A 57,079-nucleotide genomic window follows, 5' to 3' on the forward strand; every position below is an offset into this window, starting at 1 on the left:
TGCGGGTCGAGCCTACCGGGAACAGGCGCGTATAGAATTTGGCCGTGTTGCTCGTATCTCTTTCCAGGGAGGTCAGCCCCTTGCCATAGCCAAGTGTGATTTCTTCCCCGTGTTCGCAGCGGCACACGTTCACAGTCTGCCCCTCAACCCACCATTCCACCTTGCCGCCTGCCTTTTCCGCGATGGCTTTCAGCGCTTCGTCGCAGTACATCCCCTCGTAGTCTATCGTGATCAGCTCCGTACCTTCCACCGTACCCGTCTTCCAGTCAGTAATGTGGCCCATGCCGTTATTGATAGCCTTCACCACCATCGCCACATGCTCGCGGGGCGTGGCCGTCAGGGTAAACAGGGGGTTGGTGTCCCCGTCCGTCGTCTCCAGCACCAGGAACCGCTTGATCAGGCTCTCGATACCGTACAGCTTCAGGTTATACTCCCATTCACCATCGCTCACCTGCTTCGGCGTGTAGCGTTCTGTCAGCCAGTACCGTTCGCCCAGATAGTCCGTGTAGTCGTTCACGTCCAGGGGCAGGAAGGCATAATAGCTGAACGACAGGGAAAGCACATTGTCTCCCTGCACTTCCTTGCTTTGCGTCGAGCTGTCGTTCACGGCCACATCCGCACGCTTGGTTCCGGCTTTATCATATATCGTTAGAAGCATATTCTAATAGCGTTTGAATGGTTATATAATCGGTTTCGGTTCCCGGAACTTTACCCGGAACTTTCCGGCATGCACACCTTCCGTCCACAGATAGGTCAGCGGGGTGAACTTCGTACAGTCGGCATACTTCACCCGCAGCTGCAGATCCAGCTGGGGGAAACGGATCTCCAGCCAGCCGTCCTTCCCTTGCTTCAGGAAATTCACAAAGGCAAAGTACTGCTTCATCCAGCCTGCCTGGGTCTTGTTGTAAAGCGCAAAATGCAGCGTCACGTCACGCGCTTCATTCCGTGGGGTCAGCACGGGGCTGTATTTTTCCCCGTGCTCTTCCCGTATGTCCACAGCCGTATCCTTCTTGGCCTTGCTCGGGGTCAGGATGGCCGTCAGGTTCTCCATGCCCCCGCGCCGGTCTTCCACCAGGAACACGCCGTATTCCGTCCAGATGTCCGTGCCGTTCACCAGCACCAGTCCGCTCAGTATATTGCCCATATCACTTCACTTTTAGTCCGTCACGTATCATTTTCTTTATCACTTCCTTCAGTTCGCCCAGGTGTCCGGCGCTCACACCGGTGTTCTCGGCTATCCGGGCCAGATGCCCTTCAGCCGTGTCCATCTTCTCCACCACGCTTTCCAGCCGGTCGTCCATGCTGCTCCAGTGCTGCAGCCCGCCGGTGAACATGCCCTCCAGCTTCGTGCCCTGGTCCTGCGTCATGGCCGTAAAGCCGCCCGCTTTCGCACTTTGGCTCGTACCGCCCTGCTGCGTCTTGTCATAACCGGTGGCTGCCGCCAGGTTGTCACGCAGGGCAAGGGCTTCATCCATATACTGCATGTACTCTTCCATCAGCGCGTTCCGTTCCGCCTCGGTCAGTTCGTTGTCCTCCATGGCCTTGCCGAACTTCTCCCACCAGCCTTTCAGTTTGTCGCTGTACATCTCACCGATCTTGTTGCTCAGCATCGCCCGCATGAAGTACTCGGATATATCCTCCGCCGCATCCTTGGCACCGTACTTCATGTTCATCAGGTTGTCGATGAAGCTGCTGTACATACCGTCGAACGAAATGCCCGTCAGCCCTTCATACAGCTGGTCGGTCAGTTCCTCCAGCTTGCCGGCCTGGTCTATGTAGTCATCCAGTTTCTCGGTCAGTCGCCCGCCATAGCCTCCCTTACCGGTATTCTGGATTTGCGTCCACATATCCACGTTGCTGCGCAGTGCCTTCATTTCCTCCGGGCTCAGGCTCCACAGGTTCCCGTCCCACTGGCGGCCGATCTGTCCGCTCAGTTTGTCTATCTGTGCCTGGTTGAAACCGCCCCAGTAGTAGTTCCAGCTGTGGTGACTTCCGTGGTAGCCGGCTTGCGCCATAGCCATCTGCAGGTAGTTCGAATTCGTTTCCTGCTGCATCTTGTACGCGTCGCGGTAAGCCGCCACACTCTTCGTCCCCTGGCTCTGCTTGATGGTGTCGGTCAGATCCTCTATCGAGGTCTGCAGCAGCTCGTTCCGGTCTGTAAGACGGTCTATAGCCGCCTGCACTTCCTTGGCGTTCCCGCCGATGCCGAACAGTTTGTTGAAACCTCCGAAAGACACCGTGTTCAGCAATCCCCCGATACCTTTCACAAGGGAACCGCCTATCTGTTTGAACAGGTCTCCGCTGAGGATATTGTCGAGTATTCCGGTTATCGCATTGAAAATGGTGTCTATCAATGATGAGATAATCGGGCCAATACCGTCTTTCAGCAAATCCAGTATGGAGAGAATGGCCGATATGATCTGCCCGATGACTCCGGCACTTGACAGGGTTTCGGACATCCGGCTGATGGCATCGCCGACCTTGCCTCCGATATTCAGTTTTGAAAGACCGGTAAGCATGTTCTGGATTCCTTCAAATGATCCCTGCAAGGTTCCGCTCGCAAAGCCGTGCAACCCGTTGGATACCATGTTCAATCCGTCAACCGTGTCCCGGGAGGCACTTTTCACCTCCCCGGCAAGCGCCTTCATTTCAGAGGTGGCGTTCAGGTATTCTTCGTCAGCTGAAATGCTGGACGATTGGGCCGTTTGAAGAGCGATTTTAGTACGTTCTATTTCTGCCTGGTTACCGCTTTCAAGAGCCTTGTTGTAATCGGTCTGCGCCGCTTTTAACCGAATGAATGCCGCTTCCTGCTGCAGTTCCGCATTTTGCACGCGTGTTACGGCATCCCCCAAAGCGTGCATCTGCGTTTGCAGCCGGGCAAAATCCAATGTCCCGTTGCCACCGGGGAGCATGCTTTGAATCCGTTCGATGGCATCGTAAACGACCTGCTGGTCTGCGGCTCCCGTTTTTTTGAACTCATCCGTCTTGACATACTGTTTAAGCTCGCCAAGCAGGTTCTTCATCTGGTCTGCAAGCAGACCGGTCAAATCCCCGAACGCTGCTCCCCAGTCTATCTTCTGGGTAAGGGCTTCCATGTCCACTTTGTGCACAGCCGCATCACGCTGCTTCTCCAAAGTCAGCCTTTCTCCCTGGGACTGTGCCTTGCGGATTTTCTCGGCATATTCTTCAGCGATGGCCAGTTTCTGCTGCTGGAAGGTCCCGTATTCCTTCAGATAGTCACGCATGGCTTCCGCCTCTTCCCTGTACACGTCCGCCTCCGCTTTTTTCCTTGACTCGGTGTTTGAGGCACGGGCTTTTTCAAGTTCATCCTGTTGCTCCCGGGTAAGTCCGTTATCTCCGGTGGAAAGACCGGCTTCCTTGTTCTCACGCTTCCAGTCGGCTTCCTGCCGGTTTATTTCTTCTTTCCGGGCGTTATAGTCATATTCGATTTGTGCCAGTTTCTTTTCGGTACCGGCTTGCATACGGTCTATCTCTTCCTTCCGGTTCTCGGCCTGCAGGGCGGCAAGATCCTGCGCCAGCCTGCGCTCTGTGGCAAGCCGTTGCTTGGCTTCCGCTTCCGGATTCTTCCCGGACTGCTTGGGGTCGATATGTCCGCCGATATGTCCGCCGATATTTCCTTTTTTGGCTGCTTCTGCCGCTTTCTTTACCTCTTCCTCCGCTTTTTTCAGATAACCGTCGCGTTTGTTTTCGGCATTTTTCAACAGTATGTCATAAGCTTCCTGATCATGTTTCTTAATGGCAGCCTGTGCATCATAGAACTGCCCGGATTCTGCCATGCTTGACTGCATGATATATTGTCCCCATTTCCCGAAAAAACCCATGGCGCTTTCCGCCTCTTCCGGTTTCTGCGCCTTGACTTTATTCACCTCTTCATCGGCTTCTGCAGCTTTTTTTACAAGGTTCTGGACATTGGCCTGGTGCAGCAGGACCTGTACATAGTCCTCGCTCTTTTGGATAAGGGTATCATACCATTCGGAAAGTGTTTTATAATACCCGAAAGATTCCCCGTACTTGCGGTTCAGTTCCTCCACCTTCGCCTTTTCCTGTTCCTTGCTGCCGGTGAAGTTCTTTATTTCATCGATGACCGATTTCAGTTCGAAGCGGGTACGCACCATCTGGGCACGGCCGTCCTTCTCTATCTCGGTCATTTCCTTGACTGATACGTTGAATTCATCCACGCCTTTTTTGGCACTGAACAGGTTTTTCGTCCAATCCCAGATTTCATCACCGTACATTACCAGCAGCATGATGCCGGTGGTCATGGCCGTCTGCCAGGAAAAGAGCGAGGACAGGACCTGTTTCCATACCGGTGTGCCTTTCTTGCCTGACTTCTGCAGCTCATCATATTCCTTACGGGCACGGGCCAGTTCGTCCGTAAAAATCGGCAGGTTGTTGGATATGGCCAGAAAGAACATCTGCGGTCCCATGGCCAAAGAAGGCATTTCACGGGCCATCTGCTGGATGCTGTTGTGAAGCCCGTTGAACTGGCGCTGTGCATTGGGCATGTCTGCAGGGGTGACCTGCACGGATTCCGATTCCTCCTGCAGCAGTTTCAGTTTGCCGCGCAATTCCTCAAGCTGCTTCTCCAGTGCATGGATCTGCGCGATATTGGCACTCTGGTCCAGATTGGGGGCAGCCGTCTCCCCGGCAAGGCGCAGCCTTTCCAGTTCAGCCTCCAGCAGCCTGACGGTATTACGCAGTTCCAGCGCCTCACGTTCGGCCTTGTTCATGCCGGGCGTGAGTTTGTCCTTCATCAAAAATTCAACTTCTACAGGTTTGCTCATTCCAGTTTGCTTTGAAAAAATCCTACTATATCGTTCGCTTCATCCTCGGCGCTGTGTTCCGGTCTGGGAGCACCGTTTCCGCCGCCTTGCTTTTTCCGCACATACCGCGGCGCGTCGCTCAGCATCATGATCAGCGTCTGGTAATTCACCCCATCAAGGATGTAATCCACGCTCCAGCCGGTCGCCGATGCAATCTGCCACACGAAGCCGAAAGGGCTATGGGAACCTTCATACCGGGTTCTTAACTCCCCTTCCTTGCCTGGCTCAGTCTCGGAGTCATCGGGTTCGCCCGCGCTGTCGAGCTGATAATACGCATAAAATCCTTCGTGCCCATCAGACGCTCGAATGTTCGGAACATGGCCGTCAGATAACGCCACTCCACAAAGTTCCGCAGTACCCACGCTGTCACCCCGATGCCCACGTGCCGCGACACGTATCCCCGGCATACCGTATAGGCCAGCAGGCGGCTCACAGCCTTACCATGCTCCGCCACAAAGGCCAGTTCCTCGGTCTTGTCCTTCGGTTGCCAATCGGGTTTGACACCCGTCTTCAGGTATTCCCGCGCCAGCAGAATCTGACCCCGCAGCCTCGGACGCTTCATCGTCACACGCACCTCCACCGGGCGTTTCAGCCACGGAAGCTTCCACCTTTTAAGAGGTACGGACACGCCGCTGTCAAGCAGCGCGTCCGCACACTCCATCTCTATCAGTTGTTCCAAACGGTCAGCCATACGTTAGCCCTCCTCACTTTGGAGCGATGCTGCAGCCGCGGCTTCCGCCGGCGGCAGCTTGTACTGCCCCCACTCGTCCGGTATTGCTTCCGTATCGAACACGCCGTAAGGCTGCGAACCGTCCTCCGGCATCGCCACTTCGAGCGTAACCTCTATCTTGGAGGTTTCTGTAAGGGTCAGCTTGCCTGCAGGATTGGAAAGCAGCGTGGCGTTGGGAATCAGTACGCTCTGTCCGGACACGAGGGAGAGTTCCCATGGTCCCTGCATGACAAGCACCTCCGACGGGGCTGTCCAGCCGATCGGAGTTTTCTTTTCCGAGTCTTCTTTCTTATAATGCAGGCTGCCGCCAAGCAGTTTGTGCAGGTTCGAATAGTTCATCTGGATCACATTGAACGTCGGGGCGATGCCGCCGTTACTCTGTGGGATGACCAGCACCGGGGCACCCTGCACCTGTTCGGCCTCGATCTTCGCGGCCTCGGGTTTCTTGCCGCCCAGGTCAAACGAGTTCTTTTCAATATACCCGATTGTGAAATCCTTATACTTTACGGCTCCTATGCCGTACATGAAATTCTTGTTCATCGTTTATAAAGTTTGATGGTTAATAACACACCGGCCAATAAGCCGGCCAATACACCTGTGATAAACGTCCGCATCCGGTTCGGAGGGCGTTTTTCTACTGTTTGAACGTCATTTGAAATTTCGCTCTTGGTTTCGCTACGGATGCGCGCCAGCTCTTCTTCATACCATAGCACCAGCTGCTGCAGACTGTCACACGAGGCTTCGGCCACGATGTTCCCGCTGTCGTCGCTGCCTACGGTCAGATTCGCCTGTCCGCTCTTGCCACGGTACACGGCACCTTCAGGAAGTTTACGGAGGCTGTCCGCAGGTATAGACAGCTTCACCGAACTCGCCGGTATACCCGCCATCACCAGTCCCGCCCGTCGGCTTCCGCTCGCGCTGTCGGTGCTTGCCGATTCCGTCTGTATCTTCTCCACCGTCGTGCTCTTCCTGCTGCTTGCGCAGCCCGCCAAGCACAGGACAGTCATCATGATGGCGGCAACTGTTGGCAGTGTCAATGGCCTTGCGCAGTCGCGCCATTTCGCGCTTGTTGGCCTGCAGGTCTTTTCTTGTTGCATTCAGTTCTTCTTTTAAGGGTTCCACAATATTGCTCACCAAAACGCGGGTGGCATGTTCTGCGTTATCCACACGCACACCCTCTGCGTCGGCTTCGGCTTTCATCGCTTCCGCTTTCGCTTTCCTCACCGTAGCACGCAGGGAACCGATGGCTGCTGCAGTGCCCACAAGGCCGCCGCTAAGAATAATGTTCATGATCTCGCTAAAGTCCATACCACCCGTTTTTTAGTCAGTCAACCTTTTATTCTGCTTCCTCGCGTTTCTTTCGGAATAGTCCGATAACCCATTGCACCAGTCCCGTGTCGGCTACCCCATTGGCTACAAGTGAGGCACCAAAACCATAGAGCAAGGCAATGTCCCAGCTCACATCACTCACAAATCCGGCATCAAGCCACCACAGTAGCATCGCGCACACCAAGCCCACACACCAGCTCACCAGCTGCGTCACCCAGCCTTTCATGTTGGGGAACAAACCTTTCAACCCTTCAGTAAGCACCACCACACCGCCGACGAAACCGGCAAAGGTGCCAATCATTGCGTCATAGTCCGTTGCCGGAACATCGGCCCCTTGGGCCATCACAGCCGATACTGTTCCCAGCATCAGCATCATAAACAGCATAATTCGTTTCATTGATTGCTTCTTTTATTATTGGTTAATACCTATTTCTTTCAGCCATTTCTGTACATCGAAACTGGGGCAGGCTTTGGCCGCCAGCTCGTTGTGTCCCACAATGCGCACATCCGGGAATCTGCGATGGAAGTCCTTCACATACTTCTCCAGTGCCTTTTTCTGGCAGCCGGTGCGGGTGTCCTTCGGGGTCTTGCCGTCCTTGGCCACACCGCCGGCATACACAATGTGGCGGCTCACGCTGTTGTACCCCTTGGCTCCGTTGGTCACTTCCCAGGGATCCACCTGCGCATCCTCGTTGTTGTTCACCAAGCGTTCCACACCGCCCTGCAGGTGGAACAGGTCGGTGTAGCCCACCTGTTTCCAACCTCTGCCACCCTGGCTTACGGGCGAAGTGTGCCACTTCCGGATGTCCGCCGATGATACCTCACGCCCCTCCGGGGTTGCCGTACAGTGAATTACCAGATACTTCAATTTTGCCATACCATCTTATCCTTTCTGGTTTTGGGTAATGGTAATCTTGGCCGTCTTGCTGCGGTCGGCATTGAGCGTAAGGGTCAGTGTACCGGTTTTCTGACTGCCACTGTTTGCACCGGCCGAAATCTTCACGCCTTTATCCGTCGCTTCCACCTTGAAGCCGGCAGGGGCACTGCCTATCTCATATTCTCCGCTGGCGGTCACGGTCACTTCTTCACTGCCACCGGTTGCCTCAAGGGTCACACTGGCAGGGTCAACTGAAATCTTCTTCTCGCTCGCCTTGAACACGGGGTTGCTTCGCTTGTCCAGCACCACCACTTCTTCACCGAAGGCAATGTTCGTGTCAGCCTTCATCAGCATCTTGAAGAAGTACAGTTCGCTCGCGTTCGAGATCTTGTCAATCTGAATCACGTCTTCATCGTCCTGCAGGTTCACAGCCGCAAACAGGTTGCCGCCGGCATCGGGCGAACAGAGGGTGCACACAATCAGATCATCGGGCCAGGCCGCAAGCGTCTCAATGGTAATGCCCTTGTAGCGACGGGCATTCACATCGGTTTCGCTCGTGTTCTTGGACTCGCGCTGGGTCAGCTCGTCATCATACTTGTCAAAGTCGTTCACGCTCATCAGAATGCGGAGGTCCGGGTTGTTGCGGATGGCCACGGGAATCTTCGCACGCATGGCTTTCAGTCTGCCCAGCATGGTCGATTCTGCGCTGTCCACCACAATCACCTCAGTATCCTTGGCCATCTGGGTCAGGATGCCGTTAAACAAGTGGTCGTCATCATCCCCATATTCACCGTTCACATAGTGGTCACCCAGTTCAAACTGTACCCGCTTGGCCAACTCGGCAAGCAGGGCGTTCTGCGCTTCGGGCGGAAGTTCCGAGAATACCAGGTTGCCCTTCGGCTGCCATTTGCGCCAGATGTTCTCGAACGTGCGGGGGTTAAACACCGTAAAGGCCATGAAGTCCACCGGGTCAAGACTCTTTTCGTCGTAGTTGAAGTTGCCCTTCGAATCCTCCACGCCGGGGTTCTCCTTGCGCTTCTGGAGCATCTTGCCGGTCTTCAGGCGCGGCAGGCTGATTTTCTTCTCCACACCGGGAATCACCATGATCAGCCCCTTTTCCACAATCTCATTGCTCGTAGCGGCAAGCGTCAGCAACTGTTCCAGTACCTCGCCGCTGTAATTCGTGTTTCTTACAATTATTGCCATAGTTCAATCACTTTTTACGTTTGTCCTTAATTTCTCGCATACGCCTGTTCCAGGGGCTTTCTTCACCATTCGGTTCCAGATGCAGGTCTTCCATCACACGGCGCTTTACCGGCAGTTGGGCCAGGGCCTTTTCGCCGTTCTCGCGGTCATTGGCCAAAAGGTTTTCGTAGATGGGGCGGGTAGTCGCATCAATGCGACCGTCCTGCTCGGCTGCGTCAAGCAGCTGCTTGCGGGCGGCAAGGTCTTCGGCTTCAGCCTTGTCTTCGTAGGTCTTCACCTTGGCCTTCAGGTCGGTGTTCTCTTTCGTAAGGATAGGTACCTTGCCTGCCTCTTCCTCCAGTTGGTCCATCAGGCGGAACACATCCGCATCACTCGCGCAGTCCTTGAAGCGCGGGCGTTTCTTTACGTCTTCCAGATTCATGTCTTCTCTGTTTTTTTGTGGCTCAACGAGCCGGTTATTGAATAAAGTATATATCTGCGCCGGTGTACTGTCTGCCGGCACGGGGTCTGCATCATAGATGTCGTCTATGAAACCAAGGTCCAGGGCTTCCTTGGCGGTCAGCCAATGGTCCTCGCCGTCAAAATAGGTCTGTTTCACTTCTTCCTTGCTCATGCCCAGCCGCTCGGCATAGATTTCACTCAAGCTGCCTTCCAGGCTTTCTATCTCTTCCATGCAACGCTGCAGGTCCTGCTTGTTGCCGTAACACCCGCCGCTCACACTGTGCAGCATCAGACGGGCATATTTGCTCATTTCTACGGGCTTGCCGCAAAGGGCTATCACACTGGCCATGCTGGCGGCTATGCCATCCACATAAATGCGGATGTCGGCCTGGCTATGGCGCAGGGCGTTGAATATCGCAATGCCGCTGTACACTTCCCCGCCGTTGCTGTTGATACGCACATGGATGCGTCGGCTCACGCGTTCGGCTTCCATCAGTTCCTGGGCTATGCGCCCGCTTTGCACCTCCGTATAGTCTCCGATGTCCCCGTACAGGAATATCGTACTGGTGCCGTCGTCACTCGTTGTAATATTGAAAAATCTGCTCATCGTCATGTCTTTACCAGCGGTTTCCCCGCCTTTCGATGGTGCGAAAATAGAACATTCCCATGGCACCAAGAAACCGCGTCCGCATCATAACGTTTTCTGGCGTTATCATAACGCTGTAACCCGTCATCATGCGTACGCGCTTTTACAAACCCCGATTTTTCATGCAATTTTGTAACGTGATTTACAACTAAAAAGGACGATTTATGGCAGATTTGACGAATGCCCAGAAAAAGGAATGGGCAAAAACTTTGTACCTCAAGGAAAACCTCACACAGCAGGAAATCGCCGACCGGGTGGGCGTGTCACGGGTGTCCGTGTCCAACTGGGTACGGGCCGGGAAGTGGGAGGAACAGAAGGTGGGGCTTACGCTCACAAGGCAGGAACAGGTGGCTAACCTCTACCGGCAGGTGGCCGAAATAAACAAGGCCATCGCCGAACGGCCCGAAGGGGAACGGTTCCCCTCATCCAAGGAGGCTGACATCCTCGGGAAACTGTCGGCGGCCATACGCAACATGGAGCAGGAAGTGGGCATTGCCGACATCATCAGTGTCCTCACCGGGCTCATCGACTGGGTACGGGCGGCCGACCTCGAAAAGGCAAAGGAAATTACACGCCTGGCCGATGCGTACATTAAAGACAAATTATAAAGGGATAGACAATGAAACAGACTGACAGACTCGCTCTCCTCGATTGGGAGAAGTACAAAGAAGACATCGCAAGGGCTACACCGGTCGATAGGAACATGACGGCAGCCGAACGGGAAAAACACCGGGAATATCTTGAGAAACATCCCATAGAATGGATCAAGTTCTTTTTTCCGAATTATGTCAAATATGAATTTGCCGACTTCCAGAAAAAGGCTATCCGGCGGATCATTGCACACGATGAATGGTTTGAGGTGCTTTCTTGGAGCCGTGAGCTGGCCAAATCCACCGTCACCATGTTCATCGTCATGAATCTCACGCTTACCGGACGCAAAAAGAATGTGATTCTGACCTCCAACAGCAAGGACAATGCGGTGCGCCTGCTCGATCCCTACCGGGCCAATCTCGAAGCCAACGGACGCATCATGGCATACTACGGCAAACAGGAACTGCCGGGCTCATGGACCGAGGATGAATTCACCACCAAAGGGAAGGTCTCTTTCCGCGCACTGGGTGCCGGACAATCTCCGCGTGGTTCGCGAAACGAGGCCATACGTCCCGACGTACTGCTGGTCGATGACTTTGATACGGACGAGGATACCAAGAACCCGGACATCATCCAGAAGCGCTGGGACTGGTGGGAAAATGCGCTGTATCCCACAAGGTCCATTTCCGAACCTACACTGGTCATCTTCTGCGGAAACATCATCGCCAAGGACTGCTGCGTGGTGAGGGCGGGCGAAATGGCCGACTCCTGGGACATCGTGAACATCCGCGACAAAAACGGTTTTTCCACATGGCCGGAAAAGAACTCGGAAGAGGACATCGACCGCACACTGTCCAAAATATCCAAAAAGGCGGCACAGGGAGAATATTTCAACAACCCGATTTCCGTGGGAGAGGTATTCGAAAACATTGCATACGGCAAGGTTCCGGCACTCTCCAAATTCAAGTTCCTCGTGGTGTATGGCGACCCGGCACCGGGCGAAAGCAAGGGTAAGAAAGGCAAATCCTTCAAGACGGTTTCGCTCTGTGGCAAATTGGGTGGCAGGCTTTACGTCATCAAGACTTTCCTGGCACAGGCGCTCAATGCGGAGTTCATTGACTGGTATGTCCGGATGCTTGAATTTGTCGGGGGCAAGACCAATGTCTATTGCTACATGGAGAACAACAAGCTGCAGGACCCTTTCTTCCAACAGGTGTTCAAACCGCTGGTGGCAAAAGTACGCCGCGAACAGAAGATTGCGCTGTTCATCCGGGGCGACGAGGAGAAGAAGACGGACAAGGCTACGCGCATCGAGGCCAACCTTGAACCGCTCAACCGCGAGGGGAACCTCATCCTCAACGAGGCTGAACGGGACAATCCGCACATGAAGGAACTGGAGGATCAATTCAAGTTGTTCACCCTGACCATGCGCTATCCGGCCGACGGACCGGATGCGGTCGAAGGGGCGAACCGTATCATTGACGAACTGATCAGGCGCATTGAACCGCCCGTATTCCGATCACGGAAGGATGTAAGAAAACGGAATAAGAAAAGATTATGACAACTCTAAAACAATAGGACTATGAGCAAATTTGTTGAACTTACCGATTACGATGCGAGCATCCACCGAGACATCCTCGACGCACTGGTTCGCGAAGACGAAACGGTCATTGAGGTTTGCGAGGACAGGGCCATTGCCGAAATGCGGTGTTATCTGGGCAAACGCTACGACTGCAACAAGATTTTTGCAGCCACCGGCGAGAACCGTAACCAGCTCGTGCTGATGATGGTCATCGACATGGCGGTCTATCACATCTTCTGCATCCACAACCCGCAGAAACTTTCCCAGGTACGCAAGGATCGTTACGAACGGGCGGTGGAATGGATGAAGGCGGTGGCCGACGAGGACATTTCAATCGAAGGGGCTCCGCTGCTGCCCGAGGAACAAAGGGCGGGCAGGTCGGATTTCCGCATTCAAAGCAACCGCAAACGAACGAACCACTGGTAAAAAGCAAGCATCATGAAAAAGAAAAACAGAAAAAACAACAAAGCCGGCATCATCACCGTAGGGGGAAACTTCACGTTGCCGGGACAAAAGAGACCGAATGTGATTGTGCTCACACAGCCCAAACGCTTCGGGCTGGACATTTCCGACTACATGGCAGCCGTAAGGGTGGCCGAGAATGTCGATTTCTCGCGACGTTACAAACTTTATGACCTCTACGAGGACATTCTGATGGATACCCACCTTTCCTGTGTGCTCGAAAAGCGAAAGAATGCCGTGCTGTGCTCCAACATGGAATTCCGGGTGGACGGGAAGCCCGACGATAAAATCAACGAACAGATACAGTCGCCCTGGTTCAACCGGCTGGTGGGTGACATCCTTGATGCGAAATTCTGGGGCTTCTCGCTCTGCCAGTTCTACAAGCTGCAGGAGTGGGTGGATTATGACCTGGTACCACGCAAGCATGTGGATCCGGTCAGGGAACTCATCCTGCGCCACCAGACGGACATTACCGGCCATTCCTGGAATGAATATACCGACCTGCTGTTTGTGGGTTCACCGTCCGATTTGGGGCTGTTGGCCAAGGCTGCACCTTGGGTCATCTACAAACGTAACACTACGGGCGACTGGGCACAGTTCTCCGAGGTATTCGGCATGCCTATCCAGGAATATATCTATGATTCCGACGACGACGAGTCACGCCAGCGGGCCATGGAGGATGCGGCCAATGCCGGAAGTCTGGCGCAGTTCTTCCATGCCAAGGACACGGAACTCAAACTCACGGAAGCCGGAAACAAAACAGGGTCTGCCGATGTCTATGAACGCCTCTGCGAGCGGTGCAACAACGAAATTTCCAAACTGATACTGGGCAATACGCTGACCACCGAATCGTCCGAAAAAGGCACGCAGGCTTTGGGTACGGTTCATAAGAAAGTAGAGGACAAGGTACTGGAGGCCGACCGGAAGTACGTGCTCAACGTGCTGAATTACGACATGACGGACATTCTGCTGCGCATGGGCATCAACACCGAAGGGGGTACGTTCTGTTTCCCCGAACCGAAGGAAACGGATGCCGGTACCAAAATATCCATCCTCACGCAGCTGAAGAAGAACTTCAACATCCCCATCGACGACGACTATCTCTATGAGGAATTCGGTATCGACAAACCGGCCAATTACGAGCAGCTGAAGGCGGAACAAAAGACGGCTGAACAAGCCGACCAGATTCCAAGCCCGAAGAAGGAGCCGGAGCCAGCGAATAAGGGACGGGATGATGAACCGACACCGAAACAGAAAAGAAACTTCCGGAACTGGCTCAAAGGTTTTTTCGTGAAAGCCCCGGCAGACGGGGCAGCTTTAGACTGGTAGTCGACAGACTGTATGCGGCTGATAATGGCAGCATCTCCATGGAGTTTGACTTCTCCGAAGAGGTGCTGCGGCGTGCCTTGCTGAACATATACAGCAGGGACTTTCATCCGGCAACCGAAATCGAAATCAACCTGTTCAATGAAATATGGGCAAAGATGGACAAGGCGGCAAAGGAAGGGTTCAGCAAATCCAAGGCCATTACTCCGGACGAGGATTTCAGAAATGCCATACTCCGGAACAATGCCGTATTCTCGGCATTCAAGGTACATCGTATGCAGAATGACATGGCACGACTTTTATTGGATTCAAACGGCATTTTAAAACCGTTCGACAAATGGGTACAGGAAGTCTTGCCCATTGCTTCCCATCAGGTTCGTCACTGGCTGCGGACGGAGTATGATACGGCGGTCATCCGGGCGCATCAGGCGGCTGACTGGCAACAGTTCCTGCGCGAACGCGATATTCTGCCCAACCTCAAATGGCTACCGTCCACCTCCATTCATCCGGGGGCTGACCACCGCCCGTTCTGGAATACCATCCGGCCGATTGATGACACGTTCTGGAACATCCACCGACCGGGCGACCGGTGGAACTGCAAGTGCGACCTCACTGCCACCGACGAGGAGCCGACACCACTTCCGGACGAAGACGACAAGAACAAGCCCCAGCCCGGACTGGATAACAATCCGGGAACGGACGGCAAACTGTTTTCCGACAATCATCCATATCAGGCAGAAGCCCACAAGGGTGCCCAAAAAGCGGTGGATAAACTTATGGCCCGTATTGACGAGATGATTGCGGAAATGCCGGACTACCTTACCGGGGAGGAAAAAATGGCCATTGCCCGGAACAACCTCGAAATGGAAAAGGCTCTTAAAATCAAAAAAGGAAAACCTATGGATGTGGATAAGGCGGACAAACAGAATGCAAATCCCAAACATGTGGAAGAGTATATTTTGGATTCCAAAGGAATATACCGCGATAAAAGGGGAAACAGATACCGGAAGAACAGCGATTACGATAAAAAACGGGATACTCCATACAGTATCAACTGCCAGACTTGCGCACCGGCATACGCTTTACGATTACGTGGATGGGATATTACCGCCAAAGGCAATGTCGCAGGGTCTAAACTTGAATATCTGAGTAATGGACGTGCTTTTGAAGTCTGGAAAAACACCGACGGTACTCCGGCGCAACATATAAGTATAAACAGCTGGCTTGCGCACAAAGGATACCTGAAAATGACCCCTAAAAGGTACATGGAGTATTTCAATGAGGTATGTAAGGAAGAAGGCGTGTATGAATTGTGCATCGGCTGGAAAAGTGGAGGAGGTCATGCTACAATCCTGCAACGGTTTGCGGATGGTGAACTAAGGTATATCGAACCCCAAAGCGATAATTCTGCCGGTTCAGGAATGGAATGGAAAGACGTAAAATATTTATGTGAAATAGGAGCTGCGACTTCCCACAACTGCAGGGGAGTCCTGAGAATTGACAATAAGCTATTCGATGTCTCCTTCCTCGATATTTTCGATACATGAATCGATAACGTCAAGGGATAACGGACCGGTTATTTCGGTTGCGTCTTTACCGTCATACAGATAGACGAAAGGATAACCGGTACAGGAGTCCCCCGGAAACTTGAACACATAGGCTTCCTGGCCTTCATAAATACCAAGGTATTCGAAGGTGTCACCGTATTGCTCAATAAGTACACGGGCCTCGTTCTTTACTTGTTCCGGTATATTCATAACGCATAAAAGGCATATTGGAAGCCTCGGTTGCAAAGTTATAAATTATTCTTGAATTACTGATGATTATGGACATAAAAGATTTTACGGAAATGATAAAGCGGAAACGTGACAGGCTGGACAGTATGATGCGCCGCAAAATGCCAGTCATGGTAGGACGAATGGCCAAAGACCATTTTCAGGATAACTTCCGGCAGGGTGGATTTGTCAATGGCGGTCTTCACCCTTGGCCCAAAGCCAAACGGCTGTCCTCGGGAGGTTCCGATGCCGCCAGCAATTATGGAACGCTGCTCTCCGGCAGGAAACATCTGTTCAAATCGGTCGGATATACACCTGCAGACTACCGGGTAAGGGTATTCAACGAGGTGGTCTATGCACCCATCAACAACTGGGGCGGGGAAATCGATGTCACCGTCACAGACCGCATGAGGCGCTTTGCATGGGCCAAGTTCTACAAGGCTTCGGGAAAAAGAAAAAAAACCGGCACAGGGCAAAAGAAACGCGTCAAACGACGTTCCAAGCCGAAGGAACTGAATCCGCAGGCACAGTTCTGGAGGAACATGGCGCTTACCCAAAAAAAGAAACTGCACATCCGCATCCCGCAGCGCCAGTTCATGGGCGAAAGCGAAGAATTGAACCGGCGTATCCGGGAAAAGGTGGACCAGGAAATTACCAACATTTTAAACCAATAACGATATGGACGAAATTTTTATCGCAATCATGGAACAGATTGCACAGGAAATGCCGGAACTCTCTCTCATCGACGAGGACTACGGACAATTGGAAATGGGAGCAGAAGAAGACCAGTACCCGGTCACTTTCCCTTGTGTATTAATCGGAAATACAAACTCCGACTGGCACGACCTCGGATACGGGGCACAGAAAAGCGAATCCGCACTGACCGTCCGGCTGGCCATCGATTGTTACGACGATACAAGCTACGCATCCGGCACGTATGACAAGGTGAGGGAAAGGCAGCAGCTGGCCAAGAAATTATACAAGTCGCTGCAGTGTCTGCAATGCACGGACAACGCTTCGCCGCTGGTACGCGAGAAAAGCCGTTCGTATGCCATGCCGCATTACATCAAGGTCTATGAAATGACGTTCTCATTCACACTGCACGATGAATCGGCCATGCCGTCATCTTATGGGGAATAGTTCCAGCTGGGCGGCAGTCAGACGGGGGGCTTTCACCTTGGGAACAGGCTTCAGATTGTAGTCTGTTCCCTCACGTGATTTCCGGCGGATGATGGTCATGATACGTTCCTCGGATATAAAGAATTCGCGCTCCGACAACACTTTTAAAACATCGTCGAACCGCAACCGCTGTATTTCTGTCCAATAGTAGTAACGACGGCATAGTGCCTCGTCACGCAGCTTGATCAGTTCTTTATCCCGTCCTTTGCCCATACATTTTATTTCTCTTACAAAAATAACTGATTTCCATCTATTTTAAGAACAAAAGCGCCGCAATTATAACAACTGCGGCGCTTTCTGTTTATAGGGTTAACGGGTTTCGGCTACAAACGGCAGAAACTGGGTTCAATGCGGGTCCATACGCCGTTTTCAGGGTTGCGGCGGCTGAAGTAGTAGTTGGTGGCATTGCGCTGCACTACATTAGCTTCCTTGAACAGGCGCATGATGTCTGCATACTCTTCATCGAACTTATCTTCCAGTTCATACAGCTTTGAAATGCTCTTGTAGTCCAGGTCGCCCATCTTGTTGCGCTCCAGCAGGGTCATGGCCATCTGATACATCGGATCATCAGAACCTTTCTCGCTGTTCTGCATGTAGCGCTTCAAATAGTCAATCAGACGGTCGGCTGCCATGTCGGCTCGTTCATCGAAGCCTTTCACCTTGTTGCTTTTCACTTCCAGACGGAAGTCTCCGTCCGTAATGGTATAGCTGCGCTGTTCGTCGCTTTTCACCTGGCCGTATTCCTTCATCACCTTGGTAAAGGCATCGGCTTCTTTTTCCAGCCATCCGCGGAACCCGGTCACGGCATTCACCATCTCAAGAACGTTGGTCTTTACTTCGTGCATAAACTCACCGCGTAATGCCTCGTAAGTTTCACGACGGGCGATGCGGTCTTCTTTCTCTTCTTGCTGCAGCTGGGCCATGAGGGCTGCTCGCTGTTCTTTACTCAGGGACTTGATGTCCACACTTTGATTGTTCTTTTCCATTTTAAATCATTTTAGTTGTTAATCAGCTATTACTTTGTCATCCTTCAGCAGCAAAGCGAATGTCCTGTCTCTTTCTGCTTTGGTTTCAAACTTCTTGTATGTCTTCCAGCCACCGTTTATGCCGGTACACATCTTTATCCTCGGGCCTGGATAATCATCCTTTCGTATTATACAGAACCCCGCTTTTATCAGCTTGTCTTGGTCATCTATCCTCATAATCATCCTGCTTTTCCGGTTCATCGTCTATCAGCATGGCCTCCCCATTGGCATACGCCCAGTCGGCCAGTTCGTTGAAAAACTCCGCTGCATCCTGGTTCTCCATATCGGATGTCGTAAGGGTCACGTCTTTTCTTATGCGCTCAAGCGCTTCATGTGCTTTTTTATCCATATTGCTCTATTTATCGGTTAAACCTCCTTTTCGTTGGATAGCCCGCAGTTTGATGGCCAGTTGTTCCAGCTCGGCTGTACTAACCTGAACAAAGGGCTTGCCGGCTATCCGGGGGTTGTTGCAGAATTCGTTCACCCGGTTCCAGTCGGTGGTGTCTATACCCAACTGTTGCATCAGCTTCAGGCAGACGCTGCGTTTCCGTCGCAGTTCCTCGCGAAGTTTCTGCCGCCATTCGTCTTGTCCGCTCAGTTTCTCCAGAGCAGTACAACAAACTTCATACTCCTTGGCCGTCATTTCCTTCAGACTGTCTGTCCGGTTCCACGTGTACTGCAGCACGATTTGTTTTTTGAATTCCTCCCGATCGCCCTGATAAGGCAGTTTGTTGAACAATGCATAGAACCGGGCGAAATTGGTTACTTCCTGTGCCATATCATCCTTTCACTTTTTTCTCCACTGAAAGAATTGCCAAACTTATCATCATAAGTTTTACAGACTGGCTGTCCTCTTCAAACAAATCAATATCCGCAACCACAGGCTCACCGCTCATGGTGTTCCATATTTGCTCTACCTTTTTCGTCTTCTTTTGATTCATCAAAAAGAGATACGCGTCATACTCGGAACGGTCAAATTCAAATACGACCTGAACTTTCTGTTTTTCTTCCATACATTCACTATTAAAAGGTTATTCAAACAATACTTTAATGCCACACGAACTGGCTACGTCAAGCTCCAGTTTGGCTCCCTTGCTCAGTTCCCAGTCCTTCAGCATGTAGATATAGTCACAAGCCAGCAACAGGGCAATGTCGGCCCGCATGTGGGCTCTCCAATGAGCTTCATCCGGCAATCCGTTCCTGAAAGGGTTTACAGGATCATAGCCTTGTGCCATCAGTTTCTCCTCGGCACGGCTGAAGGCTTCCTTGCGCTCATTCATATCATAGTGCGCGATGGCTCCGCTGATGTACACTTTCCCGGCACCGGTCGCTTCACCACGTTGAAAAGCCTTGTGTCGTTCCCACCGTTCCGGAACCACCACACTGTAGTTGCACGATTGGCAGCAGCAGCCTTCTTCTTTCACCGGGAACGGATTGTATCCGTAGCCCTCATACTCTTTGCCGCAGATGCAGCACACTTTCTTTTCTTCTTTCTTTTCCATCACTTCAAATCTTTAATGTTTATTTGGCAGGACGGATGCCATACCTGAATATTCCGAGCAAACATCACATCCCTGGTTTCTATCACTACGTGTCCCTTTGTCTTGGCCCTGCGCAGACGGAGGTCGCTTTGTATGTTACGTTCTACCCAATCGTCCACCACGGCCTCCGCTTCCTGTTCTTTCAGGAGTATCTGGTACAGCTTATTCTCCCATTCCATCATTCAAATAATCCTCCATATTATCGTCCTTCAATGTTTTGGCAGCACCTTCTTCCCATATCACGTAGGGCTCACCGGGCCGCTCCATAAAGCGGCTTTTGCACCAGGCTTTGAAACAGCTTACCATGATTTTCACATCGGCATCATATTCCACCTTGCGGGCGCTTCTACCTGCCGGATGAAGCCCCTCGGCATGGCTGATGAAGATAAACAGTTTCTTGGGATGACGTTCCTTGAACTCCTTGTAGGTTTTGTAGTTCAAGCCGCTGTATTGGAAGCTGTCGATAATCACGATTCCGGGACTGCCTCTGCGCCGTAACCGTTCCTCCAATTGCTCCATCGGTTCCCGGTCAAGGATAATCAGCTTCTTTTTCACTTCACCCATCTTGTGCCGTTTCAGGCTCATCTGGAACGACAAACCGGTACTTTCTTCCAAACTGTCATAAATTACGCGTCCGAAGCTACACAGGTACTTGGCCAGCTGCATCACAAAGCTGCTCTTACCGTTTCCGCTGGCTCCCCAAATAATCCACACGCCGCTCTTGGCCGGGTTGCCTATCGAGGTTTGCCAGTCCCCGGAAAACTCGAACCGGGGAATCTTCATGTTCAGCACCTCACCGGGACTGTAGGCTCTCTTCAGTTTCACGGTTACCTCCTTTCAATTCTTCAATAAGAGCATCAGCATAGTCCACAGCAAGTCTGGCAACTTGTTTTATAGACATTATACCTGATGAATTGCTTCTTACTACCGGAAGCATGCTTTTGGCAATTTCATATCTGCGCTGTTCCCAGTCTATCTCATTCGCTTTTCTCATCTCGCGATGGATACCGATAACAGCATCCATCGCTTGCATTTCTATCTTGCTTATCATGCCTGCATCCTCCTTAATTTTTCGATTTCGGTATATACGCGCCGCAAGCCGCCTCCGGTGCTATGAACAATCTTGGCAATGTCGGCACCGTCCGGGGCATTGATTTTTGCGACGATGGCAGCCTGTGCCTTCAGAAACTTTTCGCGTTCCTGCGCATCGTCCGGGGTCACCTTGCTGTAGGAGTCACCGTAGCGGCTCAACATTTCGGTATAGCCCACCTTCTTGCCTTCGATGGCGCGGTTGATCTTCTCCTTTAATCCGTCGGCACCCATCATATACCAGGCACAGCAGCGTTCCGTAGCGTTCCAAAGCGCCTTTAACTCCAGGAAGGCTTCATACTGCAGGTCCCCGGCTTCATCCAGGATAACCAGGGGCGTATCAATCGTGCGCAGGTAGGCCACCAGATCCTCATACACGTCGCTATAGCGTCCGTTGCTGGTCACACCGAATTCCTTGGCAATGTAGCGTATCAGCTTCAGTTTGGTCTTCACCTGGCTGCAGTCCACATATACGGCGTGCTTGTGCTGCTTCACGTAAGCTTTCGCTGTAAAGGTCTTGCCGATATTGGGCATATCGCACAGGATGGCACTCAGCCCGCTTCCCTGGCACACTTCCAGCTGCTTGCTCACAAACACGTAGGTCGGGGTCTGTGCTGCCAGCCAAGGTATTTCTGTACGCAGTTGCACGCCTAATCTTCGGGCTATACCTACCCAGTTGGCATCACTGACCTGCTTTTCATAATTGCCCCGCTTGATGGCATTGTAAACGCTGGGGGCTATGCCCAGTGCCGTGGCATGGCGGTTGTCACTGGGATAATTTTCACGGTCGGCGGCTATCGCTGCCACAATACGTTGCTTTACTTCATTTGTTATTTCCATTTGAATGCTGTTTTAAATTCGTTCTAACGTCGTTAATTATATCTTGGCTACTGCATCATGCTCGAAGGCACTGATGTCCATATAGGCTGAGTAATCTTCTTCCTCGGCTTGTGCAGGAAGGGGAACGGCTTCCGCCTGTACCTCTGTTATCAGCTTTGCTTCCTCTTTGGCAAGGATGCCCACACGCTTGATCTTGCCGTCCTTCATCATCTTGTCGAATTGAGCTACATACTTGGACTGTTCGGTATAGGCTGCCTTGTCGTACTCGGTCTGCTCGGCTGTATTCTCATTGTAACGGGCTACGGGCTTGCAGGTGGCGATATATCGTCCGTTCTGGTAGATATATACCTCGTTGATGGTTCCGTCGGCATCGGGCAGATAATAGGCATCTACCTTGTAGTTCCTCGGCTCCAGCTTTTCGATGATTTCCGGGCTGGGCAGTCCGTATTGGTTGTACATCACCGTGCAGTAGGTGTTCTGCCGGATGGTTGTTTCGGTGTGCTGTCCGATGAACCGGTAAAGAACGGCCTTGTCCCAAGGTGCAAGGTTCGGGTTCTGATGGGCGCAAAGCACATCCCAACGGCTCATGCCCGGATAGCGCTTTTGGTTGGGGTGAGGCTGTGCGTTGAAGGTCTCAATGGCGCGTATATCATCGGCTACCAATTCTTCATAACTATAGGTCTTCACCTTGTAGGTGTTGTTCTTTTCGTCATACACCTTTTCTTCCTTCGGGCGGTTGGCCTCCAGCTTGGCATACCATCGGCCGATACCTACCTGCGTGCGTTTCTCCACACCGTATTTCTTTTCGCGGTTCTTGTGCTCGGCACGTTTTTCACGCGAGTTCCCGGGGTTACACCAGCGGATCAGGGGGAAGACGGTACCGGCTTGCATCAATCCGTCGGCAAAGTCGCTTACCAGGTGGTGTTCCACTTCTAACTCGGCGGGGATATACATGCCGTTCCGGTCCAGGGTCTGGAACATGTTTCGCATGCAGTCTAAAAATAACTCGGTAGTCTTGTACCGGTTGTAGGCATATCCCACCACAGCACCGCTCACCACATCGTAGGCATAATAGGCTTTCACTCGGTTGCCATCCTTCATTGGGCGCGGCAGGTCGCGGTCGTCAAGAGAAACCTTACTCAAGGAATATTCACCGATGCTGCGCAGATGATAAGGACGGTAGGCATTGTTGAAATCCCATTGGCTCATGTGCAGCTTACCGCGAAGGGCCTTGTTCTTGGGGTTGTTCAGGTAGTTGGCTACTGTGGCCGGGCTCAATACCAGCGGATTTCCATCCTTGTCGGTAAAGTCTGCCGGATTCAACACCTCGCCGGTTTCGGGGTCATATAGCTCCAGTTCTCCTTGCACAAATAGATTGTACTGTTCCCACACGGTGGTATTGAAGGGCTGCTCCGGTTGGGCATCGATGCTCAGCAGCAGGCGTTCAATGTCATAGGTCACTTTCCGGCGGTTCTGGTTCATGAACTTGCGGCTGATAAGGCTTTCATAGCCGTTGGCCTTGAAGTCATTCACACGCTTCTTGAAGCGGTTGGAACTGACAGGCAAGGTATGTCCGAACTCTGCTTGGTAGTAACTGATGGCTCCTGCCAGTTCGCCCCAGTTCACCGGCCCGGCCTTCATGGCCTTTCGCATAAACGTGGCATCCTCCATGGCACGCATCACTGCCTCAATTACCGAAGCGTTTACCGTATATTCTTGGATGTGTTCCGGTGGCAGTGTATCTCCGTTGTCAAAACGGAACCGGGTGTAAAATTCCCGGGCTTTCGCATCGATGTGGTAATGGCTGCCGAGCCAGTTTCTTATTACGTCTTCTTTCATATCTCCGTATTTTAGTTTTATCCTTTCCTGAAACCGTAGGGGCATGGTGGCTATTTCTACCAAAACGTAACCTCCCAGACCTCTTCCGGATCGAACTACATTGATTTTCTCCTTTGCCGCTAACTTCTTGTAATTGGGTATCGACATGATGGGAGCAAGTTCTTCTTCGGAAAGAGTGGAAGGATGAACTCCTTTCAGCGTGCGGCTTCTGCTGTAGTCTGCCTTTCCGTTCACCATCACCGGTCGGTCATCGTAAGTCAGGTCATTGTAGGATATGCACAATATCTTTCCATAATACTCCATTTCATTTCTATTTATAAGGCAGATGCCATCTGTTGGGTCTCGTGCTGCAGCTGCATGAAATCCGATACAAATTCACATTGGTAGGTTTCAGTCCGTTTTCCGTCCACGTACACATCCACATCATTGGTCTTTCTGTGGACCACGAGTTTTACACGGGGACCGAAAGTGCAGGTCATGGTCTTCTCGCACTCCTCGAAGGTGGTTTCGCAGTTCGGGATGAAGTTCCCGTCAGTCAGTTTGCCGCCTCGCTTCAGGGCAAGAGTGCGTATCCGGCGCGCCTGATCGCTGTCACGGACAAAATTCAGTGCTTGCCACACAGCCTGACGGCTGCATCCGAATGTCTTCATCAAGAAGGTCTTGGTCTCGTTATCTGTCAAAATCTGCTTTCTCATATCGTCATACTTTTTAATCGTTATCGTTCGTTCAAAGGTTTTCAACGGCTTCCGCTATTTCCTAATCACCCGTCAGTATTTCATGAAGGCGTGTCCCTTTCTGCAGTTCTTCGACCAGCACCTGCATCGCTTCCTCACACACACAGCTCACATTCTCTATCACCCGGTAGGCATCCGAGTTGCTTATCTCATCCTCCGTCATGAATTGTCCAGCCAGCTCCATCGCCTGGTCGGCAATATTCTGCGTATGTGCCGTACTGCCTATCATCGTGCGCAACTTCTGTTTGAACAGACTCTCTGCTGTTCTCGGATTGAAATTCTTTGCCATAACTCTAAATTTTAAAAGTTTATATCGTGGGGCGCGGGGAATCGAACCCCGACGGCTTTCTACGCTTTCTTATTTCGATTTACCAACTCTCCGGCCGTGCCTGCCGCCCCTGCCCGTCTTTCCGGGCTGCCAGTTATCCGGCAATCTATTTGCCTTGTTCTTCTATCATCGAAAGGACAACCATCCTGTCTTCATCCCAAAGCGGAAGCCCCAATTCAATGGTCCGTTTCACCACTTCCATCTCACCGACCAGCCCTACCGCTTCTTTGCGGAAATCGGTATCGTCATACGCATGTGCCTTGCCAATCAGAAAATCGGTCAGGTTGTCGATAACTTCCTTTTGACGTTCACATTTCATTTCATAGTTCAGCACTCGCACATGAACATCGCGGATAATCCGGCTGTCCCCATGTTTCTTGAAATCTTTGCAGAACTCATCCTTGTTCATCGAAGTGTTCAGATAAACCGCATGGATGTAATCAAAATCCTCTGCTGTAGGGGTTATCCCCGTCCGTTCCATAAATTCTTGCTGTGTCATAAACTCACTTATTTTATTGTATTATTCTGCATCTTCAATTTTGAAAGAAAAGCACTTATCCGCCAATACTCTTTTTACAAAGTCTAAGTCGTATCTATCAGCTGAAAAGAAAACTGCCTGATAATCTACACTGGGATAAGCCTTGATTGCTGTTGTATCTACCATCTTCTTGACCAGTCCGTAAAGAGCTTCGGCGGTCTCGGCTGTTGCTTGAGCTATAATTACTTTTGCTTTCATTTTCTTTAATCCTTAAAATTCGCTAATCACACGCCTTTTTTGTATATTTGGCGCGCTGTTTACATCTTAAACACGCTGCAAATATATAGAATTATTTCAATACATCAAAATAAATATGGAAGAAAATCAATATAAGGATATGAATTTTATAGAAAGACTTCAATATTTCATGGAGAAAAAGGGCATAAATGACAATCAAATGACTGTTAATGCCGGTCTTTCTGTTGGACTTATTGGGAAAGCAAAGGTGTCTGGCAAAGGCATGAGCTCAATGAATATTGAAAAAATTCTATTAGCCTATCCGGAATTATCTGCCGATTGGTTACTTACTGGTGCAGGAAGCATGTTGAAAGATGATTTGAACGGCATTAAAACAATAGACGAAGCAAATTCTTCGACTCTGCCTACCACATCTATGAACCCATCCATCGGTACACCATACTACGATGTGGACTTTATCGGGGGCTTTGATGAAGTGTTTAATTCACAGGTAAACATACCTGCCACCAACATTGTAATAAGGGGATTCGAAAAAGCCAGCCTTTGGTGCAATGTCACCGGGCACTCCATGGAACCCAAAATAAACCATGGCGACATCATTGCCCTGCACCAATGCACACTCAACGACATCCAATATGGCGAAATCTATGCAGTGGTGTTGGATACCATCCGCACCATTAAAATCCTCCGCAGGTCGCCGGATCCGGACAAGCTGCGCTTCATCCCCATCAACACCAATGACTACGATGAACAGGAATTCGACAAATCACGCATCATCAATGTCTTTGAAGTAATCGGAAGTATCAGCAAGTTCTTCTAAGTGGTACACGCATGCCTCCTACAGAAGGCTAAAAAAGGACGCACGCACACACTTTTGAAGGAATTTACCTGAAGCAAACTCGTAAATACACTGTAAATCAAAGGATTTATTTTATTATAATAAGGTATATCACACAAACAAGTGTCGTTTTTCCTCTCTGAAAACAGAGAAAAACGGCACTTGCTTTCATTTATAACATAGTTTCCTATTTCGGGCGTACCCTCTGAGAACTGAAAAAGTAACCCCTAAAGTAACCCCTAACTTAAAGAAGTAGTAACCCCTAACAGTAACCCCAATAGTAACCCCTAACCAAATAAAACCAACCGTAGGGGCATAAAAAAAGGGAGCCATAAGCTCCCCAATCAGCATTCAAAGAAATAACGCCTACAAGCCTTTCTAACGGCGCTATTATATCGTTCTAACCATTCCCTTACTACCACCCGAGATGAGCGTAGATTGCTTAATTATAGCCTTTTTCGTGCATATTGTGCCGTTACCAGACAGCCCGGCATGAAGCAGGTAATTCTTGGTTGCCCCCACCTGATCTGCCGTCAGAACCGTATAAACAGCCGATATACTGCTGAAATACCAATCTTTCTGCTTCGTCCCGTCTATTTTATGCAGCAAATGCACATGAATCACTTTTGCCATATTCGTTTCTATTATGCTGCAAATATACCAAATAATACTTATTTGGAAGAATTTTAAGGCAACATCTTTAAAAATAGGCACAAAAAAACGGCCACACAGCCGTTCACACCATCATATAACAAAATCCATCAACCCAGCCATAAAACGGCCACACAGCCGAAAATAAAACCCTTCCAGGCCGTTTTAGCCCCATCTGCAAGCCCGATGTAAAGCAATCCCCCGAATATCCGAAGAAAAGCCCCTCAAACGTAAAGCAGATGTAAGCCATGTAAAGAGAAAAACCGCTTCGAAATATTCAGCCCATTTTCCCGATCATGCCTAAACCCTTTGGTTTTCAAAACCTTTCGCCCATTTTTCCCGACCATTGAAAAAACCGCTTCGTTCTATGCCCCATAAATATGAATTATGGAAACGTAATACTCCTATAACAAAAAGTGGGCAAGAAAATCCTGCTAGAACATATTATAGAATGTTTTTTAATGACAGTATTGCCGAATTACGGTATTGCTATATGGGCGAAACTATAACAAATGACTTTTATCTTAAGACAGCGGATCAATGCATTTGGATAACACAATGGATTCCAGTTGTAGATAATGTTCAAAATAAAGAATGTATATATGACGAAATGACACATATTGTAGATTTGTTAAATTGCAAAAAAGATTCAGTTACATATTTTATAAAACGAAAGGGCATAATTCAACCCCATATATATTATTACAATTTAAAAGAAAGTACAGCATCATATATTTATGAATGTGTTTCGCGAAATGATATATTATATTTTAATAAAAATAGTTTGGGATTATTTGGAATACAGCCAGGTCTGGAAAAATATGATAGACACAGGTCTATTTTACCATAATGCAAAATATGGATAAAGACATTGTGCCCAACCAGGCCATCGCCACGTACGTGACGCAGTGGGCTTACGACAGCCACAACCGCCTGCTGGAGATGATATACCCCGACGAGGAGAAGGTTTCCTACACCTACGACCTCGGCGGCCAGCTGACCAACGTCCACGGCTACAAGTCATACGGCTACGACTACGTGAACCGCATAGGCTACGACAAGTTCGGGCAGCGCACGTACATGAAGTACTGCAACGGAGCGGAGACATTCTACACCTATGACCTGCAGCGTCGCAGACTGCAGGGTCTGAAGGTTGACGCCGGCGGACGCACCATAATGGACAACGCCTACACCTACGACGCCGTGAGCAACGTGCTCGGCGTGACCAACGGAGCGGCCCTGCCACAGAGCGGCAAGGCCGGCGGACAAATGAGCCACAGCTACACCTACGACGCACTGTACCGTCTGACAGGCGCAACCGGAACCTACACGGGTGCAGACAGCAAGACGGCAAGCTACACACTGGCAATGGGCTACGACAACATGCACCGCATCACCTCGAAGAGCCAGCACCTGACGCAGGGTAACCTGCAGTTTGAAGGCACACTGAACGTGGGCTATGACCTGACGTACACCTACGGACAGGAGGAAGGAAAGAAGTTCCAGCTTGACAACGTCAGTGACGTGAACTACCGCACGGAAGCCACTCCGGACGAGAGCCAGAAGACGCGCAACAGCCATGCCTACGAGTATGACGCGAACGGAAACCTTGTTTACGTCAACACGGGACGCACGAAGAAAGATGGAACAACAGACGAGAAAGCCCATGAGCGCAAGCTGAAATGGGACGAGGAGAACCGTCTGCTGGCCTCTGACGACGACGGATTCGTGACCAACTATTGGTATGATGCTGACGGCGAGCGCACAGTGAAGACCAGCGGAGAGAGCGAGCAGGTGTTTGTGAACTCAGAGTTTGCCGGCGGACGCACCAACACGGCCAAGTTCTCACTCTACGTGAGTCCTTATCTCGTGGCCAACCAGGGCGGACGCTACACTAAGCACATCTATATAGGCTCACAGCGCATCGTATCCAAGATAGGTGACTTCGCATCCTACGGCGCAGATCCGAGGCGCATACAATATGCCGGCAGCGAGGCTGACGCGGTAAATGTAGACTATGATGTTAAATATAGTCAACAACTGCAGACAATCAAAGAAAATTATGCTACCTTTGATGTGCCGTACAACGGAACGGACAACAACGACTATGTAAACGGCGAAGGATTCTGCTGTGACGACGGCTCGATGGAAGCTGCCATGGCTCAGGCCAACGCACTGGAGGACAACTTCCAGGAAGGCGACGCCTACGAGAACCTGCAGTTCTACTACCATTCCGATCATCTGGGTAGCAGCAGTTACATCACCAACCTGGATGGAGCGGTGGTACAACACATAGAGTACGTGCCGTTCGGCGAAGTGTTCATTGAAGAGCGGAACAATATCTGGAATACGCCTTACCTCTTCAACGCGAAGAAATTCGACGAGGAGACGGGACTGTATTACTATGGTGCGAGATACTATGATTCTAGGTTGAGCTTATGGATGTCAACAGATCCATTGGAAGAAAAATATCCAAATATCAGTAGCTATTGTTATTCAAATAACAATCCTATAAAATATATCGACCCTGATGGAAATGATTGGTTTGTCAATGACCAAAACTTTTATGTTTGGTCTATGGCTAATTATGTGCCTGGATTTGATTATGCTGGTAATTTAATACCATCAGGTGTATCTCGATATCAAATCTTAGAAGAAATTAGAGGAAAATATTATCATAAGTATACAAGTAATATTTTTTCTTCTATTGGAAATTTTATTTTTGGGAAAAATAGTTTCATAGAAAGAAAGCCTATAGCCATGCAGAAGAATCATTCAATAATGAGCTGATTTATCAAGGGGCAACAATTATCCCTTTGTCTATAGTAGGAAGAAAGGGAAAGACTATTCTTGCTGCTTTTAAAGCAAGCAGTAAAAGTGTCTGGTCTTTACCGTGGCTTGAACGTTGTTTAATAATTGAGGAACAATTAGGAAAAAACTTGAAAGGAAATTTCCCGGTAATAGATAAATTCCTGAATGGTGTTGCAAAGAGCATAAAAAGTATAGACCTTAATGCAAAGAGTTATCAAAATGGAAAAGTTTTATTTTCTACCTTAAAAAGGTATTATCGATAAAGTAGCAAAATTCAAAGGAAAACGTTGGAATGGGGGTTATCATCTCAGAAGAAGATATAACAAAAAGAACTTTGGACATAGCTATTCCAAGGGGTGCTTCTCCATCACAAGTAAAAGTTTTACAAGAAGCTACTAAATATGGAAAATCTAACGGAGTAGAAGTAAATATACAAGTTATTAAGTAAATAACAATTTAATCAATTATAAAATTATATATGGCTATAAATAAACAAATAACAATATGTAAATCGGCAACAGAGTTTATTGTTTATCCAGAATCGAAAAATGAAATAGGATTATGGGTTGCGCATACACCTTGCTTTATTACATCGAATTGTGAAATTCATAATATTGAGAATATAATTAATGAAGCTTTACAATATAGTAATTCAGGGATACAAATTACAAATGGGATACAAAAAAATATCCTAAAAGAATTGCACATTAAAAGTTGGAAGACATTGTATAAAACGTATAAAACAATCAGTTTATCCTTAACTGAAAATAAAATAATTATTACACCATATGTGTATACGCAAAAAGGCGTATTTCCAGATACTGAAATAAAAACTTATTTCGATATTTGGGATTATAACAGTGCAATTATACAACTTCTTAAATTGTGATTCTCTATTATTCAAATATGACGTTATGGAACGTGTTACCAGTATCACCCATGAATATATATACGCGAGTTCTGGATAAAACACATACGAGCGGCAGCGGAAAGACTCTGAAGAGCATGCAGGAAAGCGATCCAGACGGGACATCACCACGACGCTCGAATACGACGGAATCCAGCGACTTGTACGTGTAACAAATGCGGACGGCAACGTGACAACCTCGACCTATGACATAGGCGACCGCCGCACAGAAGCCACTCCAGACGAGAGCCAGAAGACCGGCAACAACCATGCCTACGAGTATGACGCGAACGGAAACCTCGTGTACGTCAACACCGGACGCACAAAGAAAGACGGAACAACAGACGAGAAAGCCCATGAGCGCAAACTGAAATGGGACGAAGAGAACCGCCTGCTGGCCTCTGACGACGACGGGTTCGTGACCAACTACTGGTATGACGCAGACGGCGAGAGCACAGTAAAGACCAGCGGCGAGAGCGAGCAGGTATATGTGAACTCAGAGTTTGCCGACACTATAAAAATAACAACAGGCAATAAAAAGTTTTGTTTTATTCTTCATAATCACTCAATTTTAGCTAAGCCTTTGAAATGAGAATTATCATCGCAGTTGTTTTGAATATAATAATCAGCATAATCTATTTATTAGGCATGAGCCTATTAGATAGACTTGCTCCTATAGCCCATCCTGATATTGCTCACGGATTGACAATGATAGCTTGGACAAGCATATTATTTGTTATTCAGTTCCTATTATTATTCCTATTTTTATTTTTAGGAAAAAACAAATTTAATTTTTTTATCCCACTTATTCTTCCATGTGTATATGAACTAAGTATATTAGATGTATACCCGAAGCGTTCATTTGTTTGGCTATTCATTTTACTTGTATTGTATATTTGTTATTATTTATTCTTGATAAAATGTAATTTGTATAAAAAGTCCTCTTAATTATAAAAATTATTTATAAATACTAGATGCCTGATAAACGATAGACAAATGAGGCCAGACAAGCGAGCACAAGCTTATTTCAAAAGAGAAAAGCCACATGCCGGACTATTGCGATGACAGATTTGGGCCCAACTACGTGTTTGGTATGGGCGGCGAACGTGCAGTGAAGACCAACACTGAAAATTTTACAAAGCCATAAACCGTGAATATAAGACGCAAAGAAACGTTTTGTTAAAAAAGAGCAAAGAACAAGACGATTGACAATGAAAACATTGCGTTTCAAATAAATTATGACTATCTTTAGGCAGGAAAAAGGAAAATCGATATAACACTTTATTGCAAGCCGACCATTAGCATTAATAAGGTTTTTAATTTCCCGAAAGAAATATGATTAAAGTTAAAAGGCCTTTTGCAGAGTGCTGCGCAGGCACACTCTCTCTACTCAGCTAAGTTAAACGACATGAAAAACAGCCAAGCATAAAGAAAATTTATCTTTGACATAATTAATAAAAAATTTATATGAGAAATTTTGCTGCCTATTTATTATTATTGTATCCATTAATATTATTTGCCTGCCCGCAAGACGGACAGCGTAATTTTGTGAACCATAATACCATATTACTTGACTCTACTGCGACGGACAACTGTGTTAAACCTGAAGAAACTTTACTTATTGATTCTGCTAAAGTGGCTATTTTTGCATCTGTACTTGATGCCAATAAAATATACATTTCAGTATATAAAGACAGAGAAGGCGTTATGAAACAGAAATTGTCTCCACACCTGAAAGAAAAGATATCAGAAGCAGAATCGAAGTTAATTATAAAAAAAATCAGCAATGTATTTATAGAGTCTAAAGGTGATATTATTATTTCTAAAAAATATTTTCCTATAGTAGTAGCAGCAGACTATCCTTGGATTACATTTGAAATTTATATAAAGGGAAAGAAAATTGTTAAAAAGTATATTGTGGGAAAACGACAAGGCAATTATGAAATAACATATTCGGAATCATTTTCAAATTTGTATAATTATTTATTTGAAAAAGCAAAAAATTTATTTGAACAAGGTATATTCTTACCAAGGAAAAGAATAGTCAAATGAAATTTAACAGAGAGTTATTAAATGATAGAAGTAATGTCAGGTTTGGATTAGAGATATTACAGTTATGATAAATAATAGAATATTTATGTGGTCAATTATTGATGGAAAAGAAAAAGTTGAAAAACTTTATCATGGTATTTTACCAGGTTTAGAATCTATCCACATTCATGAATTTACAATAATAACAGGTGAAGATATTGAATTAGATATAAGATTTGACATAAAGAATATGCCTAAAGATATGCCTTCTAAATGGATTGAAAGAAAGATAAATACAATTCAATTTGTTTTCGGCTTTTTAGGTGTTAAGTTCATTGATTTTAATATAGATAAGGACTCTAAAAATAAAAGTATTTTAAAAGGTGAAAAAATAGCAATTGACAAAAATAAGATTACAATAACAAACAGTGAAGGAAAAGTTCAGTTATCTTTTTTCTCAAAATGGAGTTATATAAAAAGTATGTCCGGATACCAACAAAATTAGTTCTTTTTCGTTGGTAAATTAGTAAATCTTAAGAGGAAGTCACATCTATATAGGCTCAAAGATCGGCGACTTCGCATCCTACGGTGCAGAATTCCATAAGGGTACTGGAAGCTAAATCTTTGTCAAATCTATTTAAAGAAATAACCACTTTGTCCAGTATAATTAGAAGATTACCTAAAATAGGTAAATAATCATATTTAGCGTATAGAATATAAAAGTTCGAAAATATTATAGATAAATACATAGGGTGTGAAATGAAATATAAAATATTCTTAGTTCTTACTTGTATGCTCATCTTTGCATGTAATAAAAAAGGCGAAAAAGATGAATTGAATGTTTATTTAGAAAATAAGCATTTTATGCAGGCCATTAATATGTATGTAACTACAACAAGGTATGACAGTTATGTGATACTTCCTACAAATCATTTGTTTAATTTTGACGAAAAGAAACACGGATTTTTATTAGGACCTTTATATAAGGATTTTCTTGCAGAGCTAAAAGACTCTATTATAATTGAATTTTGTGAAGTGTCACATAAAAAAATATATGTGATACCGACTATTAAAAATAAAAAGCGGAATCAAAAAGAGGCATTAAATATAAACTATTGCAATAGCGACAGTTTTTTAATAGCAGATTATAATGGGAAAGAGATTTATACCTATAGTAATTTAATTAATTTTCTAAAAAGAGCTATTTTGATATATTATAATGAAAAACATTTTTTAACAATAGAAAGCCATCCAGATACAATTGTTTTACCGAAAGTAAAATGCGAATATATTGATTAAAAGGGTTATAAAATACTGATTTCACAATATTTGTAAAGATTGGTAATGAAAGACACCCAAATAAAAGTCTATGAACTTAAGCAGAGTATATTTACCTGCAATTATTGTTCTCAAATATCGTTTACAAAAATAGACGATTTAATACATTTTGGACAAAGGATAAAGAATCATACACTTTCTATATTAAAAGAAAAAATTATTAGGAAATGAATTTGGCTACTTTCATAAGACTTATATTTTGTTGTATTTTGGTGACTTCTTGCCGTCAAAATACAACGAATATAACATTCCATGATATTGACTGTTATAAAAGTACTGCGATAGAAAATTTTGCAAAACTTGTAGAAAGATAAGATACTACTCAGATGAAAATGTATATTCATAAAAACTCTTTGAATATAGACACCCCTGATGCTATTTTCGGAAAGCCTCTTTTAATGTGGACTATATTCAATAGAAAATATAAAGCATTCAGATGTCTTTTAGAACTTGGAGCAAATCCAAACAGTGTTTGCCAAAATGGCGATACTCCTCTAATATTGGCAGCTGGTTTTATTGACAATAATTATAATACAGATTCAAGGTTTATTATGGATTTATTAAATTTTGGAGCAAATCCAAATATTGTAACATTAGATTCAACAACAAACTTAAAAAAGAATCCATTATTTATAGCTGTATGCACTTCATTGACTTATACAAAAATTCTCATAGAACAAGGGCATGTATCTCCTTATATGGAGGTTAATGGAGAATGTGTCCTTGATTATCCCGTAGTTTTAGAAAAACTTGATATTGCAGATTATTTATGCAATGAAAAAGGGATGTCACTTAACAGGCGTATCACCATATATGGAAAAGATGACAAGAGAACTCTGCTTGAGTTACTAAAAAGCAAAGATTATCCTCCCAAACACGAGTTCTACAAATTGCGGCAAAAATTATTGAACAAATATGATTAAGTGAAAGTTAATTGATACGATAAAATTACCATTGTTCCTAATAAAATTTACCTGATCATGATGAAAACGGTGAAGAAAGTTTTGATTTAGGAACTAATATTAAATCAGAGTCATTAACTCAAAATCTCTAGAGCTTGAAAAATCACCAATAAGGTAATAGAAGAAAAAGAATATAATAATACAAAAGAATGTACGGATACGCAAAATAGAAAAATAGATAAAAGTTTATTAGTAAAAAATATGACTTCTACATTTAAGACATTAGCTATACTTGTTTTGATGTCCCTTTTAGGAACATCATGTATAGATATCATATCAGAAATGGAAAAATTGGTGGGAATGCCTATGAAAGAAGCATTGACGCCTGTTGTTGAAGAAAACAAATGGAATGAATTCAATGGAGATGGTTATAAAATTAAAGTTTACGAAGTAAAACGGAATTATTTGGAACGATATTACACAGCCTTCAAATCAAAAGGTTTCAAAGAATATAATTCCGCATCATGGAAGCAATCTGAGATGTATAGATATATTAAAGACTCTCATAGCTTGTGTAAAAGATTTGCCAAGAATAATGAGTAGATATATGTGTTTCTAAACATAGATATCGGTATGATTATTTATTATTATGAACTTTTGTAATTCTATCAATTACGACAAAGATATTTTATAAAATTTTAGATGACCGCGACATAAAAGGTTGATGTTCCAAAATACGGGACCTAAAGGATTATCGGCAGACACAACGTCTATTTTAGAGAAGAAAATTTATACAATTTAAAACAGAATTAAATCATGAAATTATACCTTTTAATATTCATATTGCTTTTTACATTAAATGGATGCAATAAAGGCAACAGTATTTTAGAAAATGCTAAGAATAGAAACAAAAGTGAAATTAACATCATTGATACAACTAATGTTATACCACAACTAAAAACTCTATTAAGGGAATATATAAAAACATACCCTCAGTTTAATAATTTAGTTTTGGATGGAGATGTTGTATTATATAAAGAAAATAAAGCTATGAATAGTGATTTAATTTATTTATTAGGACCGACATCCATGATGAAATATGGTGAATATTATGTGGACAAAAGATTATATCCTTCATCATATCTTAAAATTGCCGATAAACTTGTTTTTATATCTTCTTCCAACGATAAATTAACAAGCCAAGAAATATGTAAAAAATTTTATCTAAAGCATTTAGAAATAGAAAATAATAAAGAAATAAACAATAAATATTTTTGGCTTGTAAAAATAACTAATAATGGTTCTGCATTTGTCTTTTCAAAGAATATCAATGATTACATGATTAAAAGAGTTAAAAATCAGATAGATGGAAGTTCTATATTAAAATAAATAGGGATGTCTCTCATCATATAAAAAATCAAGGCTAGCGGAGTGAGCAGGTTATCGGCAACATGTTAAAGTTGATTAGAATGAAAGTAAAATATATAATTCTGTTGTTTTATTTGTTTTTCAGTTCCTGTGGAAGTTTCACAGAATTGAGAAAAGTGAATTATGAGTTTGAAAACATAAATTATACGATAAAAGTTCCGAAAGGATATGAATGGTTCGAATATTCTACAATAGAAGAAAACATGGTGCAATTGATGTATTCTGATTCGTCGTGCATTTATTTGGGTTCTCCAGACATGACACCCAATAAAACAAATATAAAATCAGTGAATGATAGTATTTATTCATTGAGATTTCAGAACTCCTTTTTAGCAGAAGATGTAAATAAGTCTCTAGGATTCAAGTTGATAACCATACGTCCTGATACATTAGACATTGCGGGACAAGATTCTGTAGGACTATTATGGAGAGACGTCATAATTAGAGATATATGTGTAGGTTATAAGAATGTAAAAAAATCAAATAAATTACTTTTTGACAACGCCATCAATTCATTACGATGATTATTGTTAGTTTATAAAAATAATTGTAATAAATAATTTAGTATTCATTTTATTATATATGAAATCACAATAAAAAATGAATGCAGACTGAAATAGAACGAGGAGAACCATCTGTCACCCTATTGCGATGACGGTTCCATGACCAACTACGGGTTTGGTATGGGCGGTGAACGCACGGTGAAGACCAACACTGAAAATTTTACAAAGCCATAAACCGAGAATCATTATATAAATGTAAGGCGTAAAGAAACGTTTTGTTAAAAAGAGCCAAGAACAAGACGATTGACAATGAAAACGTTGCGTTTCAAATAAATTATGACTATCTTTAGGCGGGAAAAAGAAAATCAATAGAACACTTTATTGCAAGCCGACTATTATAATTATATTTGGGATAAAAGCAGAAAGTTTGCGTTATAAAAGTAAATCTAATCAGGTGAATAACCGTGGAAAATCATTAAAAATTAAAAGCAGTAATATAATATTATGAGATATATTCTTTCTTTTATATTATGTATGACTTTCTTTTCTTGTGGTACAACCAGAAATATACGCAAGGATCAGATTAATAATCTATATGATCTGATTTATCATGCACAAAGGAAATGCAAAAATGCAACTTATTATGCCTTTGATGCAGAGACGTTGAACCGTATCAGAAGGCAAATAGTTCCAGATTCAATTGCAAATGCAATATATGCATCAGATACGATTTATGTATTTAGCGAGTATGATGTAGGTGACGTCTTATATTCAGAATTGCTTATTGGGGATTCCGCTTCGATTGGATTTGGTTACCAGAATTTCAATTATTCGTTTCAAAGACCTGTGAGTAAACAAGAATCACAAGTATATATTAACTTGTCTGATACCACGAAAATTAGAGAAAAAGGAGAGATAAGTCCTTACTCCTATAGGGATATGATACGTTTAAAAATCAAATCAGTTCAAAATGATTATGAATGTGAAGTAAATAATTTTAGTTATGATTCCATAATCTGGTTTTATATGACTCCTGATACTCCATAAATATTTATTAAAATTAGACTGCCTTTCAAATTAATACAGTCTATTTTTATCAGACGAGAAAGCCCATGAGCGCAAAAATGAAACTGCTAATGTTCCTAAGACTTACAGCCTTAAATAGGCTTACGTTGTAGTAAATTTTCTCCAAACAACAGTGTACTTGCTTAATAAAATATTTATGTGGTCAATCATTGATAGAAAAGAAAAAGTTGAAAAACTGTATATATCAATATGATTTGATAATCCTGGATTAAATCCAAATTACGGGTAAATAAGAATAAAATCTATAAAAATGAAAAACATTATTTTTATACTTCTAATCCTGTTAACCAGTTGTAGTGGCAATAACGAAGCACTGTCTCCAGCCTTAACAGCTGCCATTGACAGCTTTATTGTGAAATATCCCAACTGGCGCGGTATACAGATTATGACATCTAACTTGATGAACATGATCTGTTGTTTCTTACAACCATGAATCATTATGACAGTGACCTGATTGACGGTTACTGCTTTTATAAAGATAAATTAATAACATATTATCAAACAGACAGTCTGGACAGGACACCCATAATTGACACTAAGCGTCTATTGAAATTTAATGGGCAGATAAATAATTATAAAGATTTTCGTTTAGTTCATGAAACTTCTGAACCTAAATATGCGGTGTATGAGATTGTTAACAAAGATAAGCTGTCACTTATAACAAATGAGTCAAAATTAAAATTCAATAGACACGTTACAGGAAATAATGTGATTAAGAATGAAGAAATAAACAGCTGTCTAAATTCATTTATACAATACGATGTTAATGTTTTGTATGAACTTCGGTTTATAGAGAAAAACAACAAACAATATTTCACATTACGGTCTATGCTCTTTTATGACAAGGACAAATACGATGGATATTTTTACAGAAACGGGTACTTAGTTGTATTGTATGGCGTAGAGCAGTCTGATGGAATATTGGATGACACGTGGATTAAAAAAGGAAAATTCGGTATACCCAATTTTAGATATACGACAATTAAAGACTGGAATTATCCATATCCGATGAAATTTGAGATTCTTCCGAATGGAGCAATTATAAACCTTCCTTTTGGTGAAAGCTTTTTTATTTGATCTTTCCGCACTTAAGAATAAAACGAACCGGGAAACTGGTTATTTTACTTATAACTACAGCTCAGAAGGTCAAGAATATGAATGGATAATCAGAGCAGACTGCTAAACTCTGATGAGCGATGGAATTTCTCTACAGACAAATATTTTTATGAAATTAAAGATTTAAATCAAATTGAAACACAATGGGAACAAGATTTTACATACTAATTTTGCTTTTTATGAGTAGTGTAATTAATTTAAATGCACAGAATGAAATATCTGTTGATACGACATCATTTTGTTATTTAAACGGAATTACTCAACAAGCCCAGGCGATATATGAATACCGAATTACAAATAATTCAAGCGAAGATTATTTAACTTGGGTATCGTTAGCGCCAATAAACAACAAGTCTGATATTGAATTGGTTCACGAGTATTTTAAAAGTAGAAAAGGTGATTTCAATTTTATAGAGATGATGTATGAAAACCTATTAGACAAACGACCAATCAGTATAGGATTTTCTTTTGTCAAAAATATAACGGTCGGCAAAACGTTTTCATATTTTATTGACAAAGCAGACGCAAAATTTTATAAAGAAAGAATTGTCATTCTTAAGAAGAAAGATGTTGAACAATATTTAAGAATGCAGATTGATGAAAAATATTTTTTCAAATCTTCGTGCATTTATTTAATTGGCAAAAATAGCAGTAACATAGATAGCAGCGTTACAGGCAGACAGTCAACCCAACAAGAAAAATAAAATTTATTATCCGATGACCAAACGTAAATCTACGGAAAGAAGAGAAAAGAACGGAATGACAGACAAATATTGGCGACTATACATCCTACGGCTATGATCAGAAGTTCGCAAATAATGTCTGCAAAAGACAAACGCAATAAATGTTGACAAGGATGTTAAATATAGTCAACAAACACAGGCTATCAAAGAAAATTATGCTATATTTGGAATGTTGTATAACAAAATAGACAATAACGATTAGTATTAATAAGTTTTTTAATTTCCCAAATAAAATATGATTAAAGTTAAAAGGCCTTCTGCAGAGCGCTGCACAGGCGACCTCTCTCGACTCTATCTTCACTTATTCATGATAATGAAGCAATAGAAATTCTTCAAATAAAGTGACAGAGAAATGATATGTTACTTTGATGGAAAATTTACAAAAAGAAAATTATAAGTTTATTAAAATGGTACAAATTGGACTTATTTTTATTCAGATTATATAATATACGATGCCTTATATAAGGCAACTAATCGTATAAACAAAAAATGGAGGTAAAGCAAAAAGAATGAAAATATGATAAAAGCATTTATGACAGACTATTTTGGGGCATTATTAAGATTCATATATTATAAATATGTTAAGAGGAAAAAAGTTATATATTCAAAACTCCTCACAGGTGTAACGCCTCGAACAAAAGTAGATAAAGCATTGTATGATAATAATTATGGCAAAAATAGAACGTGGTGTGCCGTTTTTCTCTTAATACTAGCCGGTATTTTAGGAATATGTTTTAATTATTTTTAATAGAGGCTAAGATCTTTAATGTCATTTGTTCTTGTAGGATCTTAGGAGGATGCTTTTTTCTTCATAAGTTCTGTTATCAATAAAGTTGATCTACCTAAACCATTATTAATGGAAACTGGAAAATAACAATATATAAAATAAAAGTCCATGTAAGGATAAAATAGAGGAAAAACAAAAAGAATGAAAATATGATAATAGTGGATACAATTTTATATTTAATAGTTGATGTAATAGCAAATGATTTTGGAGCATTATTAAGATTTACATATCATAAATATGTAAAGAGGGAAAAAGTAGTATATTCTAATTTTCAGGCAGGAAATACACGTAAAACAAGAAGGGATAAAAAATTGCATGATGATAATTATGACAAGAATAATAGATGGTGCGCCGGTTTTCTCTTAATACTAGCTGGTATTTTAGGAATATGTTTTAATTATTTTTAATAAAGGCAAAGTTCTTTAATGTCATTTGGTCTTGTAGAATCTTAGGAGGATGCTCTTTTCTTCAAAAGTTCTGTTATCAATAAAGTTGGTCTATCTAAACCATTATTAATGGGAAAAGGAAAGTAACAATATATATAAAAATAAAAGTCCATGAATAAGTATAGAATTATAGATAATCTTCCTTTCGGGTTTGATTTTCATAATCGTTCGCGAAAAGAACTGATGAAATATTCAGAATGGTTCTATCAGAATAAAGAAATAAGAATGGCCGAACTTAATCGTGCTGTTGAACGATTTATAGACAAAATGTGGCAACAAGACTATTCTATAAATTCTTTAACTGAACTAAATTTATTTTTATTGAATAATATAAAATCAAAAAATCTTTCCAAGCAAGAATTAGAAGCAAAAAAGAAGACAGTACCAGATTACATAACCATTCAGCCGTGGGATTTAACCGTTGAATCACGTTCATTGTTGATAGATGCGGGAATTTATTGGGGAGAGGTGATAATACATAATAACAATACCTTACATTGGGAGCAATTCTTTTCACGAAATAAAAATGATAATGACTATGGTCACATGGTCATTATGTTGAAAAATTCGCAAAGAATAAATCCTGTATGGTTAATGTATATTCAAGGCCTAAAAATTATAAAAGGAACTGCATCACATACATTTCTGAATGATTTATATTCAATTTGGACAAGCTATATTTAATATCAAAAATACAAATGCCCAAGTTCTCCTTTGATCAGATATAAATTTATGGGTTGAAAATTGAATGATTCAGATGTAAAATCAGGGGAATGCCGGAATCAAATACATACACAGTTTCCAGATATACTAAAATCTTAAATTTATGGAAAAGATTAAAATCATATCCACTCCTGTAATGACTAATTAAAAATCTTGAGTGATTCTTAAAGAATAAATCAATGTATAACATAAAAAAACAAAAAGTATGTCTCGAAAAATATCAGTCATAGTATTAAAAGTTATTACTACATCGGTTCTAATATATTCTGCATTTATGATATTGTTTACATCGATTTTCGATTTACTTTCATTTTCGGTGAATATAAACTTTGAAGTATTTTTGCTTGAACGTATTATTCCAAATGTTTCTGCTGTAATTGCATTGATTTTTCTTATCAGATATATTTTGACTTCAAAGAAGAAATCAGATTATTGAAAATGAATAAATATCAAAATTATGGTTCGCTCCCATTAATGATAAAACACAATGAAAACAAACATTATAATCATCGTAGCTTGTTTAAGTTCCATATTGGCAGGATGCTCAAACAAATCTCAATCTTCTGCTAAAACGCTGAGGTTTGAAGATTTACCTATTGATGTCAGGCTAAAATTTAAGCAAGTTTATAATTACTGCCCTCCTCCTACTTTCAACGGAAGTGATACAATAGAATATATGCCTCCGTTCATTGAAGCGTATAATATGAATGGAGATACCGCTATAATCAAAATGTCCAAGATGATGTTTAGCAATTCATTTACAATTTACAGTGATGGCAAAAGTATTAAATTGGATCTGAATATATTGGAACGCGTTTTCATTATAAAAGGTGATTCAATATATTACCCAATATCCGGGAATGGCATAACCACTTCCGGTGAGCCACGTTCGTCTAATATTAAAGTGGATACTTTAATGTTTCAAGTATCAATCATGATAAGACGTACTAAGTGACTAACGCGCACTATAAGCCCGCATTACATAACCTGGCTATCGACACCTATAGAACCATATAAAAGACGACATATTGACATGACGATGAAGATAAAAATAATAATTTGTATGTTGATAACATTCTTTGTTTCGTGCTCTACACTTAACCATAAAACATGTTCATCAATAAAGAGAGAACAAATAAGTTTGCTCTCTGTGAAAATTATTGCAGATATGCCAACACCTATTCATTACGAAAAAGAAAATTATGATGAGGGCGTGATATATACTTATATTTTTAATGACGGAGTTGTATTGTTTTTTGAAGGCGCATTAATGCAATTTGAACCAGATGCTTATACCCCGCAAGGGTCTGTACGCAAAAATAAATGCTCAATATTCTGGGGAGAAAAACATGGAAAACTTTGGAAAAAATATGTTTACGGCAATGTCAGATTATATTACTACAATGTAAATCCAAAAGATAAAAAGAAATATGACGATATTTTGAAAACGATAAAAATAGGAAAATACAAATGACATCATTCGCATCAGGCTATTCATACTCGAAATGCATACAATATGCCGGCAAAGAGGCTGACGCGGTAAATGTAGACTATGATGTTAAATATAGTCAACAACTGCAGGCAATCAAAGAAAATTATGCTACATTTGGGGTGCCGTACAACGGAACGGACAATGACGACTATGTGGACGGCGAAGGCTTCTGCTGTGACGACGGCTCGATGGAAGCTGCCATGACTCAGGCCAACGCACCGGAGGACAACTTCCAGGAAGGCGACGCCTACGAGAACCTGCAATTCTACTATCATACCGACCATCTGGGCAGCAGCAGCTACATCACCAATCTGGACGGTGAAGTGGTACAGCACATAGAGTACGTGCCGTTCGGCGAAGTGTTCATTGAAGAGCGGAACAACATTTGGAATACGCCTTACCTCTTCAACGCGAAGGAGTTTGATGAGGAGACTGGATTGTATTACTACGGTGCAAGGTACTATGACCCAAGACTGAGTTTGTGGATTTCTACTGATGCTTTAAAGGAAAAAACTCCAAATATTTCACCGTATGTTTATACTGAAAATAGCCCCATCACATATATTGATCCTGATGGAAATTTCAAATGGAAAGCCTTAGCAGAGGCATCGCGTAGTTGGTACAATCTATGGCACAATAACAAAGCTTCTGAAGTAATTGAAAACAGAGATACAAAGAATCCCTATCTTAGATATTCCTATCAGGTCAGTTCTTATGAAAATGGAGAATTTGTCGTAACTCTTCATTATAAAGTCGGTAAAGAACTTGTCAATGCAGCCCAGAATATAGGAGATGCTGCCTCTATAGTCGGCTATGCATTAACATTATCTGTTGCTGGTGCTGAGATTGGTGTACCTTTGGCTGGTATTGGAAATACAATTTCTGGTGCTGCAGGCATTGCAGAAATGTGCATAGATGCAGTAAATGACGACTGGGATAATATATTTAAAAGTGGAATATTTATATTTATTGATAAAAAAACAAGAAAACTGTTTCATAAGCATTTGCCTGGTTATGACAAAAAAATCGGTGAAGAAGGTTTCGATTTAGGAACAGAAATATTGGAACAAGGTCGAAGACTCAAAGTCTCAGGAGCCGAAAAAATAACCGATAAGGTAATAGAAAAAAAGAATCTAATAATACAAAAGAAAGTAAGTAATGAGAACAATGGAACCAGTACCTCTATGGGGTATAATATTTATTAATTGCATGATAATCTGGAGTAGTATAGAGATACTTATACGCCTATACAGAAGCAGGAGCAAAAGAAGTACTTCATTTTACATATATGGAATAGCTTCATTAATAGGACTGTTCCTAGGTGTAATAAGTTTCTTTTATCACATCTGTCATGCACTTTGTGCAATATTATGGGGGCTATATTTATTTATTGATACATATAAGGAGCAGAAAAATTATCCTGTACCAAAATGGACTACTCGTTATGCCTCAATCCTTAACAGCTATTATGGCGGTATTGGTTTTATGATTTATGGGACAATGTTGATTTTATTGTATTACAACATAATATAGCACGTGTTGTAATGTAACTATTTGAGCAGAAGGAAGATACCGATAATCAGTTTTTCCTTCTGCTCTTATAAATAAAAAACTCAGTAAGTACCGGATTGATATTGCCGGTTCTAACAGCGTGAGGATAATGCAAACTGTATAGCAATATTCAGTACGACAGGAGACTATTATTCTAAATTTGCCTTTAAGAGTCCAGGATTAAAATCGGATATTAATCTTAGCAGATGATTTTCACGGTATTTCTTCCCTAAGAGAGTTTCGTGTATTTCATCTATTTCGTTCTTCTCCAATTTAGAAAAGAATTCATTGTATTCAACTTTTCCCATTCTATTCTTGTTAAACGGGACGAGGAGAACCTACTATAGGTCTATTGCAATGACGGATTCGCGACTAATTACTGGTAAGACGCAGACGGCAAGCACGCGGTGAAGACCAACACTGAAAATTTTACAAAGCCATAAACCGAGAATCATTATATAAATGTAAGGCGTAAAGAAACGTTTTGTTAAAAAAGAGCAAAGAACAAGACGATTGACAATGAAAATATTGCATCTTAAATAAATTATGACTATCTTTAAGCTGGAAAAAAGAAATCGATATAACACTTTATTGCAAGCCGACTATTAACCTTAATAAGGTTTTTCTTAATAGTACAAAACAATTTCTCATAATAATTAAGGAGGAGATGTTGAAACGAAACTGCAAAAAACAGCTTCAAGAAGTGCTTCTGATAGATTTAAATATAAATAACAAAAAGAATCATGGCATCTAATAAAAAAGACGGCGTGATTTAATCATAAAAAATAAGGAAATGAAACGTGTTACAAATATGGAACTTATAGTTGGCATATTGTTAAATATTGGCATACTAGTATTTTTTGTATATGTTTGGCTAACATACAACCATAGACAAACTATAATAAATAGTGAGAAACATATACAAAATTATTCGGTACTGAAAATTAATTACCATGCAAAAAATGCATCAAAAATTCTTATAGAGTTCAACGGAAAGCAATATCTCGTAGGAGTTCCAAGGAATAAATGCAAGCCATTTGATCCTCAAAAAATAAAATTCTATTATGACAGAGAGAAAGATGATGTTTTTGAAGCAAGTGAGCTGGGAGTAAGACATATAGTACTTGGTGGCGTTCTGTATTTATTCTTTTCTATATTATTATTTGCCGCAATAAGGAAAAGACTTAGTAGTAGTTGACTACATATTAGACCTTAACAACTTAAACAGTGAAACCGACATCGGTATGATCATAATGCTACACCAAGCACATCTACATAGGCAGCCAGCGCATCGTATCAAAGATAGGTGACTTCGCATCCTACGGCGCAGATCCGAGGCGCATAGAGTATGCGGGCAATACATACACCTTATATTATATGGCCACAGTTCGTCGTCAGGCAAATAGATTTTAATTAAACAAGATGATTTATGCTCTCAGCCATCCTTGCTGGTCTTTTCGTACGTTTTTTCTTGACACAGCCCATTATGCCAGCGAAAAAGCAAACGGAAAGACTATTAAGATAAGGCAAAAGCACAGGCTGACCAATAACATAAAGCATTAACATTGCTGAATATTAATTACTGGTTGGGACATAAAAGACGGCAAACGGCATTGGAAAAGGTATGCTTTTAGATGATGAAACGTGGTGTTTTACGATGTAAAAGGACAGCTTTTACAAGCTGCATGGCCATGTTACGACGTAAAAAAGAAAAGAGATATGAAAAAGATTTTAAGAAAAACTCATCACTCATCACAAAGCTGCATAAGAGCCTTGTAGTCAAGGCTTTAGAGTGTGACGAGTTGCATTTCCAACTCATCACATCCGAGGTGAACGGTCTGTTGCGTGATGAGTACGGAAAGCAACTCATCACAACTTAACAAGCTGTAAATCAGCATATTAAAAGCTATTGTGACGAGTGATGAGTTTATTAAGATAAGTTTTTTGTATCAGAATTTTGCCGAATCACAATGGCCGCCAGTTTAGCGCTAATAAAAAAACGACGAAATGAATTTGGGTAATGATTTGCGAGATTCGGATAGTCACTACGTTATTTGAGCTGCGCTTATTGACATTTAAGCACAATTGGCCATTAGACCTCACATTATTTTATCTGTTTTGTGTCTTCATGCTTTCAGCCCGTCTTTTAGTTTCTGAACGCTGATAGCCGATTAGGGTTAAAGCGCCTGTGCCCATTTTCGCAAAAGGCGTTTCGCATAATCGGGATACACGAAAGTTAAATTTAGTTAATAGCATTTTCGCTTTTGATTACAAAGCAAATCAGTAATCGTTTAAAGAGAAAAACATCAGAAAATCTATTAACTTAATAAAATTAGCTTATGAAAAAAATTTTTACTTTAGTAGCAGTTGCACTTGCAGCAATGAGCGCAAACGCTCAGGATTATTATGCTGCTGCAACTTATGATGCAGACAAGAACGTAGTAATGGCTGAAGAATTCCAGAATGCTGTTATCGACACTCAGAACGGCAAATCTGTTGTTACCGTAGATCTTACAAATGTAACAATGACAGCAGTAGGCGGCACTACTCCTAAAGAAATAGACAAAGACGCAAACGTATCAGAATGGAATGCCATAGAATGGAAGACCGGCAACCAGGGCGACATCGAGTTTCCTTACGTACAGGGAACAGGTAACCCCTACGTTAAGCTTCTGGCAGAAGAAGTGATTACAGACGGCCAGCCTACAGGCACATACCGTCCTGCATACGAATACTACGAGCCGGACGGAAGCAAGGGTCTGCCCGTGTCAGGACTATACTATGAGTTCAAGGCTAAGGCTGAAGGAACTCTCGTACTCGGTGTATGGATCAACAAAGGTAACCGCAAGCTCTTCGTTGTAGACAAAGAGACACAGAAGGCTCTGACACCTAACGTAGACTATACTCTGGACGGATATGAGAACGGCGTGACAAACGAAGACGGCACAAAGGCTTACACCATGGGCATTCCTACAAAGGGAACAGAAGGTGACGACCTGTATATCTGGGGTGCAAAAGGCGGCGGCCAGGCAATCTGGGGATGGCTGAACATACATATGAAGGCTGACCAGACCTACATGGTGTTCCTGCACAGCGCACAGATCGGTGTAAGCGATGTTGAATTTGAAGCCGGCACAAGCGGCATCAACGACATAACAAACAACACATTTGACGCTGATGCTCCTGTATACAACCTTGCCGGACAGCGCGTAAGCAAGGATGCAAAGGGCATACTGATTCAGAACGGAAAGAAGTTCATCAGAAAATAAGCCTGATGACGATTGTGTACGAATCGTACGTAAACCAATAAACATCTTTTATACATAACGCACAAATAATCTTCCTAAAGACAGCACGCCTGTCATTAGGAGGATTATTTGCTTTTGGGGAATATGATTAATCCTGACTCTGCTAATCACAGTTTTTCTTAATGACTTGCCACTCCGGCAGCTGCACCATACCGTTGTTCTTTTTGACGAGATGCCCGCAGACACACAAAACTGGCGCAAACGGACAAGCAGAAGCATGCCATATCTAATGCGGACATCAAAACACAACCGGAAAAACTAATACATGAAGGATAAAAAAAACATATAATTTCCATGTCTGCCATGCGACAAATATGCACCATCCGAAACGTATCACGTTATAAATCAGCCGTTTACACCGGAGACAAAAGCGACAAATAGTTTAATGCAACCTTTTGTTTTATTTTTATTATATTTTGGTTACATTTTTCTATTATATCCGTCAAAGAATTGTAAAGGAGAAAATATGCCCTGATGCCATGGGCAAGACATACTTGAAAAAACAAATTTAATTATATTGTATAACATTAATAAAAACATTCTTATGAAGAAAAATCATTTTTCACTACGAAGAAAGGCATACGCCCTGATGTCGCTTGCGGCAGGCGTGCTGCTCTTTGCTTCATGTGCGCAGGATGGTTTCGACGAAGAAAGCTTCGACAGCGGTGTATACAACACACAGCTTGAGGCTCCTTCAACAGACGACATCCAAATCACGGCAAGCGCAGATGGAACACAACAGACCATCAGCTGGCCGGTAGTCTATGGTGCAGGCGGCTATCATGCCATCCTGACTAACACTACTGCAGGAGAAGTATTGGTAGACTCTGTCTACGACGGCACTTCATTCGCCGTAGCACGTGTTGAGGACAACAACTACGAACTGTCTCTGGAGGTTCTCGGCAACGAGGAAAGAAACAACACAGGCTGCGACCCTGTAATCAAGAGCTTCAACACCTTTGCCGTTGCATTTGCAACAATTCCTTCAGGAAGCGACCTCTGCGAATACTTCCAGAACAACCCTATACCTGAAGGCAACGAAGAGGAACTTGTATACGACCTTGAGGAAGGCGGACAGTATACAGTTTCTAATATTCTTGACTTTGGCGGAAACAAGATACAGCTGCGCTGTACAAACGACCAGAAGAGACCTACAATCACTTATGGTGAACAAGGAACAATACGCACATCAGCTCCTCTGAAACTGAAGAGCCTCAACTTTAACTGCAGCGCATCTGCAAACGAGGCAATAGGACTGAGCGAGACACCTGACGAGAGCATAAAAGGCGCAACAGGCAGCGGCGACTACTACAACATAATGGGTACGCTGCATATCACAAGCTGTAACTTTGAAGGAGTGAATGCCCAGTTTATACACGACAACAACAAGAAATATTGTATTGAGACATGTGTCATTGACAACACTGTGGTGAAACTGACATCTACAGCATCAAGCGGCGTAAGCAGCAATGCCATAATCTACTTCAAGTCAGGATTCATCAACAATCTGACCGTACAGAATTCTACATTCTGGAACGCCGGCGACTCTGATGCAAAATACTTCATACAATACAACAACTCTGGACGTTGCGACCGTGCCGGATACACATCTAACAGCGTAAACATCAAGAACAGCACATTCTACAACATCGCAAAATCAGGACAGTGGGCTAACTACAGCGGATTCAGTGGCAAGGCAACATCAGTATTTGTACTGACAAACACAATATTCGTTGACTGTGCCAAGGAAATAGCACGCCGCTTCATCGGCGGTAACTTCAGCACAAGCCCGTCATACACATTCCTTAACAACACTTATCTGCAGGATGCTGCCACAGACACTTATGACAATGAAGAGAACTACGACAAGAGCGGCACTGCAATAAAGAGCAACCCGCAGTTTGCAGACCCGACAAACGGCGACTTCACTGTCAACGGAGGCGAACAGCTGTCTAAGAGAACCGGCGACCCGCGCTGGCTTCCGGCTGCAGAATAATAATCGATAACAAAAGAAAAACATAAGATATGAAAAGAAAATTCATAAAAGCTCTATGCTTCGGCCTCATGGTTTGTGCTGCCACACCGGCACTGGCACAAAGCCAGACGGTGAAGGGTACAGTCGTTGACGAAAACGGCGACCCTATCATTGGCGCATCTGTCCGCATAAGCGGCAAGGAGGGCACCGGTGTGATAACCGACATAAATGGTAACTACACCATCTCTGCACCCAAGGGCAGCAAGGTGACAATATCCTACATCGGATATCTTACACAGACCGTTGCTCCCGGCGGAAGAACACAAATGCAGGAAGACTCACAGAATCTTGAAGAAGTTGTCGTAGTAGGTTACGGTGTGCAGAAGAAGGCTCACCTGACCGGTTCTGTTGCAACTGTTCCGATGGACGAGATTCAGGACATGACCTCAGGCGGTCTGGCAAGCAGTCTGTCAGGACTTGTCAACGGTCTGAGCGTAAGCGGCGGCGACACCCGTCCGGGCGAAAACGCAACAATGTATATACGTGACACCAACTCGCTCGGCGACGTAGGTAGCGTGGCACAGCAGCCTCTGTTCGTCATCGACGGATACATCTATCCCAACGACGTAAAGGTGGGCAACTCAACACAGAACCTCGGTGCAGAGGCATTCAACAACCTCGACCCGGCAGAAGTGGAGAGCATCTCTGTGCTGAAGGACGCTTCAGCAGCCGTCTACGGTGCACGTGCGGCCAACGGTGTTATCCTCGTTACCACAAAGAAGGGTAAGCTCGGCGCACCGCGCATCTCATACAGCGGTACATTCGGTTTCACAGACGCCGTATCACATCCCAAGATGCTGAGCGCATACGAGTATGGCCGTCTCTACAACGCTGTTGCAGCAGCCGACCCGAAGAACACATCGCTCAACCATCTTACAGACCTCTATCAGGCAGACGAGCTCAACGCCATGAAGGGCCTCAACTACGACCTGCTGGACAAATACTGGGAGACTGGCGTTACGATGAAGCATAACGTAAACCTCAGCGGAGCTACTGACCGTGCAAGCTATTTTGCAAGTCTTTCTTACTTCGACCAGGACGGTAACCTCGGCAACCTTGACTACAACCGCTGGAACTACCGTGCAGGAGTAGACGTTAAGGTAAGCCAGTGGCTGGGTGCAAACCTCAGTGTATCAGGCGACTACGGAAAGAAGAACACACCTTACATCAAGGTTGGCGGTACTTCTAACGAAAAAGACTACAACATCCTGCTCACACGTCCGCGCTATATTCCGGAGTATGTCAACGGCCTGCCAATCGCAGCATACGGAATAAGCAACACTCAGGTGGACGATGACCAGAACTACTCATTCTCTGAACTGAGAAACAACGGCGACTACAGCCGCACGATGAACTCTAACATCAACATTCAGGGAAGCATCAACTACGACTTCGGATGGAGCAAGATACTGAAGGGACTGAAGCTGAGATTCTCTTACTCAAAGAGCATCAACACAGACAAGACCAACCAGTATGGCTCTGAATACAAAGTGTACACAATGCAGACACGCCCCGGAAGCGGAAGCCACCTGTATACTCCGGTAGAAGGTCAGGACTACAGCCAGTTTATCACAGAGGCGAACCTGCTGCCCCATACAATAGCCAACGGTGACCCGTCACAGCTGAACCGCTCTATGACACGTACAGACAACTACCAGATGAACTTTACGGCGTCATATAACAGAGACTTCGGCGAGCACAGCATCGGAGCATTATTCTCAATAGAGAAATCAGAAGCAGAGAGCGAGTATCTCTATGCCATGGTTTCAGACCCCTACCCCTTCACAACAGGACAGTCAAACTCAGCTGAGGGCGAGACAAAGGTTATAACCTTCACCCGCAGCGAGTCAGGAACTCTCTCTTACATCGGACGTATCAACTATGCATACGCCAACAAGTATCTGGCAGAATTCCTTATCCGTTCTGACGCTTCAACGAAATTCGCCCCGGTAAACTATTGGGGAGTATTCCCGTCATTCAGCGCAGGTTGGGTAATGTCTGAAGAAAAATGGTTCAAGGAGGCTCTTCCATGGGTAGACTTCCTGAAAGTTCGCGGATCATTCGGTATGACAGGACGTGACAACACAGCCGCATGGCAGTGGATGCAGGTTTACGCCCAGGACGCCAACCGCGGTCCGGTGTTCGGTACAGGCATCTCTAACGAAAGCGAGAACCGTATAACCATCAACAAGAACAACTCTGCCGTAAACAAGGATGTTCACTGGGATAAGGTTTACAAAGCCAACTTCGGTCTCGACTTCACCGTACTTGACAACCGTCTGAGCGTTACTTACGATATGTACCGCGAGTGGAACCGCGACATGCTGATGAACATCAGCCAGGCTATCGAGGGAACAATCGGTACACAGTCGGCAGCAGTAAACCTTGGCGAGATGGACAGCTGGGGCTACGAGTTGAGCGCTACATGGCGTGACAAGATCGGCAAGGACTTCAAATACCGTATCGGCCTCAACACAGGCTACAGCGACAACAAGGTGCTGAACATGGACTTCGCCACAGACTATATCTATCGTCAGATACAGCGCGGCGGACGTACAGACATCGGTCTGTGGGGTATGCAGTGCATCGGCATGTTCCGTTCATTCCAGGATATTGAGGAGTATTTCGACAAATACAACATCACATCTTACCTCGGAATGAGCAAAGACGAGGTTCGCCCGGGTATGCTTATATATAAGGATGTACGCGGACCGCAGCAGGAAGACGGAACATACGCAGGACCTGACGGCGTGGTAGACAAAGACAACGACCAGGTATGTCTGTCTAACCGCAACAATCCTTACAGCGTTACAATGAACCTCGGCGCCGACTACAAGGGATTCTCTCTCACAGCCCAGCTGAGCGCTTCATGGGGTGGATACAGCTTCGTTGACGCTTCTGCACTGAAGTCAGGCTCAGGCGTAGACGACCTTGAGTTCACCAACATGCCTTCATTCTGGAATGTTGACAACATGTACTCATATCAGGACATATACGATGCAGCCGGCAACCTCGTAGTAGCTGCCAACCGCAACGGAAGCCTGCCTAACCTCGCTTACCAGAGCGTAAACGCAATAACATCATCGTTCTGGAGAATAAGCGGAACACGAGTAAAACTGAGCCGTCTGACACTGGCCTACACTATTCCGTCAAGCCTCGTGAAGAAAATCGGTATACAGTCAGCCCGCGTAAACGTTACAGGCCAGAACCTGCTGAGCTTCTATAATCCTTATCCAGACAACTTCATGGATCCGATGTGCAGCTACGGTTCTTATCCTACACTGCGTCAGTTTACAGTTGGAGTAAATCTTACATTCTAAGAAAATATAACCGTTTAATAGAATTTTATCAATGAAAACAAATATAATAAAAGTGTTCGGACTTGGCCTCATCGCAAGCATGACCATCACATCATGTAGTGATGACTTCCTTGAGGAAAAAAAGAACTACGATAACGTAAATACAGGAATTTACGACACAGAAGAGGGATGCCTGCGCCGTGTATACGACGTTTACAGCTGGTGTCTGCCTACGGTGAACAGCGACCCCACATGGCAGTATCCTTCTACAGGAAGCAACGACACTCAGGCAAAGTCGACTGAGGAGTACAGCGGCTTCGGAGCATTCGTTGACCCGCAGAACCCGCTGTCTGTAATGAGCGGAACATCTGTTCCTGACTATTTCTTCGGTACTCCGAACAACATTCAGAACAACGCATGGGGACGTATCCGCAACATCAACGACGCCATTGAAGGCATCTCAGGCGGCGCCCTCTCACAGGAGAAGAAGGACGAATATCTCGGACAGCTCTACTTCTTCCGTGCATGGTGCTACTATAACCTCGTGAAATACTACGGAGGTGTGCCTATCGTAACTGAGGTTCAGGACCCTGTTGAAGGTGTGGTTAACCCTCGCCGTTCAGCAAAGGCTTGTATCGACTTCATCCTCAGCGACCTTGACCAATCAGCCAAGATGCTTGCTGACAAGACTATGAACGGCGGCTGGTCGAGCGACGAATGGGGTATGGTAACAACAGGAACAGCCCTCGCGCTGAAAGGCCGTGTGCTGCTGCTGTGGGCTAGCCCGCTGTTCAACCGTGCCAACGACGAGACACGCTGGAAGAACGCATACACACAGATGAAGGCCGAGCTCGACTCTATCAACTCTTGCGGCTATGGTCTGTTCACATCTACAAACAACGTAAACGGTTCAGACTTCGCACTGCAGTTCAACCAGAGCGACAAGAACCCTGAAGCTGTGTTCGTAACTCTCTACAACACTGTACAGGCCGGCGACGGTCAGAAGAACAGCAACTGGGAGCGCTACATCCGTCCGAAGAACACAACAGGTTCTGGCAAGAACGCTTCTGCAATGCTGGTAGACATGTTCCCGATGGCTGACGGTAAGCGCCCGGCTTCTGCCGACACTTACACTAAGCTCGAGGCTTCGTCTATGACATACGACCGCGAACATCCGTTCATGAACCGCGACCCGCGCTTCTACCGCACATTCGCATTCCCCGGCTTCCGCTGGGCTTACAACGGCAACAGCAGCGTTCAGGAGGCTGATCCTAACAACCCGCTGTATGACGACGGAAAGAACTATGAACTCTGGAACTACGTATGGTATACAGACCTCGACGACCAGGGCGACCCTGAGAGCGGAAACGACTATGGTGCAGACAACCTGCTGACAAACTGCTCTGGCGTTTACGTGCGCAAGCGTTCTGACGACTACGATGTAAATACAAACTCTATGTACACCTTCACCGGTACAGCAAGCAACGGCGGATTTGCTTATTCAGCTCAGCCTTACATCGAGCTTCGCTACGCAGAGGTGCTGCTCAACCTTGCTGAGGTTGCATGCGGTGCAGGTGAGCTGACAGACGCCGTAAGCTATCTGAAGCAGGTTCGTGCCCGCGCAGGCTACACCGGCGAGAACAACTACGGACTGCAGAGCAACCTTGAGTCAGACCAGGCTGCATGTATGTCGGCCATTCTCTATGAGCGCCAGATAGAGTTTGCATACGAGGGCAAGCGTTTCGACGACCTTCGCCGCTGGATGCTCTACGACGGTGGTGCAACAAAGGTTGAGGGTGCGCCTTCAACATGGACACTGACAGGATGGGGCGGCAACACATGTACATGGCTCGGCTTCAAGCAGCTCAACGGACAGCGCCGTGAGAATATGGAATTCCGCGTAGCCGACAAGTATGGTGTTGGCGGAACAACAGCCGACAGCGACCCGCTGCTGAAGAACGGCGGAACACGCTGTGCAGCAGTAGACCTCCGCAAGGAGCTCAACCCGCAGCTGGAAACTCTGAAGACATGGTACAGCGACAACCTCGTTCGCAAGGACAAGAAGGGCGACTCTTACGACCAGAACAAGGTTAAGCTCTACATGAACTTCCTGCCTCGCTACTACTTCCTCGGACTGACACAGGGAGCACAGAACAACAACAAGGCTCTGGAGCAGACCATCGGTTGGGAAGACAGTCAGCACGGAGGTTCAGCCGGAACATTCGACCCGCTGGCAGACGAATAAACATAGCTAATCTATATAAAAAGAGGCATGCCGCAAATGGCATGCCTCTTTTTTATATCCCATACACAAGGCTGACGGTGAAACATCAGACACGAGCCGCAGACACGCCGACTCCCACCGTAAGCGAGCACCACTCCCCGCCCTACCGACACATTCATGCATTCTGCATGCAATTTACTTTATACCGAGTGAAAGCCAACGGCCCTTGACCGCAAATTCTGCCCTTGCTGACAACCTAAGCGGCACCGATCAGCACAAATCAAAACCATGATGCGGCAAAATCAGAATGACATACTTGTAACAAAAGTCAAAAAACACCAGCAGACAAAACAAAATGTATATTATGAAAAGACTATTTTGCCTTAATTACATAGATATTTTGTAATTTTGCACCCTGAAAATGAGCATAGGTATGACTATTCGTCAAATTTCATTAAAATAAAGGCAAAAAGATTATGGAAGAAACTCAGCAGTCTGACTCCCTGGAGGTGTTACGCCGTAAACTCGACCTGCTGCTGCGCACCGGTCAGTTATTGATGGAAAGTTCGGCAGACACCAGCCGCATAATACGCAACATGGACCGCACGGCGGCATATCTGGGCCTGCCGGAAAAGAAGCTGCACATTCACATCACCTACAACATGCTGATGGTAAACCTCAGCGACAAGACCCATTCTTTCTCTAAATTTCAGCGCTGCGACAGGCACGGCATCAACATGGACGCCATATCTGCCATAAGCAAGCTGTCGTGGAGGGCCATCAAAGAGGACTATACCCTCGACCAATACGAGAAGGAGCTGGAAAGAATAAAGAACAAGAAGCGCAACTACAGCCCGTGGCTCACAGCCATAGGAGCCGGTCTGGCCTGCGGCGGCTTCTGCGTTCAGTTCGGCTGCGACTGGCCTGCGTTTATCTATTCTTCGATAGCAGCCATAGCAGGCTTCCGCCTTAGAGCATGGCTCAACTCGACAGGCTCCAACGAATACGTCAACATTGCCTTTGCAGCATTTTTCTCCACACTGCTGGCATGCCTGTCAGCATACATCTCGCTGCCGGTAATTGAGTCGCACATACCGTCGGCACTGATACCCTTCACACACAGCGACACACCTTGGCATCCGCTCATGGCCTGTGCCCTGTTCATCGTTCCGGGCGTACCGCTGATAAACTTTGTGAGCGACATGCTCGACAGCCACATCAGCATAGGCATAACACGGGCCGTCAACACGCTCATGATAGTGGCGGCCATGTCGTTCGGCATAGTAATAGCCATCAAGGTGTGCGGCATAGACAACTTTGTGAAAGACCTCAGCATGACGCCACACAACAGCTATCTGGCCTATGCCGTGGCGGCAGCCATATCGGCCATGGGCTTCTCTATGATATTCAACATACCGCGGCGTCTGCTCTGGGTGGTGGCCATAGGAGGCATAATAGCCGTATGCACGCGTAACTTCGTGAACCTCGGACCGAGCAACGGCAACGTGGGACTCGACTGGGGCCTCATCCTTGGCTCGCTCATAGGCTCGTCGCTCATAAGTATCATCTGCATAAAGGCCGTTCACATATTCCACACGCCTCACCACTGCCTGTCAATCCCGAGTGTCATCCCTATGGTGCCGGGCGTGCTCATGTACAGGGCTCTCTTTGCACTGATAGAAATGCACGGAGTGGTCGGCGAGCTTACCATCGCCATACATAACGGCATAAGGGCGTCAC

Annotated in this window: 68 protein-coding genes (2 of these 68 only partly in view); 37 read left to right on the forward strand and 31 right to left on the reverse strand. The window is 44.7% G+C overall.

The features are described from left to right. The 12 genes in view from ACU52_RS04220 to ACU52_RS04275 are tightly spaced (at most 38 nt apart) and all read right to left on the reverse strand, a layout consistent with a single transcriptional unit that may run on beyond the window. Positions 1–658 carry the start of a hypothetical protein gene (locus ACU52_RS04220; RefSeq protein ID WP_053397889.1) on the reverse strand. The gene continues 3,323 nt to the left of window position 1, outside the view, so only the first 658 of its 3,981 coding nucleotides appear in the window; it begins with the start codon at positions 656–658; the stop codon falls past the left edge of the window. Positions 659–679: 21 nt separating this feature from the next. Beyond that, entirely contained in the window at positions 680–1,144 is a 465-nt protein-coding gene (locus ACU52_RS04225; protein ID WP_005798248.1) for a hypothetical protein, read from the reverse strand. 1 nt (position 1,145) lies between these two features. After that, positions 1,146–4,805 carry a phage tail family protein gene (locus ACU52_RS04230; protein WP_053397890.1) on the reverse strand — a complete coding sequence of 1,220 codons (3,660 nt, stop codon included), beginning with the start codon at positions 4,803–4,805 and terminating at the stop codon, positions 1,146–1,148. Further along, on the reverse strand, positions 4,802–5,008 hold the full coding sequence (locus ACU52_RS15540; protein WP_007562496.1) for a hypothetical protein: 207 nt from the start codon (positions 5,006–5,008) through the stop codon (positions 4,802–4,804). The genes ACU52_RS04230 and ACU52_RS15540 overlap by 4 nt, the downstream gene beginning before the upstream one ends. A gap of 38 nt (positions 5,009–5,046) precedes the next feature. Beyond that, entirely contained in the window at positions 5,047–5,535 is a 489-nt protein-coding gene (locus ACU52_RS04240; RefSeq protein ID WP_005798252.1) for a hypothetical protein, read from the reverse strand. A gap of 3 nt (positions 5,536–5,538) precedes the next feature. Continuing rightward, positions 5,539–6,114: a hypothetical protein gene (locus ACU52_RS04245; protein ID WP_005798256.1), complete on the reverse strand. Its 576-nt coding sequence runs from the start codon at positions 6,112–6,114 to the stop codon at positions 5,539–5,541. After that, positions 6,111–6,437: a hypothetical protein gene (locus tag ACU52_RS04250; protein WP_224205180.1), complete on the reverse strand. Its 327-nt coding sequence runs from the start codon at positions 6,435–6,437 to the stop codon at positions 6,111–6,113. The genes ACU52_RS04245 and ACU52_RS04250 overlap by 4 nt, the downstream gene beginning before the upstream one ends. Beyond that, the gene (locus ACU52_RS04255) at positions 6,403–6,882 is read right to left on the reverse strand and encodes a hypothetical protein (protein ID WP_053397891.1); all 480 of its coding nucleotides are present in this window, start codon (positions 6,880–6,882) and stop codon (positions 6,403–6,405) included. Before ACU52_RS04255 ends, ACU52_RS04250 begins: the two co-directional genes overlap by 35 nt. Before the next feature lie 28 nt (positions 6,883–6,910). Further along, positions 6,911–7,300 carry a hypothetical protein gene (locus ACU52_RS04260; RefSeq protein ID WP_007562505.1) on the reverse strand — a complete coding sequence of 130 codons (390 nt, stop codon included), beginning with the start codon at positions 7,298–7,300 and terminating at the stop codon, positions 6,911–6,913. 15 nt (positions 7,301–7,315) lie between these two features. Next, on the reverse strand, positions 7,316–7,780 hold the full coding sequence (locus tag ACU52_RS04265; RefSeq protein ID WP_007562507.1) for an N-acetylmuramoyl-L-alanine amidase: 465 nt from the start codon (positions 7,778–7,780) through the stop codon (positions 7,316–7,318). 6 nt (positions 7,781–7,786) lie between these two features. Further along, entirely contained in the window at positions 7,787–8,986 is a 1,200-nt protein-coding gene (locus ACU52_RS04270) for a BACON domain-containing protein (RefSeq protein WP_007562509.1), read from the reverse strand. Positions 8,987–8,993: 7 nt separating this feature from the next. Then, positions 8,994–10,034: a head maturation protease, ClpP-related gene (locus tag ACU52_RS04275; protein ID WP_022199168.1), complete on the reverse strand. Its 1,041-nt coding sequence runs from the start codon at positions 10,032–10,034 to the stop codon at positions 8,994–8,996. Between the two features lie 203 nt (positions 10,035–10,237). On the opposite strand from ACU52_RS04275, the gene ACU52_RS04280 reads away from it, so the two are divergent. From ACU52_RS04280 to ACU52_RS04300, 5 genes are read left to right on the forward strand one after another with little or no spacing between them, the layout of a single operon-like run. Beyond that, a complete protein-coding gene (locus tag ACU52_RS04280) occupies positions 10,238–10,681 on the forward strand; it encodes a helix-turn-helix domain-containing protein (RefSeq protein WP_007562513.1) in 444 nt (147 codons plus the stop codon). A gap of 11 nt (positions 10,682–10,692) precedes the next feature. Next, positions 10,693–12,225 (forward strand): hypothetical protein, encoded by a 1,533-nt coding sequence (locus ACU52_RS04285; protein WP_007562515.1) that lies wholly within the window; start codon positions 10,693–10,695, stop codon positions 12,223–12,225. Between the two features lie 21 nt (positions 12,226–12,246). Then, positions 12,247–12,672, forward strand: a complete 426-nt coding sequence (locus ACU52_RS04290; RefSeq protein ID WP_007562516.1) for a phage protein Gp36 family protein — start codon at positions 12,247–12,249, stop codon at positions 12,670–12,672. 12 nt (positions 12,673–12,684) lie between these two features. Beyond that, complete coding sequence (locus tag ACU52_RS04295) at positions 12,685–14,037, forward strand: phage portal protein family protein (protein WP_007562517.1); 1,353 nt, start codon at positions 12,685–12,687, stop codon at positions 14,035–14,037. A 38-nt stretch (positions 14,038–14,075) separates the two neighbouring features. Continuing rightward, positions 14,076–15,581 (forward strand): toxin glutamine deamidase domain-containing protein, encoded by a 1,506-nt coding sequence (locus ACU52_RS04300; protein ID WP_007562518.1) that lies wholly within the window; start codon positions 14,076–14,078, stop codon positions 15,579–15,581. On the opposite strand, the gene ACU52_RS04305 is transcribed toward ACU52_RS04300, so the two are convergent. Continuing rightward, entirely contained in the window at positions 15,543–15,827 is a 285-nt protein-coding gene (locus ACU52_RS04305) for a hypothetical protein (RefSeq protein ID WP_008675062.1), read from the reverse strand. The two genes, ACU52_RS04300 and ACU52_RS04305, sit on opposite strands and share 39 nt — an antisense overlap. 32 nt (positions 15,828–15,859) lie before the next feature. Between ACU52_RS04305 and ACU52_RS04310 the strand changes: the two genes are divergently transcribed. Next, on the forward strand, positions 15,860–16,483 hold the full coding sequence (locus ACU52_RS04310) for a hypothetical protein (protein ID WP_172772470.1): 624 nt from the start codon (positions 15,860–15,862) through the stop codon (positions 16,481–16,483). A gap of 4 nt (positions 16,484–16,487) precedes the next feature. Beyond that, a complete protein-coding gene (locus ACU52_RS04315; RefSeq protein WP_007562523.1) occupies positions 16,488–16,949 on the forward strand; it encodes a hypothetical protein in 462 nt (153 codons plus the stop codon). Here the strand turns inward: ACU52_RS04315 and ACU52_RS04320 are convergent. The 16 genes from ACU52_RS04320 to ACU52_RS04395 all read right to left on the reverse strand — a co-directional run bounded on the left by ACU52_RS04320 (position 16,932) and on the right by ACU52_RS04395 (position 25,120). Beyond that, positions 16,932–17,201 (reverse strand): hypothetical protein, encoded by a 270-nt coding sequence (locus tag ACU52_RS04320; protein ID WP_053397892.1) that lies wholly within the window; start codon positions 17,199–17,201, stop codon positions 16,932–16,934. The two genes, ACU52_RS04315 and ACU52_RS04320, sit on opposite strands and share 18 nt — an antisense overlap. A 110-nt stretch (positions 17,202–17,311) precedes the next feature. After that, the gene (locus tag ACU52_RS04325; RefSeq protein WP_007751532.1) at positions 17,312–17,974 is read right to left on the reverse strand and encodes a DUF3164 family protein; all 663 of its coding nucleotides are present in this window, start codon (positions 17,972–17,974) and stop codon (positions 17,312–17,314) included. Positions 17,975–17,992: 18 nt separating this feature from the next. Beyond that, complete coding sequence (locus tag ACU52_RS04330; protein ID WP_007562529.1) at positions 17,993–18,190, reverse strand: hypothetical protein; 198 nt, start codon at positions 18,188–18,190, stop codon at positions 17,993–17,995. Next, the gene (locus ACU52_RS04335) at positions 18,177–18,362 is read right to left on the reverse strand and encodes a hypothetical protein (protein WP_007562531.1); all 186 of its coding nucleotides are present in this window, start codon (positions 18,360–18,362) and stop codon (positions 18,177–18,179) included. Before ACU52_RS04335 ends, ACU52_RS04330 begins: the two co-directional genes overlap by 14 nt. Before the next feature lie 6 nt (positions 18,363–18,368). Further along, positions 18,369–18,791 carry a hypothetical protein gene (locus ACU52_RS04340; protein WP_007562532.1) on the reverse strand — a complete coding sequence of 141 codons (423 nt, stop codon included), beginning with the start codon at positions 18,789–18,791 and terminating at the stop codon, positions 18,369–18,371. A 1-nt stretch (position 18,792) separates the two neighbouring features. Beyond that, positions 18,793–19,026 carry a hypothetical protein gene (locus tag ACU52_RS04345; protein ID WP_053397893.1) on the reverse strand — a complete coding sequence of 78 codons (234 nt, stop codon included), beginning with the start codon at positions 19,024–19,026 and terminating at the stop codon, positions 18,793–18,795. Between the two features lie 18 nt (positions 19,027–19,044). Continuing rightward, the gene (locus ACU52_RS15875; RefSeq protein ID WP_007562536.1) at positions 19,045–19,515 is read right to left on the reverse strand and encodes a DUF4406 domain-containing protein; all 471 of its coding nucleotides are present in this window, start codon (positions 19,513–19,515) and stop codon (positions 19,045–19,047) included. Next, positions 19,515–19,736, reverse strand: coding sequence for a hypothetical protein (locus ACU52_RS04355; RefSeq protein WP_007751522.1), 222 nt, complete (start codon positions 19,734–19,736; stop codon positions 19,515–19,517). The genes ACU52_RS15875 and ACU52_RS04355 overlap by 1 nt, the downstream gene beginning before the upstream one ends. Continuing rightward, positions 19,717–20,379 carry an AAA family ATPase gene (locus tag ACU52_RS04360; RefSeq protein WP_032558186.1) on the reverse strand — a complete coding sequence of 221 codons (663 nt, stop codon included), beginning with the start codon at positions 20,377–20,379 and terminating at the stop codon, positions 19,717–19,719. The genes ACU52_RS04355 and ACU52_RS04360 overlap by 20 nt, the downstream gene beginning before the upstream one ends. Beyond that, positions 20,348–20,605 carry a hypothetical protein gene (locus tag ACU52_RS04365; RefSeq protein WP_007751518.1) on the reverse strand — a complete coding sequence of 86 codons (258 nt, stop codon included), beginning with the start codon at positions 20,603–20,605 and terminating at the stop codon, positions 20,348–20,350. Before ACU52_RS04365 ends, ACU52_RS04360 begins: the two co-directional genes overlap by 32 nt. After that, positions 20,602–21,483 (reverse strand): AAA family ATPase, encoded by an 882-nt coding sequence (locus tag ACU52_RS04370; protein ID WP_007751516.1) that lies wholly within the window; start codon positions 21,481–21,483, stop codon positions 20,602–20,604. Before ACU52_RS04370 ends, ACU52_RS04365 begins: the two co-directional genes overlap by 4 nt. A gap of 36 nt (positions 21,484–21,519) precedes the next feature. Further along, complete coding sequence (locus tag ACU52_RS04375; protein WP_032558185.1) at positions 21,520–23,625, reverse strand: hypothetical protein; 2,106 nt, start codon at positions 23,623–23,625, stop codon at positions 21,520–21,522. Between the two features lie 11 nt (positions 23,626–23,636). Next, positions 23,637–24,017, reverse strand: a complete 381-nt coding sequence (locus ACU52_RS04380; protein WP_007758937.1) for a hypothetical protein — start codon at positions 24,015–24,017, stop codon at positions 23,637–23,639. Between the two features lie 61 nt (positions 24,018–24,078). Continuing rightward, entirely contained in the window at positions 24,079–24,345 is a 267-nt protein-coding gene (locus ACU52_RS04385; protein ID WP_007751507.1) for a hypothetical protein, read from the reverse strand. 145 nt (positions 24,346–24,490) lie between these two features. Beyond that, entirely contained in the window at positions 24,491–24,883 is a 393-nt protein-coding gene (locus ACU52_RS04390; protein ID WP_007758936.1) for a hypothetical protein, read from the reverse strand. A 21-nt stretch (positions 24,884–24,904) separates the two neighbouring features. After that, positions 24,905–25,120: a hypothetical protein gene (locus ACU52_RS04395; RefSeq protein WP_007751500.1), complete on the reverse strand. Its 216-nt coding sequence runs from the start codon at positions 25,118–25,120 to the stop codon at positions 24,905–24,907. A gap of 115 nt (positions 25,121–25,235) precedes the next feature. Here ACU52_RS04395 and ACU52_RS04400 point away from each other — a divergent pair, with 115 nt between their 5' ends. Then, a complete protein-coding gene (locus tag ACU52_RS04400; protein WP_007758935.1) occupies positions 25,236–25,940 on the forward strand; it encodes a S24 family peptidase in 705 nt (234 codons plus the stop codon). A 408-nt stretch (positions 25,941–26,348) separates the two neighbouring features. Here ACU52_RS04400 and ACU52_RS04405 read toward each other — a convergent pair whose 3' ends face one another. Continuing rightward, the gene (locus ACU52_RS04405) at positions 26,349–26,591 is read right to left on the reverse strand and encodes a hypothetical protein (RefSeq protein WP_007751495.1); all 243 of its coding nucleotides are present in this window, start codon (positions 26,589–26,591) and stop codon (positions 26,349–26,351) included. Between the two features lie 385 nt (positions 26,592–26,976). On the opposite strand from ACU52_RS04405, the gene ACU52_RS04410 reads away from it, so the two are divergent. From ACU52_RS04410 to ACU52_RS15965, 22 genes are all read left to right on the forward strand, one after another. Next, complete coding sequence (locus ACU52_RS04410; protein WP_147630758.1) at positions 26,977–27,459, forward strand: hypothetical protein; 483 nt, start codon at positions 26,977–26,979, stop codon at positions 27,457–27,459. A 230-nt stretch (positions 27,460–27,689) separates the two neighbouring features. Beyond that, entirely contained in the window at positions 27,690–29,399 is a 1,710-nt protein-coding gene (locus ACU52_RS04415; protein WP_239684868.1) for an RHS repeat-associated core domain-containing protein, read from the forward strand. 26 nt (positions 29,400–29,425) lie between these two features. Further along, complete coding sequence (locus tag ACU52_RS14990) at positions 29,426–29,683, forward strand: hypothetical protein (protein WP_147630759.1); 258 nt, start codon at positions 29,426–29,428, stop codon at positions 29,681–29,683. Positions 29,684–29,712: 29 nt separating this feature from the next. After that, positions 29,713–29,868, forward strand: a complete 156-nt coding sequence (locus ACU52_RS14995) for an endonuclease toxin domain-containing protein (protein ID WP_156316882.1) — start codon at positions 29,713–29,715, stop codon at positions 29,866–29,868. 30 nt (positions 29,869–29,898) lie between these two features. After that, the gene (locus tag ACU52_RS04425) at positions 29,899–30,309 is read left to right on the forward strand and encodes a hypothetical protein (protein ID WP_193391571.1); all 411 of its coding nucleotides are present in this window, start codon (positions 29,899–29,901) and stop codon (positions 30,307–30,309) included. A 208-nt stretch (positions 30,310–30,517) separates the two neighbouring features. After that, positions 30,518–30,919, forward strand: coding sequence for a hypothetical protein (locus tag ACU52_RS14685; protein WP_455570153.1), 402 nt, complete (start codon positions 30,518–30,520; stop codon positions 30,917–30,919). Between the two features lie 875 nt (positions 30,920–31,794). Beyond that, positions 31,795–32,379 (forward strand): hypothetical protein, encoded by a 585-nt coding sequence (locus ACU52_RS04440; protein ID WP_053397896.1) that lies wholly within the window; start codon positions 31,795–31,797, stop codon positions 32,377–32,379. An 85-nt stretch (positions 32,380–32,464) separates the two neighbouring features. Continuing rightward, positions 32,465–32,863 (forward strand): Imm50 family immunity protein, encoded by a 399-nt coding sequence (locus ACU52_RS04445; protein WP_162207746.1) that lies wholly within the window; start codon positions 32,465–32,467, stop codon positions 32,861–32,863. Positions 32,864–33,117: 254 nt separating this feature from the next. After that, the gene (locus tag ACU52_RS04455; RefSeq protein ID WP_147630760.1) at positions 33,118–33,657 is read left to right on the forward strand and encodes a hypothetical protein; all 540 of its coding nucleotides are present in this window, start codon (positions 33,118–33,120) and stop codon (positions 33,655–33,657) included. A gap of 365 nt (positions 33,658–34,022) precedes the next feature. Beyond that, positions 34,023–34,619 carry an ankyrin repeat domain-containing protein gene (locus ACU52_RS04460; RefSeq protein WP_053397900.1) on the forward strand — a complete coding sequence of 199 codons (597 nt, stop codon included), beginning with the start codon at positions 34,023–34,025 and terminating at the stop codon, positions 34,617–34,619. A 240-nt stretch (positions 34,620–34,859) separates the two neighbouring features. Further along, positions 34,860–35,201, forward strand: a complete 342-nt coding sequence (locus ACU52_RS04465) for a hypothetical protein (RefSeq protein WP_147630761.1) — start codon at positions 34,860–34,862, stop codon at positions 35,199–35,201. A 213-nt stretch (positions 35,202–35,414) separates the two neighbouring features. After that, the gene (locus ACU52_RS04470; protein WP_053397902.1) at positions 35,415–35,987 is read left to right on the forward strand and encodes a hypothetical protein; all 573 of its coding nucleotides are present in this window, start codon (positions 35,415–35,417) and stop codon (positions 35,985–35,987) included. An 80-nt stretch (positions 35,988–36,067) separates the two neighbouring features. Continuing rightward, on the forward strand, positions 36,068–36,550 hold the full coding sequence (locus tag ACU52_RS04475) for a hypothetical protein (protein ID WP_147630762.1): 483 nt from the start codon (positions 36,068–36,070) through the stop codon (positions 36,548–36,550). Positions 36,551–37,033: 483 nt separating this feature from the next. After that, positions 37,034–37,576 (forward strand): hypothetical protein, encoded by a 543-nt coding sequence (locus ACU52_RS04480; protein ID WP_053397904.1) that lies wholly within the window; start codon positions 37,034–37,036, stop codon positions 37,574–37,576. A 468-nt stretch (positions 37,577–38,044) separates the two neighbouring features. Then, entirely contained in the window at positions 38,045–38,692 is a 648-nt protein-coding gene (locus ACU52_RS04490; protein ID WP_053397906.1) for a hypothetical protein, read from the forward strand. A gap of 182 nt (positions 38,693–38,874) precedes the next feature. Next, on the forward strand, positions 38,875–39,435 hold the full coding sequence (locus tag ACU52_RS04495; protein ID WP_147630763.1) for a hypothetical protein: 561 nt from the start codon (positions 38,875–38,877) through the stop codon (positions 39,433–39,435). Between the two features lie 556 nt (positions 39,436–39,991). Then, on the forward strand, positions 39,992–40,222 hold the full coding sequence (locus ACU52_RS15000) for a hypothetical protein (RefSeq protein WP_147630764.1): 231 nt from the start codon (positions 39,992–39,994) through the stop codon (positions 40,220–40,222). A 188-nt stretch (positions 40,223–40,410) separates the two neighbouring features. Beyond that, the gene (locus tag ACU52_RS15005; protein WP_147630765.1) at positions 40,411–40,668 is read left to right on the forward strand and encodes a hypothetical protein; all 258 of its coding nucleotides are present in this window, start codon (positions 40,411–40,413) and stop codon (positions 40,666–40,668) included. Between the two features lie 150 nt (positions 40,669–40,818). Continuing rightward, entirely contained in the window at positions 40,819–41,391 is a 573-nt protein-coding gene (locus ACU52_RS04500; RefSeq protein WP_053397908.1) for a hypothetical protein, read from the forward strand. Positions 41,392–41,917: 526 nt separating this feature from the next. After that, positions 41,918–42,385, forward strand: a complete 468-nt coding sequence (locus ACU52_RS04505) for a hypothetical protein (RefSeq protein WP_053397909.1) — start codon at positions 41,918–41,920, stop codon at positions 42,383–42,385. A gap of 108 nt (positions 42,386–42,493) precedes the next feature. Beyond that, positions 42,494–42,904 carry a hypothetical protein gene (locus ACU52_RS04510; protein WP_147630766.1) on the forward strand — a complete coding sequence of 137 codons (411 nt, stop codon included), beginning with the start codon at positions 42,494–42,496 and terminating at the stop codon, positions 42,902–42,904. Then, positions 42,901–44,127 carry an RHS repeat domain-containing protein gene (locus ACU52_RS15965; protein ID WP_053397911.1) on the forward strand — a complete coding sequence of 409 codons (1,227 nt, stop codon included), beginning with the start codon at positions 42,901–42,903 and terminating at the stop codon, positions 44,125–44,127. The genes ACU52_RS04510 and ACU52_RS15965 overlap by 4 nt, the downstream gene beginning before the upstream one ends. Positions 44,128–44,622: 495 nt before the next feature. On the opposite strand, the gene ACU52_RS15010 is transcribed toward ACU52_RS15965, so the two are convergent. Continuing rightward, complete coding sequence (locus ACU52_RS15010; protein WP_156316883.1) at positions 44,623–44,781, reverse strand: hypothetical protein; 159 nt, start codon at positions 44,779–44,781, stop codon at positions 44,623–44,625. A 485-nt stretch (positions 44,782–45,266) separates the two neighbouring features. Between ACU52_RS15010 and ACU52_RS04520 the strand changes: the two genes are divergently transcribed. From ACU52_RS04520 to ACU52_RS04550, 7 genes are all read left to right on the forward strand, one after another. Continuing rightward, entirely contained in the window at positions 45,267–45,671 is a 405-nt protein-coding gene (locus ACU52_RS04520) for a hypothetical protein (protein ID WP_147630767.1), read from the forward strand. A 493-nt stretch (positions 45,672–46,164) separates the two neighbouring features. Further along, entirely contained in the window at positions 46,165–46,353 is a 189-nt protein-coding gene (locus tag ACU52_RS04525) for a hypothetical protein (RefSeq protein WP_147630768.1), read from the forward strand. 459 nt (positions 46,354–46,812) lie between these two features. Beyond that, the gene (locus tag ACU52_RS04530) at positions 46,813–47,742 is read left to right on the forward strand and encodes a hypothetical protein (protein ID WP_147630769.1); all 930 of its coding nucleotides are present in this window, start codon (positions 46,813–46,815) and stop codon (positions 47,740–47,742) included. A 583-nt stretch (positions 47,743–48,325) separates the two neighbouring features. After that, complete coding sequence (locus ACU52_RS04535; protein WP_082335164.1) at positions 48,326–49,777, forward strand: DUF4992 family lipoprotein; 1,452 nt, start codon at positions 48,326–48,328, stop codon at positions 49,775–49,777. A gap of 29 nt (positions 49,778–49,806) precedes the next feature. Further along, a complete protein-coding gene (locus ACU52_RS04540; RefSeq protein WP_053397916.1) occupies positions 49,807–53,136 on the forward strand; it encodes a SusC/RagA family TonB-linked outer membrane protein in 3,330 nt (1,109 codons plus the stop codon). 31 nt (positions 53,137–53,167) lie between these two features. Further along, positions 53,168–55,360, forward strand: coding sequence for a RagB/SusD family nutrient uptake outer membrane protein (locus ACU52_RS04545; protein ID WP_053397917.1), 2,193 nt, complete (start codon positions 53,168–53,170; stop codon positions 55,358–55,360). Positions 55,361–55,815: 455 nt separating this feature from the next. Continuing rightward, positions 55,816–57,079 carry the 5' portion of a threonine/serine exporter family protein gene (locus ACU52_RS04550; RefSeq protein WP_021853761.1) on the forward strand. 149 nt of this gene lie beyond the right edge of the window, so the window shows 1,264 of its 1,413 coding nt (coding positions 1–1,264); it begins with the start codon at positions 55,816–55,818; its stop codon lies off the right edge, out of view.

The organism is Xylanibacter rarus, assembly GCF_001275135.1.
GTDB lineage: Bacteria > Bacteroidota > Bacteroidia > Bacteroidales > Bacteroidaceae > Prevotella > Prevotella rara.

Excerpts from the sequence above, each read along its gene's own strand:
- ACU52_RS04300 (WP_007562518.1), top strand. The coding sequence starts at position 14,076 with ATGGAGTTTGACTTCTCCGAAGAGGTGCTGCGGCGTGCCTTGCTGAAC.
- ACU52_RS04440 (WP_053397896.1), top strand. The coding sequence starts at position 31,795 with ATGAGAAATTTTGCTGCCTATTTATTATTATTGTATCCATTAATATTA.
- ACU52_RS04470 (WP_053397902.1), top strand. The coding sequence starts at position 35,415 with ATGAAATTATACCTTTTAATATTCATATTGCTTTTTACATTAAATGGA.
- ACU52_RS04460 (WP_053397900.1), top strand. The coding sequence starts at position 34,023 with ATGAAAATGTATATTCATAAAAACTCTTTGAATATAGACACCCCTGAT.
- ACU52_RS04540 (WP_053397916.1), top strand. The coding sequence starts at position 49,807 with ATGAAAAGAAAATTCATAAAAGCTCTATGCTTCGGCCTCATGGTTTGT.
- ACU52_RS04375 (WP_032558185.1), bottom strand. The coding sequence starts at position 23,625 with ATGGAGTATTATGGAAAGATATTGTGCATATCCTACAATGACCTGACT.
- ACU52_RS04395 (WP_007751500.1), bottom strand. The coding sequence starts at position 25,120 with ATGAAAGCAAAAGTAATTATAGCTCAAGCAACAGCCGAGACCGCCGAA.
- ACU52_RS04380 (WP_007758937.1), bottom strand. The coding sequence starts at position 24,017 with ATGAGAAAGCAGATTTTGACAGATAACGAGACCAAGACCTTCTTGATG.
- ACU52_RS04520 (WP_147630767.1), top strand. The coding sequence starts at position 45,267 with ATGAAACGTGTTACAAATATGGAACTTATAGTTGGCATATTGTTAAAT.
- ACU52_RS04355 (WP_007751522.1), bottom strand. The coding sequence starts at position 19,736 with ATGATGGAATGGGAGAATAAGCTGTACCAGATACTCCTGAAAGAACAG.
- ACU52_RS15875 (WP_007562536.1), bottom strand. The coding sequence starts at position 19,515 with ATGGAAAAGAAAGAAGAAAAGAAAGTGTGCTGCATCTGCGGCAAAGAG.
- ACU52_RS04410 (WP_147630758.1), top strand. The coding sequence starts at position 26,977 with ATGCCCCATAAATATGAATTATGGAAACGTAATACTCCTATAACAAAA.
- ACU52_RS04545 (WP_053397917.1), top strand. The coding sequence starts at position 53,168 with ATGAAAACAAATATAATAAAAGTGTTCGGACTTGGCCTCATCGCAAGC.
- ACU52_RS15005 (WP_147630765.1), top strand. The coding sequence starts at position 40,411 with ATGATAATAGTGGATACAATTTTATATTTAATAGTTGATGTAATAGCA.
- ACU52_RS04330 (WP_007562529.1), bottom strand. The coding sequence starts at position 18,190 with ATGAGGATAGATGACCAAGACAAGCTGATAAAAGCGGGGTTCTGTATA.
- ACU52_RS04325 (WP_007751532.1), bottom strand. The coding sequence starts at position 17,974 with ATGGAAAAGAACAATCAAAGTGTGGACATCAAGTCCCTGAGTAAAGAA.
- ACU52_RS04445 (WP_162207746.1), top strand. The coding sequence starts at position 32,465 with ATGTGGTCAATTATTGATGGAAAAGAAAAAGTTGAAAAACTTTATCAT.
- ACU52_RS04295 (WP_007562517.1), top strand. The coding sequence starts at position 12,685 with ATGAAAAAGAAAAACAGAAAAAACAACAAAGCCGGCATCATCACCGTA.
- ACU52_RS15010 (WP_156316883.1), bottom strand. The coding sequence starts at position 44,781 with ATGGGAAAAGTTGAATACAATGAATTCTTTTCTAAATTGGAGAAGAAC.
- ACU52_RS04285 (WP_007562515.1), top strand. The coding sequence starts at position 10,693 with ATGAAACAGACTGACAGACTCGCTCTCCTCGATTGGGAGAAGTACAAA.
- ACU52_RS04500 (WP_053397908.1), top strand. The coding sequence starts at position 40,819 with ATGAATAAGTATAGAATTATAGATAATCTTCCTTTCGGGTTTGATTTT.
- ACU52_RS04525 (WP_147630768.1), top strand. The coding sequence starts at position 46,165 with ATGTTACGACGTAAAAAAGAAAAGAGATATGAAAAAGATTTTAAGAAA.
- ACU52_RS04370 (WP_007751516.1), bottom strand. The coding sequence starts at position 21,483 with ATGGAAATAACAAATGAAGTAAAGCAACGTATTGTGGCAGCGATAGCC.
- ACU52_RS04530 (WP_147630769.1), top strand. The coding sequence starts at position 46,813 with ATGAAAAAAATTTTTACTTTAGTAGCAGTTGCACTTGCAGCAATGAGC.
- ACU52_RS04225 (WP_005798248.1), bottom strand. The coding sequence starts at position 1,144 with ATGGGCAATATACTGAGCGGACTGGTGCTGGTGAACGGCACGGACATC.
- ACU52_RS04505 (WP_053397909.1), top strand. The coding sequence starts at position 41,918 with ATGAAAACAAACATTATAATCATCGTAGCTTGTTTAAGTTCCATATTG.
- ACU52_RS04345 (WP_053397893.1), bottom strand. The coding sequence starts at position 19,026 with ATGGAAGAAAAACAGAAAGTTCAGGTCGTATTTGAATTTGACCGTTCC.
- ACU52_RS04495 (WP_147630763.1), top strand. The coding sequence starts at position 38,875 with ATGGGAACAAGATTTTACATACTAATTTTGCTTTTTATGAGTAGTGTA.
- ACU52_RS04265 (WP_007562507.1), bottom strand. The coding sequence starts at position 7,780 with ATGGCAAAATTGAAGTATCTGGTAATTCACTGTACGGCAACCCCGGAG.
- ACU52_RS04475 (WP_147630762.1), top strand. The coding sequence starts at position 36,068 with ATGAAAGTAAAATATATAATTCTGTTGTTTTATTTGTTTTTCAGTTCC.
- ACU52_RS04255 (WP_053397891.1), bottom strand. The coding sequence starts at position 6,882 with ATGGACTTTAGCGAGATCATGAACATTATTCTTAGCGGCGGCCTTGTG.
- ACU52_RS04405 (WP_007751495.1), bottom strand. The coding sequence starts at position 26,591 with ATGGCAAAAGTGATTCATGTGCATTTGCTGCATAAAATAGACGGGACG.
- ACU52_RS04390 (WP_007758936.1), bottom strand. The coding sequence starts at position 24,883 with ATGACACAGCAAGAATTTATGGAACGGACGGGGATAACCCCTACAGCA.
- ACU52_RS04320 (WP_053397892.1), bottom strand. The coding sequence starts at position 17,201 with ATGGGCAAAGGACGGGATAAAGAACTGATCAAGCTGCGTGACGAGGCA.
- ACU52_RS04240 (WP_005798252.1), bottom strand. The coding sequence starts at position 5,535 with ATGGCTGACCGTTTGGAACAACTGATAGAGATGGAGTGTGCGGACGCG.
- ACU52_RS04385 (WP_007751507.1), bottom strand. The coding sequence starts at position 24,345 with ATGGCAAAGAATTTCAATCCGAGAACAGCAGAGAGTCTGTTCAAACAG.
- ACU52_RS04510 (WP_147630766.1), top strand. The coding sequence starts at position 42,494 with ATGTTGATAACATTCTTTGTTTCGTGCTCTACACTTAACCATAAAACA.
- ACU52_RS04415 (WP_239684868.1), top strand. The coding sequence starts at position 27,690 with ATGAAGTACTGCAACGGAGCGGAGACATTCTACACCTATGACCTGCAG.
- ACU52_RS04365 (WP_007751518.1), bottom strand. The coding sequence starts at position 20,605 with ATGATAAGCAAGATAGAAATGCAAGCGATGGATGCTGTTATCGGTATC.
- ACU52_RS04315 (WP_007562523.1), top strand. The coding sequence starts at position 16,488 with ATGGACGAAATTTTTATCGCAATCATGGAACAGATTGCACAGGAAATG.
- ACU52_RS15965 (WP_053397911.1), top strand. The coding sequence starts at position 42,901 with ATGACATCATTCGCATCAGGCTATTCATACTCGAAATGCATACAATAT.
- ACU52_RS04425 (WP_193391571.1), top strand. The coding sequence starts at position 29,899 with ATGGCTATAAATAAACAAATAACAATATGTAAATCGGCAACAGAGTTT.
- ACU52_RS04335 (WP_007562531.1), bottom strand. The coding sequence starts at position 18,362 with ATGGATAAAAAAGCACATGAAGCGCTTGAGCGCATAAGAAAAGACGTG.
- ACU52_RS04290 (WP_007562516.1), top strand. The coding sequence starts at position 12,247 with ATGAGCAAATTTGTTGAACTTACCGATTACGATGCGAGCATCCACCGA.
- ACU52_RS04270 (WP_007562509.1), bottom strand. The coding sequence starts at position 8,986 with ATGGCAATAATTGTAAGAAACACGAATTACAGCGGCGAGGTACTGGAA.
- ACU52_RS15000 (WP_147630764.1), top strand. The coding sequence starts at position 39,992 with ATGATAAAAGCATTTATGACAGACTATTTTGGGGCATTATTAAGATTC.
- ACU52_RS04280 (WP_007562513.1), top strand. The coding sequence starts at position 10,238 with ATGGCAGATTTGACGAATGCCCAGAAAAAGGAATGGGCAAAAACTTTG.
- ACU52_RS04400 (WP_007758935.1), top strand. The coding sequence starts at position 25,236 with ATGGAAGAAAATCAATATAAGGATATGAATTTTATAGAAAGACTTCAA.
- ACU52_RS04275 (WP_022199168.1), bottom strand. The coding sequence starts at position 10,034 with ATGAGCAGATTTTTCAATATTACAACGAGTGACGACGGCACCAGTACG.
- ACU52_RS04340 (WP_007562532.1), bottom strand. The coding sequence starts at position 18,791 with ATGGCACAGGAAGTAACCAATTTCGCCCGGTTCTATGCATTGTTCAAC.
- ACU52_RS04260 (WP_007562505.1), bottom strand. The coding sequence starts at position 7,300 with ATGAAACGAATTATGCTGTTTATGATGCTGATGCTGGGAACAGTATCG.
- ACU52_RS04490 (WP_053397906.1), top strand. The coding sequence starts at position 38,045 with ATGAATCATTATGACAGTGACCTGATTGACGGTTACTGCTTTTATAAA.
- ACU52_RS14995 (WP_156316882.1), top strand. The coding sequence starts at position 29,713 with ATGGGGGTTATCATCTCAGAAGAAGATATAACAAAAAGAACTTTGGAC.
- ACU52_RS04535 (WP_082335164.1), top strand. The coding sequence starts at position 48,326 with ATGAAGAAAAATCATTTTTCACTACGAAGAAAGGCATACGCCCTGATG.
- ACU52_RS04230 (WP_053397890.1), bottom strand. The coding sequence starts at position 4,805 with ATGAGCAAACCTGTAGAAGTTGAATTTTTGATGAAGGACAAACTCACG.
- ACU52_RS04465 (WP_147630761.1), top strand. The coding sequence starts at position 34,860 with ATGACTTCTACATTTAAGACATTAGCTATACTTGTTTTGATGTCCCTT.
- ACU52_RS04245 (WP_005798256.1), bottom strand. The coding sequence starts at position 6,114 with ATGAACAAGAATTTCATGTACGGCATAGGAGCCGTAAAGTATAAGGAT.
- ACU52_RS04455 (WP_147630760.1), top strand. The coding sequence starts at position 33,118 with ATGAAATATAAAATATTCTTAGTTCTTACTTGTATGCTCATCTTTGCA.
- ACU52_RS04480 (WP_053397904.1), top strand. The coding sequence starts at position 37,034 with ATGAGATATATTCTTTCTTTTATATTATGTATGACTTTCTTTTCTTGT.
- ACU52_RS04310 (WP_172772470.1), top strand. The coding sequence starts at position 15,860 with ATGGACATAAAAGATTTTACGGAAATGATAAAGCGGAAACGTGACAGG.